This is a genomic window from Streptomyces sp. NPDC026092 (genome assembly GCF_040638605.1).
Taxonomy (GTDB): domain Bacteria; phylum Actinomycetota; class Actinomycetes; order Streptomycetales; family Streptomycetaceae; genus Streptomyces.
Genome location: NZ_JBEZYN010000020.1, coordinates 1 through 57,165, shown reverse-complemented (window position 1 = coordinate 57,165; position 57,165 = coordinate 1). Strand labels below are relative to the sequence as shown.

Genomic DNA, 57,165 nt, shown 5'->3' with positions numbered 1-57,165 from the left:
CGTTGTCATGATCAACGGCTCGCCGACCGACCCGAACGCGCCGCTCTTCAAGAAGGGCGCGCACAGCGTCCTCGACACGGCCGTCAAGAAGGTCGTCTACGAGCAGGACATCCCGGACTGGTCCCCGGACGAGGCCAACAAGAAGATGGGTGCCGCCATCGACTCGCTGGGCAAGGACGGCTTCCAGGGCGTCTACTCGGCCAACGACGGCATGGCCGGCGGCATCATCACCGCCCTCTCCAAGCAGGGCATCAAGGTCCCGGTCGGCGGCCAGGACGCCGAGCTCGCCGGTCTCCAGCGGATCCTGAAGGACGAGCAGGCCTTCACGATCTACAAGCAGATCAAGCCGGAGGCCGAGACCACCGCCGAGATCGCCGTCCGCCTCCTCAAGGGCGAGAAGATCGACGACCTCGTTCCCACCAAGGTCACCAGCCTGACCGGTGAGTTCAAGGACATCCCGGCGAAGCTGTACGACGCCCAGGTCGTCACCAAGACCGACATCGCCGGCACGATCATCAAGGACGGCGTCTACAAGGCGGCCGACATCTGCACCGCCGAGTACAAGGCGGCCTGCGAGGCGGCGGGCATCAAGTAACCCCCGCTGCCGGCACGGCCGTTCGAACGCTCAGAGGACCCGTGGAGGGCCCGCAGGGATCCGCACAGGACCTGCGGAGCCCCCACCGACCTCCTCCGAACGGCCTCCCGGTCCGGTCCGGCGCCCCGCCCCGTTCCACGCCCCGCAAGCGGGGGCGGGGCGCCGGACTCCTCTCACAGCCCCCTCAGTGCTCTTCGCACCACCATCCCCGCCGGTCAGGCGGCGAAGGAGATGATTCACGTGTCCGCTACGCCCGTGCTGGCGTTGCGCGGAGTCTCCAAGCGGTTCGGCGCCGTCCAGGTGCTCACCGACGTAGAACTGGAGATCCACGCCGGTGAGGTCGTCGCCCTGGTCGGCGACAACGGCGCCGGCAAGTCGACTCTCGTCAAGACGATCTCGGGTGTCCACCCGATCGACGAGGGCGTCATCGAGTGGGACGGCCGCCCCGTCCAGATCACCAAGCCCCACGACGCCCAGAACCTCGGAGTCGCCACCGTCTACCAGGACCTGGCGCTCTGCGACAACCTCGATGTCGTCGCCAACCTCTTCCTCGGCAGCGAGCTGAGCTCCGGCTCCGTCCTCGACGAGATCGCCATGGAGAAGCGCGCCAAGGAGCTCCTGGACACCCTGTCCATCCGGATTCCGTCGGTCCGCATCCCCGTCGCCGCCCTCTCCGGCGGTCAGCGGCAGGTCGTGGCCATCGCCCGCGCCCTGATCGGCGACCCGAAGATCGTCATCCTGGACGAGCCCACCGCCGCCCTCGGCGTCGAGCAGACCGCACAGGTGCTCGACCTCGTGGAGCGGCTGCGCGAGCGCGGCCACGGAGTCATCCTCATCAGCCACAACATGGCCGACGTCCGCGCCGTCGCGGACAAGGTCGCGGTGCTCCGCCTGGGCCGCAACAACGGTGTCTTCGACGTGCAGGACACCACCCACGAGACGATCATCGCCGCCATCACCGGTGCCACGGACAACGCCGTGACCCGTCGGCAGGCCCGGACGGCCTCGGCCACGGCCACGAAGGAGGACGCGAAGTGAGCGACCTCGCCAAGACCCCCGAGACGCCCGAGACCGAGGCGGCTGTGCCGGCCCAGGCCACCGCCCCCGAGGGCTCCGCCGCCCCGATCCCCGCCGTCGACCCGCGTCTGCTGGTCCGCGAGGAGGGCCTCAAGGGCTACTGGACCGAGTTCAGCCGCAAGATCCGCGGCGGCGAGCTCGGCTCCCTGCCCGTCGTCCTCGGCCTGATCGTCATCGCGATCGTCTTCCAGGTCCAGAACAGCAACTTCCTCTCCGCGAGCTCCGTCGCCAACATCGCGGTCTACTCCTCCGGCCTCGGCATCATGGCCGTCGGCATCGTCTTCGTCCTCATCCTGGGCGAGATCGACCTGTCGATGGGCTCGGTCGCGGGCGTCGGTGCCGCCGTCTGGGCGGTGCTCCAGGTCACCAACGGCGTGAACGACCTGCTCGCCGTCGTCATCGCCGTCGCCTCCGGCCTCCTCATCGGCCTGCTGCACGGCTTCTTCTTCGCCAAGATCGGCGTCCCGGCCTTCGTGGTCACCCTCGCCGGCTTCCTCGGCTGGAGCGGCCTGCAGATCTGGCTGATGGGCAAGGAGGGCTCGATCAACGCGCCCTCCGGCTCGATCGTGGAGAACCTGACGGCGTACTACTTCGAGGACAAGGCCGCCGCGTACGGCCTGGCCCTCGTGGCGGTCCTCGCCTACGCGGGCTCGCTGCTGCTCGACGCCAAGCGCCGCAAGTCCGCCGCACTGCCGTCCCGGCCGGTCAGCGAGATCGTGCTGCGCACCGCCGTCGTCGCGGTCCTCTGCTTCGTCGTCGCCTACGTCCTGAACGAGCCCGAGGGCGCCCGCGGTCTGCCGCTCGCCCTGGTCCTCTTCCTGGCCGTCCTGGTGATCGCCGACTTCGTCGCCCGCCGCACCCTGTTCGGCCGCAAGGTCTTCGCGGTCGGCGGCAGCGCCGAGGCCGCCCGCCGCGCCGGCATCAACGTCGACCGGATCCGGATCATCGTCTTCGGCCTCTCCGGCATGCTCGCCGCCTTCGGCGGTCTCTTCGTGGCCAGCCTCTCGGGCGGCGCCACCAAGAGCCTCGGCAGCGGCAACACCCTGATGCTGGTCATCGCGGCGGCCGTCATCGGCGGCACCAGCCTCTTCGGCGGCCGCGGCAAGGTCTGGTCGGCACTCCTGGGCATGATCGTGATCCAGTCGATCCAGCAGGGCCTGAACATGATCGGCATGGCCAACGAGATCCAGTACATGATCACCGGCGCGGTGCTCCTCGCCGCCGTCGTGATCGACTCGGTCTCGCGCCGTACGCAGAAGACCGCGGGCCGCGCATAGCCTCGTCCGTGGGCAAGCCCACAGTGTCCGGCGCCGGAGAACCGGTGCCGGGCACTGCTGCGTCTGGCCCTGTGTACCGCCCGTACGCTCAGCGGTGTGTCGGCCACACGTGTGACGCGCACCCCGCCGCCCGCGACCCAAGGTCGGGGGCGGAACATTAGACTCGACAAATCGGCAAGCTCGACCAGCTCAATGGCAAGGAGGCACGGGTGGCATTGCTGACCCGTATCAGGGGACCGCGCGATCTGGACCGGCTCTCCCCGGAACAGCTGGAACAGCTGGCCGAAGAGATCAGGACGTTTCTCGTGGACGCCGTCTCCAAGACCGGCGGTCACCTGGGGCCCAACCTCGGCGTGGTCGAACTGACCATCGCCCTGCACCGCGTCTTCGACTCCCCGAAGGACAAGGTCCTCTTCGACACCGGCCACCAGAGCTACGTCCACAAGCTCCTCACCGGCCGCCAGGACTTCTCGAAGCTGAAGATGAAGGGCGGCCTCTCCGGCTACCCCTCGCAGGCCGAGTCCGAGCACGACATCATCGAGAACTCGCACGCCTCCACGGTCCTCGGCTGGGCGGACGGCCTGGCCAAGGCCAACGAGGTCCTGAAGAAGGACGACCACGTCGTCGCCGTCATCGGCGACGGAGCCCTCACGGGCGGCATGGCCTGGGAGGCGCTGAACAACATCGCCGCCGCCAAGGACCGCCCGCTGGTCATCGTCGTCAACGACAACGAGCGCTCCTACGCGCCGACGATCGGCGGCCTCGCCAACCACCTGGCCACGCTCCGTACCACCGACGGCTACGAGCGCTTCCTCGCCCGCGGCAAGGACATCCTGGAGCGCACCCCCGTCGTCGGGAAGCCGCTCTACGAGACCCTGCACGGCGCCAAGAAGGGCCTGAAGGACTTCATCGCCCCGCAGGGCATGTTCGAGGACCTGGGCCTGAAGTACGTCGGCCCCATCGACGGCCACGACATCGAGGCCCTGGAGTCCGCCCTGACGCGCGCCAAGCGCTTCGGCGGCCCGGTGATCGTCCACTGCCTCACCGAGAAGGGCCGCGGCTACCAGCCGGCCCTCCAGGACGAGGCCGACCGCTTCCACGCCGTCGGCAAGATCCACCCCGACACCGGCCTGCCGATCGCCTCCTCCGGCGCCGACTGGACCGGCGTCTTCGCCCAGGAGATGGTCGAGCTCGGCAAGGAGCGCGAGGACATCGTCGCGATCACCGCGGCCATGCTCCAGCCCGTCGGCCTCGACAAGTTCGCCAAGGCCTTCCCCGAGCGGGTGTACGACGTCGGCATCGCCGAGCAGCACGGCGCGGTCTCCGCGGCCGGCCTCGCCACCGGCGGTCTCCACCCCGTCTTCGCGGTCTACGCGACCTTCCTGAACCGCGCCTTCGACCAGGTCCTCATGGACGTGGCCCTGCACAAGTGCGGCGTCACGTTCGTCCTGGACCGGGCCGGTGTCACCGGCACCGACGGCGCCTCCCACAACGGCATGTGGGACATGTCGATCCTCCAGGTCGTCCCCGGCCTGCGGCTCGCCGCCCCGCGCGACGCCGACCAGGTCCGCGCCCAGCTGCGCGAGGCCGTCGAGGTCACCGACGCCCCGACCGTCGTCCGCTTCTCCAAGGGCGCCGTCGGCCCCGCCGTACCGGCCCTGCGCCGCATCGGCGGCATGGACGTCCTCCGCGAGCCCGGCACGGACCGGCCGGACGTGCTCCTGGTCTCCGTCGGCGCGCTCGCGCCGATGTGCCTGGACATCGCCGACCTGCTCGACAAGCAGGGCATCTCCACGACCGTCGTCGACCCCCGCTGGGTCAAGCCGGTCGACGAGGCTCTCGCGCCCCTCGCCGACCAGCACCGGGTCGTCGTCACCGTCGAGGACAACAGCCGCGTCGGCGGCGTCGGCTCGGCCGTCGCGCAGGCGCTGCGCGACGCCGGCGTGGACGTACCGCTGCGCGACTTCGGCATCCCGCCGCGCTTCCTGGACCACGCCTCGCGCGCCGAGGTGATGGCCGAGATCGGTCTGACCGCCCCGGACATCGCCCGTCAGGTCACCGGCCTCGTCTCGCGTCTGGACGGGCTCACCGAGGACAGCAAGACCGTGGAGCCCGCGCGCGACTGACCGGAGGTCACACCGCGTCACCATTGGGCCGGTCGGAGCACCCCACGGGGTGACCGACCGGCCCATTCGTGTGAATCGTGTTCGCTCGACGGGCGCCACCCCTTTCGTGTCTCGATCATGGGGTTCTGGGACCGACGGCACGGAGGTACGACGGTGAGTACGGACCAGCAACCGCCACAGGCGCGTTCCGGGATGTTCCGGACGAAAACGGTCGAACAGTCGATCCGTGACACGGAGGAACCGGAGCACGCGCTCCGGAAGTCCCTCTCCGCCTGGGACCTCACGGTCTTCGGCGTCGGCGTGATCATCGGCACCGGCATCTTCGTCCTCACCGGCAAGGTGGCCAAGGAGAACGCGGGGCCTGCCACCGCGCTGGCGTTCATCGCCGCCGGCATCGTGTGCGCGCTCGCGGCGCTCTGCTACGCCGAGTTCGCCTCCACCGTCCCGGTGGCCGGATCGGCGTACACCTTCGCGTACGCCTCGATCGGCGAACTGCCGGCCTGGATCATCGGCTGGGACCTCGTCCTGGAGTTCGCGCTCGGCACGGCCGTGGTCGCCGTCGGCTGGTCCGGCTACGTCCGCTCGCTGATGGACAACGTCGACTGGCATCTACCAGCGGCGCTCGAAGGCCCGGACGCCCCGGGCGGGACGTTCGACATCCTCGCCTTCCTGCTGGTCCTGGTCCTCACGGTGATCCTGGTCCTCGGCATGAAGCTCTCCGCCCGGATCACCGCGCTCGTCGTGGCCATCAAGGTCACCGTCGTCATGATCGTGATCGTCGCCGGCCTGTTCTTCATCGTCGGCGACAACTACGACCCGTTCATTCCCCCCGCGATCACCCCGGAGGGCGGCGGCTCCGCCTGGGACGCCCCATTGGTCCAGACGATCTTCGGGTACGAGCCGACCAACTTCGGCGTCATGGGCATCTTCACCGCCGCCTCCGTCGTCTTCTTCGCCTTCATCGGCTTCGACGTGGTCGCCACCGCCGCCGAGGAGACCAAGCTCCCGCAGCGCGACATGCCCCGCGGCATCCTGGGCTCGCTGCTGATCTGCACCGTGCTGTACGTCGCCGTGGCGCTCGTCGTGACCGGCATGCAGCACTACAGCGAACTCTCCGTGAGCGCCCCGCTCGCCGACGCCTTCAAGGCCGTCGGGCACCCGTTCTACGCCGGTGTGATCAGCTTCGGTGCCGCGGTCGGCCTCACCACCGTCTGCCTCATCCTGCTGCTCGGCCAGACCCGGGTGTTCTTCGCGATGAGCCGCGACGGGCTGCTGCCCCGCTTCTTCTCCATCACCCACCCGCGCTTCCGGACGCCCTACCGGCCGACCATCCTGCTCGGCGTGATCATCGCGATCGTGGCCGGCTTCACCAGCATCAACGAGCTCGCGACGCTGGTGAACATCGGAACGCTCTTCGCCTTCGTCGTCGTGGCCGCCGGTGTGATCGTGCTCCGCCGCACCCGCCCCGACCTGCACCGCTCCTTCCGAACGCCGTGGGTGCCCGCGCTCCCGATCATCTCGATCGCCGCGTCGGTGTGGCTGATGCTGAACCTGCCCGGCGAGACCTGGTTCCGCTTCGCCGTCTGGATGGTGATCGGCGTCGTCGTCTACTTCCTCTACGGCCGCTCCCACAGCCGCCTGGGCAAGCAGGGCCAGGACGCGCAGTACTAGGGAGTGTCCGGAACGTATGGTCGTCCGCCCGAAGGGCGTCGCGAGCCAGGCCAGAGTTTCCGGACACGACCTGGAGCCGTACGGAGCTACTGGAGGACCGCACGCGGGCCCACGCACCGGGCCCCATGCTCGTCCACCCGCCGCCGCAGTTCACGGTCGGCCGTGACCACCAGGCACGGCCGACCGGCCGCGTTCCGGGCCAGCTCCACGATGAGGTCGTCGCCGCTGCCGGGCGCCTCCTCGACCCGTACGCCCGGCACGGACTCCACGCCCCGGGCCCGGCCCTCCACGACAAGCACGATCTCGAAGGGGCCGCCCTCGGGCCCGCCCCCGGCCGCGAGCCGGTCGCGCAGCCGCTCGGCGGCCCCACGACGGTCCCGCCACCACCCGTCGGGCACCGAGCCCACCACGTTGGCGCCGTCGACGATCAGCAGAGGCAGCTCCTGGTCCATGCGCACAGGATCTCAGCCCCCACCGGGGGAGTCGGGACCACCGGGCACCCACTAAAGTCGACGAACAGCAGTCCGAGCGGACCTGCACCTTATCCCCGCTGATCTGTCGACCGGAGCGCCGCACCCCATGGCATATCGATCCGATGACCCGACCCGCCGTCTCCAGGGGCCGTTCACCGTCCCGACCCTGCGCGGGAGCTGGCTCACCCGCGGCGTGGAGGGCCGCTTCAGCGCCTACCTGATGAGCGACGGCGAGGTGCTGCGCTGGACCGAGGGCACCGACGGACGCTGGAGCGGCCCGGTCTCCCTCGGCGGCGGCGGGACGCTCCGGCCGATCCTGTCGATCGGGCAGGGCGAGAACCGGTACGTCCACATGGTCGCGCTGCGCCCGGTGCCCGACACCGAGGACCATGTCGAGCTGGTGCACTCGACCCAGTTCCAGACGGGCCGTCCGGCGGTGGAGTGGCGCTCGATCCAGCACTCCAACGGCAAGAGCTACCCGTGGACCGGCAACCCGGCCGTCGCGGTGGACCCCCGGGGACGCGCGTACATCTTCACCAAGAACGGTGGCGGCGGGCTGAGCGTACGGGCCCAGAAGGACGGGGGCGGCTGGCACCCGTGGTGGGACCTGTGGGGCAACCGCTCCGACCCGTCGCCGGTCGCCGTCACCAATGGCGACGGTTTCGTCGAGCTGTACTCGGCCAAGCCGGAGGGCCTGCTCCGCTACGAGCAGCAGGAGTCCGGCGGCAAGCCGGTCCGGCACGACGTGGTGCCCGTGCCCGCGCCGGTGACCTTCGGGACCCTGGCCGCGGTGACCGGGCCCTCGGGCCACGCCACGCTCTACTACCTCGACGAGGAGCAGCGCGTCTGCGCCTGGTCCCCGGGACGCTCGCTGGAGCCGACGCCCTTCCTGGACGCGGTGGGGACGGGCCCGCTCGCGGCGACCCCGTGCGTGGTCGACGGCGTCGAGTGCACCGCGCTCGCGCAGCAGTCCGCCGACGGGCGGCTCGCCCTGGTGGCCTTCCCCGCCGAGGAGGAGACCGCCGTCACCAAGTGGACCGAGACGGGCGAGGCCCACGGCCCGCTGACGACGACCCTCGCGCAGGCCCTGGACGGCGGTCTGGTGGCCCTGACGGCGGCGGACGGGCCCAAGGGACCCCTGCTGCTCACCATGCGTCAGAAGACCGCGGCAGACGGCTTCCAGCTCGGCGCCTGGCAGTCGCTGGTCTGACCCGGACGACGAGAACGCGGAACGGCCCCGGCACCTTTCTGGTGCCGGGGCCGTTCGCTTGGCCTGGGAACTGCCGTTACGCGGGAACGCTCGCGACGCCCTGCGCGAGGAACGGCTTGCCGTTCACCCGCTGGGAGACGCCCTCACGGTCCAGGTACGGCGTGATGCCGCCCAGGTGGAAGGGCCAGCCCGCGCCCGTGATCAGGCAGAGGTCGATGTCCTGCGCCTCGGCGACGACACCCTCCTCCAGCATCAGGCCGATCTCCTGCGCCACCGCGTCCAGGACGCGCGCCCGGACCTGCTCCTCCGTCAGGACGACGTCGCCCTGCTTGAGGAGAGCGGCGACCTCGGGGTCCAGCTCCGGCTTGAAGTTGTTCTCGGCGGAGTAGACGTAGAAGCCACGCTTGCCGGCCTTGACGACGGCCGCCAGGTTCGGGGAGACGGTGAAGCGCTCCGGGAAGGCGCGGTTCAGGGTCTCGGAGACGTGCAGACCGATCGCCGGGCCGACGAGCTCCAGGAGCACCAGCGGGGACATCGGCAGACCGAGCGGCTCGATGGCCTTCTCGGCCGTCTCGACCGAGGTGCCCTCGTCGATGACGTTCTGGATCTCGCCCATGAAGCGGGTCAGGATGCGGTTCACGACGAACGCCGGGGCGTCCTTGGTGAGGACCGCGGTCTTCTTCAGCTTCTTCGCGACACCGAAGGCGGTGGCGAGCGAGGCGTCGTCCGTCTTCTCGCCGCGGACGATCTCCAGGAGCGGGAGGATCGCGACCGGGTTGAAGAAGTGGAAGCCGACCACGCGCTCCGGGTGCTGGAGCTTGGAGGCCATCTCCGAGACCGACAGCGAGGAGGTGTTGGTGGCGAGGATCGCGTGCGCCGGGGCGACCGCCTCGACCTCCGCGAACACCTTCTGCTTGACGGACATCTCCTCGAACACGGCCTCGATGATGAAGTCCGCGTCCGCGAAGCCCTCGGCCTTGTCCAGGACACCGGAGACCAGGCCCTTCAGGCGGTTGGCCTTGTCCTGGTTGATGCGGCCCTTGCCGAGCAGCTTCTCGATCTCGCCGTGGACGTAGCCCACGCCCTTGTCGACGCGCTCCTGGTCGATGTCGGTCAGGACGACCGGCACCTCGAGGCGGCGCAGGAAGAGCAGGGCGAGCTGGGAGGCCATCAGACCGGCGCCGACGACACCGACCTTGGTGACCGGGCGGGCCAGCGACTTGTCCGGGGCACCGGCAGGCCGCTTGGCGCGCTTCTGCACCAGGTTGAAGGCGTAGATGCCGGAGCGGAGCTCGCCACCCATGATCAGGTCGGCGAGCGCCTTGTCCTCGGCGTCGAAACCGGCCTGGAGGTCGCCGTCCTTGGAGGCGGCGATGATGTCCAGGGCGCGGTACGCGGCCGGGGCCGCGCCGTGCACCTTGGAGTCGGCGATGAACCGGCCCTTGGCGACGGCCTGGTCCCAGCCCTCACCGCGGTCGATCTCCGGACGCTCCACCGTGACCGTGCCGTTGAGGACGGAGGCGGTCCAGATGAGCGACTGCTCCAGGAAGTCGGCGCCCTCGAAGATCGCGTCGGCGATGCCGAGCTCGAAGACCTGCTTGCCCTTGAGCTGACGGTTCTGGTTCAGCGAGTTCTCGATGATGACCGTGACGGCCTTCTCCGCGCCGATCAGGTTCGGCAGGATCGTGCAGCCGCCCCAGCCGGGGACGAGACCGAGGAAGACCTCGGGCAGCGAGAAGGCCGGCAGGGCCTTGGAGACGGTGCGGTAGGTGCAGTGCAGACCGACCTCGACACCGCCGCCCATCGCGGCACCGTTGTAGTACGCGAAGGTCGGCACGGCCAGCGCGGAAAGACGCTTGAAGACGTCGTGCCCGCCCTTGCCGATGGCGAGCGCGTCGGAGTGCTGCTTGAGCAGCTCGACGCCCTTGAGGTCGGCGCCGACGGCGAAGATGAACGGCTTACCGGTAACACCGACACCGACGATGGAACCCTCGGCGGCTTCCTTCTCGACCTGATCGATGGCGAGATTGAGATTCGCCAGGGACTGCGGCCCGAAGGTGGTCGGCTTGGTGTGGTCGAAGCCGTTGTCCAGCGTGATCAGCGCGAACCGGCCGGCGTTCGCCGGGAGTTCGAAGTGCCGTACGTGGGCGCTGGTGACGACCTCGTCCGGGAACAGCTCGGCCGCACCCTTCAGAAGCTCGGCGGTGGTGCTCACTTGCCCTCCCAGTGGGGGTTTTCCCAGATGACAGTGGCGCCCATGCCGAAGCCGACGCACATGGTGTTCAGGCCGTAGCGGACCTGCGGGTTCTCCTCGAACTGGCGGGCCAGCTGCGTCATCAGGCGGACGCCGGAGGAGGCGAGCGGGTGACCGTAGGCGATCGCGCCGCCGTACTGGTTGACGCGGGCGTCGTCGTCGGCGATGCCGTAGTGCTCCAGGAAGGCGAGGACCTGGACGGCGAAGGCCTCGTTGATCTCGAAGAGGTCGATGTCCTCGATGGACAGACCGGCCTGCGCGAGCGCCTTCTCGGTGGCCGGGATCGGCCCGTAGCCCATGACCTCGGGCTCGACGCCGGCGAAGGCGTACGAGACGAGGCGCATCTTCACCGGGAGGTTGTTCTCGCGGGCGAAGTCCTCGGAGGCGATGATCGAGGCGGTGGCGCCGTCGTTGAGACCGGCCGCGTTACCGGCGGTGACGTTGCCGTGGACGCGGAACGGCGTCTTCAGGTTCGCCAGCGACTCCAGGGTCGTACCCGGGCGCATCGGCTCGTCGGCGGTGACCAGGCCCCAGCCGGTCTCGCCGGCCTCGGCGTTGGTGCGGCGCACCGAGATCGGCACCAGGTCCTGCTGGATCTTGCCGTCGGCGTACGCCTTGGCGGCCTTCTCCTGCGAGCGTACGGCGTACTCGTCGGCACGCTGCTTGGTGATGCTCGGGTAGCGGTCGTGCAGGTTCTCGGCGGTCATGCCCATGAACAGGGCGGACTCGTCGACGAGCTTCTCGCTCACGAACCGCGGGTTCGGGTCGACGCCCTCGCCCATGGGGTGACGGCCCATGTGCTCGACACCGCCGGCGATGACGGCGTCGTACGCGCCGAAGGCGATGGAGCCGGCGACGCTCGTGACGGCGGTGAGGGCACCGGCGCACATGCGGTCGATGGAGTAGCCCGGGACGGACTGCGGCAGCCCGGCGAGGATGCCGGCGGTGCGGCCGAGGGTCAGACCCTGGTCACCGATCTGCGTGGTCGCCGCGATGGCGACCTCGTCGATCTTCGCGGGGTCGAGGCCGGGGTTGCGGCGCAGCAGCTCCCGGATGGCCTTCACGACGAGATCGTCGGCGCGGGTCTCGTGGTAGATGCCCTTCGGGCCCGCCTTGCCGAACGGGGTGCGGACGCCGTCGACGAAGACGACGTCCCTGACGGTACGAGGCACGATGGCTCTCCTCCAGGGTGCGGGATGGCACTGCTGCGGCACGCCGCTAAGCGCGCGCTTGCTCCCCCCATGCTACTTGTGGGTAACCAAGCTGCCCACCCCCCTGGACGGGAGCGGCGAAGGTCACACTCCGCGAGGGTCTCCCGACCGGCTCCCGTCCCGCCCGCGCCACACCTCCTCGATCCGGCCGAACACAGCCGTCAGTGCGGTGTCCCGGACGAAGGGGCGAAGGAAGTCGACGTCGGAGGGGCGCAGCAACCCCAGGGCCTGGAGCCCGAGCGTACGCAGTAGTGGCTCGGCTTGCTCAGCCAACCAGTCGTCCCGGCCGAGCTCATTGGCCAGCCGCAACGCGCCCACCACCGTCCATGGAGAGCGCGCCGGGCCCTCGGACCGGGCCGCCGTCTCGCGAGCCTCGTCGAGGAGTCGATCGTTCGGGAGGCGCCCGGGCAGGGTCCAGTGCCACAGCCCCGTGCTCCCGGCCTCCCGCAACGCGGTCTCCAGGCCGCGCCGCCTGCCGAGACCGGCGCCCTCGGCGCGGCTTCCGCGACTCCCGTGCAGCGCGGCCTCGCGTACCAGCATCAGGCCGACACGGGCGGCGATACGCTCCAGCTCGGCCGGCGGGATGTCCGCGCGGGCCGCCTGCGCCTCCACGCAGGTGAGCAAGGCCGACCAGGTCCCCGCCGTCCCACCTGGGGTCGGGCGCCCCGGGACCGGTGTGGTGAGGGCCTTCAGCACGGCGAGGACAGTGGCGCCCGGCAGCCGCGCGGCGTCCCGGACGAGGAGGACCGTCAGGGTGTCGGTCATCCGTGCCATGGTCTCGTCCGGCAGGTGGTGCATGGCCGACACCACCTCCTCGTAGGCCGCGGCCAGGGCCTCCGGCCGCTCGTCGTCCCGCCAGACCAGGGTGAGCAGCACATGGGCCATCGAGCGCACCCCGGCGTCCGGGTCCGCGAGGTACGTGTCGACTGCCCCCGGGAGCCGTTCCAGGAGGGGAAGGACCGCGTGCAGCACGTGACCCGTGTCCGTGTCGCCCAGGAACGCGAGCCGCCGTACGACCTCGGCCACGTCTAGGCCCGGTCGCCCCCGGAACGCCCGAGGGCCTTGCAGCCACGTCGCCGGCGTCCGGCCCGTCCCCGGGTCCGGCTCGGCCTCGCCGCGCAACGAGAGGAACAGGTCACGCGGCGCGACCTCACCCGTGGCCTCGGCGAACCGCTGCCGCACCACGAGCGCGTGGGTGAACGCCGTCCAGGACGATTCCCCGAGCTGCGACCGCCACAGATGTGCGCAGCGCCACCAGCGCTCCACCGGGGCGTCCGTGGAAAGGAAGGCCGAGGCTTCGAGCCCCTCCTCGCCCGCGCACACCACGGCGAGCAGCAGCAGGTTCGCACCGTACACGGCGTCGCGCTCCATCCGGCTCTGCGTCAGCGGCCGGTACGGAACGTCGACACGGTCCTCATCACCTCCCAGCACCCGCGCGAACAGCTCCCGCAGCGGAGCGACGAGAGCCGCGCGTGGCCCCGCGACACCGCGGCGCAGCAACTCCGCGGCGTCGCGCAGTACCTCGGCGCGGTCGGTCAGCGGGACGGGGGAGAGCAGCGCCCGCAGGCGCCCGTCGTCCACCTTCGCGCCCTCCTGCCGAGGGCCGCCGCCGACGGTCTTCCGCAGTTCGCGACAGACCACCCTCGCCACCAGGTACTCGCCGAAGGTGGCGTGCAGGAACTCGTAGGAGCGGATCTCCTCCTCGGCGGCCACCGCCTGCGCCTCGTGCACGAAGAAGAACCGGCCGAACGGCAGAGGCGCCCCGGGATCCCGCAGCAGCACGGAGAGATCTCGCTCGGCATCCCGCGCCATGATGCTCTGGCTGCGTCGGTTGAACATGCCGGTCGCGATCACCCCGAGGCGCAGGAGCTCCTCCTCGATCGCGGTCTCCTCCTCGGGCGGCGGCAGCGGCCCCTGCTGCCGGACGACCTCCCGGCGTACGAACTCGCCCAGGAGCCGCTCGTACAGTTCGACCCGGCCCATGCGTTCTCCGTGCCGCCCGCGCAGCGGATGGCCCGCCGCGTCGTACAGGGCGAGCATGAGGAGCAGCAGCGGCTGCCGAGCCAGCTCTCGATGGGGCCTCAGGACGTCCCAGGTGAGCGCCTCGGCCTCGCGGACACCCGACAGGTGGGCGTTGGCCCGTTCCCAGCAGGCAAGCCAGCGGCCGATCCGGGCGTCGTCGAACGGCTCGAGGCGCAGCACGGTCGTCGCGGCGGGGGTGTGGGCTCGATCGGCGACCACCGTACGGCTCGTGACGACCACGACCGTCGGACGGCCCCACTCGGCCTCCCGCTCCTGGATCCGTTCGATGTCCCGCAGGTAGTTCCACTGCCGACGGGTGTCCAGGTGGTGGCCCCCGGCCTGGAGCAGCTCGTCGAAGCCGTCGAGCAGCACCACGCGCACCACTCCGGACTCCGGGTCCACCACGTCCGGCCACGCCGTGTGCCGACCGGTCGACCGGAGCAGTTCCGCCTCGATCTGCTCCTGTACGTCGACGTCGGCGGGCACGTGGCGCAGCTCGACCCGGACGCAGAAGAACTCGGACTCCGGCAGCCGGGCGGTGAGCAACCGGGTCAGCAGTGACTTTCCGGACCCGGGGTGCCCGAGGACGAGCAGCGGGGCGCGAGTCGCCCGAGCCGTCAGGAGATACGCCGCGAGGAAGCCGGCGAGGTCGTCCCGGAGCGGCTGCCGTTCCCACCATTCGTCGCTCGCCAGATCACGGTCGACGGGGTGCGGTGCGATCCGGAAGGACGGATCCACATAGCCCTGGGCGAGGGAGGGGATGACGGCCCCCGAGCCCTCCATCGACGCGAGGGGCGCGCGCAGTCGCGCCAGGTGCCGAGCGGGGGCCGTCCCGCCGTCGGCGAACTCGGTGAGTAACCGGCCCAGTCGGTCGAGTCCGGCCCCGTCGTGCTCCGGCTCGTCCACCTCGTCCGGTACGACGACGGTCTCGGAGGTGAGGCGCAGCTCCGGACAGGGCCAGGTGAGCGCGCCCAATAATCGGTCGTAGCCGCGCAACGCCTGACGGGCGAGTGCCTCGGGGCTCCGGCCCACGGCGTCGCCGGCGGCCTGCACGAGCCGGCTCACCGCCTGGTACGAGGCGGCGATCTCCGCCCGCAGTTCCAGCGGATCGCGGACCCGGCTCGAACCGAGTTCGACCCGGGCCAGCTCGCCGAGCACCTCGGTCGTGAGGTCGGTGCGTCCCTCACCCCAGTCGGGGCCGGCGGAGATCCCGGAACCCTGGACGGCGTCACAGAAGGCGGCGACATGGACCACGACGTCGGCCGCGTACAACAGGGCCGTCCGCGCCGTTCCGTGGGCGGCGCGGACCCGCTCGGGATAGCCCTCGAAGAGTTCGCGCACGTCCGCCGGGGCGGAGCCGCTGAGCGTCAGCGGCTCCAGGAGCTCCTCGGTGAACCCGTCGCGGAACCCGCGCCCCGCGCCGAGGATGTCGACTGCCGTGGCGAAGTCGAGTACGCCGTCCTCCAGCCAGGGCGGAGGCTCGGCGACGGACCGCACAGGCCGTGTCGCCGCTCGGGGCGGCAGCGGTTCTGCCGCGCGTGCACGGGGTGGCTCTGCGGCGTGCTCCAGCTCCGCGTGACGGGTCCGCCACCAGGCGGGGTCCAGCGAGAGCCCCGGCGGACGGTGGTCCCCGGCGTGGTCCCGGCAGTACCGGACGACCTCCAGGACCAGGTCCAGACGGGGCGCGGTGGTGCGCCGTCCCGAGAGCAGCTCGGAGACGGTCGATTCGGCGCGGTGCAGTGCCCGGGCGAGATCAGTCTGCGGGATGCCGCACCCACGGACGAGGCGGCGCAGGGTCTCGCAGAAGTCGACGACAGCACTCGGCGCCCCCACCGTCACAGGTCCCCCCGAAGTTCGTACGCCTTCGCCCCTGGTTCACCAGCCTACGGCGTGACCTGGGGCAACGGCCCAGGTCTTCGGAGTTCTTCGGCGAATCGGGGCCGGGGGAGGTGGGCGCCGCACAGTCGGATCGTGCGGCGGCGCCGACCGTCGCAGACCGAGAGGAGAACTCGTGTCCACGACCCCGTTCCTGCCCATGGGGCCCGCAGTTTGTGTCCGTCCTCGTGATCGTCGAAGCGACGGCCCTCCCTGTGGCCTTGTCCCCGCGCCTCTCCCGAGCGTCGCCCGCCCGCGCCGCTGACTGGCGGAAGGCCCCCGGCGACCGAGCGCCGGGGGCCTTCCGTCGTACAGGAAGCGGGTTACGCCGTCGCCGCCAGGGCCTCCACCAGCAGGGGCGTCACCAAGGTCACCTGCCAGGGGCGGGCGCCGTAGGCCGCGAGGGTGGGGGCTACCTGGTCCGGGGTCGGGGGTTCCCAGCAGACTCGGCGGACCGTGTCCGGGGTGATCAGGTTCTCCTGGGGGAGGTTCAGCTCCTCCGCCAGGGCCGAGACCGCCGCCCGGGCGGCCGAGAGGCGCGCGGCCGCAGCCGGGTCCTTGTCCGCCCAGGCGCGCGGCGGTGGCGGGCCCGCGACCTGTGCGCCCGGCTGGGGCAGCTCGGTGTCGGGGAGGGCCTTCGCCCGGTCCACGGCCGACTGCCACTGCTCCAGCTGCCGACGGCCCATGCGGTGGCCGAACCCGGGCAGCGCGGTGAGCGCCGCGACGTTCAGCGGCACCGCGAGCGCCGCCTCCACGATCGCCGCGTCGCTCAGCACCTTGCCGGGCGAGACGTCCCGCCGCTGGGCGATCCGGTCCCGGGCCTCCCACAGCTCCCGTACCACCGCCATCTGGCGGCGACGGCGGACCTTGTGCATGCCGGAGGTCCGTCGCCACGGGTCCTTGCGCGGCGGCGCGGGCGGGGCAGAGGCGATCGCGTCGAACTCCTCCATGGCCCACTCCAGCTTGCCCTGCCGGTCGAGCTCCTTCTCCAGTGCGTCACGCAGGTCGACGAGAAGCTCGACGTCCAGCGCGGCGTACCGGAGCCACGGCTCGGGCAGCGGGCGGGTGGACCAGTCCACCGCGGAGTGCCCCTTCTCCAGGGCGTAACCGAGTACGGACTCGACCATGGCCCCGAGCCCCACCCGCGGGAAGCCCGCGAGCCGGCCCGCCAGCTCCGTGTCGAAGAGCCGGCTCGGCACCATGCCTATGTCCCGCAGGCACGGCAGGTCCTGGGTCGCGGCGTGCAGGATCCACTCGGTCCCCGCGAGCGCCTCACCGAGGCCGGACAGGTCCGGGCAGCCCACCGGGTCGACGAGCGCGGTGCCGGCGCCCTCGCGGCGGAGCTGGACGAGATAGGCGCGCTGGCCGTAGCGGTACCCGGAGGCGCGCTCGGCGTCGACGGCGACGGGCCCGCGGCCTGCGGCGAAGGCGGCGATCACCTCGGCGAGCGCCTCGTCGGTCGCCACGACGGGCGGAATGCCCTCACGGGGCTCCAGCAAGGGGATCGGCAGCCCGTTCGCAGGGACGTCGTCGTCCGGGGGAGCGCCCCCGGTGGTTCGCAGTGCTGTGTCTGCTGCGGTCTCTTGGGCGTCGGTCACGTGTCAAGGGTATCTGTGAACGGCAAGCGCCTGTCGACGGAACGTTCCGTCGACAGGCGCCGATGTTTCGTCAACCGCGCGGGATGCCCGTTCGGGGACTCCAGGGGCTCGGTGGACTCGATGGCCTCAGTGGATGATCCCGGTGCGCAGCGCCACCGCGACCATGCCGGCCCGGTCGCCGGTGCCCAGCTTGCGGGCGATCCGGGCGAGGTGGCTCTTCACGGTCAGGGCGGACAGGCCCATGGACACGCCGATCGCCTTGTTCGACTGGCCTTCGGCCACCAGCCGGAGCACCTCGACCTCACGGCCGGAGAGCTCGCGGTAGCCGCCCGGGTGGCTCGGAGCACCCGGGGGGCGGCGGTGGCCGAGACGGGCTGCCGCGGCGCCGATGGGGGCGGCGCCGGGGCGGGTGGGGTGCCCGATGTTGGTCCGCGTACCGGTGACGACGTAACCCTTGACGCCACCGGCCAGCGCGTTGCGCACCGCGCCGATGTCGTCGGCCGCGGAGAGGGCCAGGCCGTTCGGCCAGCCCGCCGCGCGGGTCTCGGACAGCAGCGTGAGGCCGCTGCCGTCGGGGAGGTGGACGTCGGCCACGCAGATGTCGCGCGGGTTGCCGACGCGGGGACGGGCCTCGGCGATGGACGACGCCTCGATGACGTCGCGTACGCCGAGGGCCCACAGGTGGCGGGTGACGGTGGAGCGAACACGCGGGTCGGCCACGACGACCATGGCCGTCGGCTTGTTCGGGCGGTAGGCGACCAGGCTTGCGGGCTGCTCGAGGAGAACGGACACACGGCCTCCTGGGGAGATGCGGGACGGAGCCGGCTCGGGGAAGAAGCCGGGGGCGAACCCGTGCGGTGAAGGGGTCAATGACCTCTTCGGCAGCTCGGCCGCCCGCCTTTAGGGAAAGATCACGATTTGGTGAGTAACAATTCGGGCAATTCGGACGCGTGATCGATCATCCTACGAGTTTGCCTCCGTACGGGCGATGTCGAAGGCCCCTCCCGGGGTCGCCGAGACCCCCTCCTGGGGGCCCTCAGGAGGGGGTCTCGGGCCCGGATTCACGGCTGCTGCGGGCCCCTGCGCTGCGGCAGCGAGACGACCCCCGCGCCCGAGATCGTTCCCGCCCCCGGGTCCGGGAGCGACGGCGGCAGGCCCGCGATCTGGCAGAGCAGATCGCACCAGGCCGCCAGGTGCGCCCCGGTGTCCGGCACCCCGGCCGACGTCTCCTGCGGCGTCCACGACGCCCGGATCTCGATCTGGGTCGCCGGGCGCCGCTCGGCAAGCCCCCCGAAGTAGTGCGAACCCGCCTGGGTGACCGTCCCGCTCGCCTCCCCGTACGCCAGGCCGCGCGCCTCCAGCGCACCGGTCAGCCAGGACCAGCAGACCTCCGGCAGCAGCGGGTCCGCCGCCATCTCGGGCTCCAGCTCCGCCCGTACGAGCGTCACCAGGCGGAACGTGCCCTTCCAGGCATCGTGGCCCGCCGGGTCGTGCAGCAGTACGAGCCGGCCGTCGGCGAGATCGTCCTCGCCCTCCACGACGGCCGCCTCCAGTGCGTACGCGTACGGGGCCAGGCGCTGCGGCGGCCTGGTCGGGTCGATCTCCAGCTCCGGCCGCAGCCGGGCCGCCCGCAGGGCGTCGACCGCTCTCTTGAAGGCGGGTGGCACCGCCTTCGTCTCCGTGTCGTCTTTGCCTCCGTCACCGTCGGAATGATCGGAAAAATGTCCCTGAGCCGCAGCCATGCGGGGAAGAGTAGGCGGAACGGGGGCCTCGCGCAGGGAGGCACACCCCACCCCGGCGGGCGGCTTGCGCGTGCATGCGAAGATTCTGGGCGTGAGCGCCATTGAGACGAAGCACCAGCCGCAGACGTACGACTCCGCCTTCCTGAAGGCCTGCCGGCGCGAGCCCGTGCCGCACACGCCGGTCTGGTTCATGCGGCAGGCCGGGCGCTCGCTGCCCGAGTACCTGAAGGTCCGCGAGGGCATCCCGATGCTCGAGTCCTGCATGCGGCCCGAGCTGGTCACCGAGATCACGCTGCAGCCCGTGCGCCGGCACAAGGTGGACGCCGCGATCTACTTCAGCGACATCGTGGTCCCGCTGAAGGCCATCGGCATCGACCTCGACATCAAGCCGGGCGTCGGCCCGGTCGTCGCCGACCCGATCCGCACCCGCGCCGACCTCGACCGGCTCCGCGACCTGACCCCCGAGGACGTCCACTACGTCACCGAGGCCATCGGGATGCTCACCGGCGAGCTCGGCTCCACCCCGCTCATCGGTTTCGCGGGCGCGCCTTTCACCCTCGCGAGCTACCTCGTCGAGGGCGGCCCGTCCCGCAACCACGAGCACACCAAGGCGCTGATGTACGGCGACCCGCAGCTGTGGGCCGATCTGCTCGACCGCCTCGCCGAGATCACCTCGGACTTCCTCAAGGTCCAGATCGAGGCCGGCGCCTCCGCCGTCCAGCTCTTCGACTCCTGGGTCGGCGCGCTCGCCCCGGCCGACTACCGCCGCTCGGTGATGCCCGCCTCCGCGAAGGTCCTGGAGTCCGTCGCCTCGTACGGGGTTCCGCGCATCCACTTCGGTGTGGGCACCGGCGAGCTCCTCGGCCTCATGGGCGAGGCCGGCGCGGACGTCATGGGCGTCGACTACCGGGTCTCGCTCGACGAGGCCGCCCGCCGCGTCGGCCCCGGCAAGGCGCTCCAGGGCAACCTGGACCCGGCCGTGCTCTTCTCCACCCCGGAGGCCGTCGAGGCCAAGACGGACGAGGTCCTGGCCGCCGCCAAGGGGCTCGAGGGCCACATCTTCAACCTGGGCCACGGCGTGCTGCCGACCACGAACCCGGAGGCCCTGACGCGTCTCGTGGAGTACGTGCACACGCGGACGGCCGTCTGACGGCCGCCCGCGTGCGGGGAGGGGCTCCGGGCGGGGCTCAGAACTCGCAGGCGGCGGGCGCGTTGCCGGAAGCCACCTGGCAGACGTCGAACCCGGCGCCGCCGCTGACGGCGCCCCCGTTCGCGCCCGTGCGGACGTAGTCGCTGTCCGCGTCACCGTGCACGGCGCCGGTCGCCGCGACCGGTCCGGCCTGGACGTAGTCGCGGCCGGCGCCGCCGCTGACGGTGCCGGCGACCGTGCCGGTGACGAGGATGTAGTCGGCGCCGCCCTGACCGTTCACCGTGTCGCCCGCGGAGACCGTGGCACAGGTGATGAAGTCGGCGCCGGCCGTGCCCACCACGTTCGCGGAGGTGACGGTGGCGCCGTTGACCGTGCACGTGGTCGCCGCGTGGGCGGGCGTCGCGGTCAGGGCGAGCGGGGCTATGACGAGGGTGGCGGCGCAGAGCGCGCGGAGAGTATGTCGGATCATACGATCAGTCACCCATGGTGATGGGAGGGTCGCAAGCCGTCACCCGGGGTGCCTGCTCCGATCGGGTTCAGCCCGCCGCCCGAACCGCCGCCACCGCCTTCCGCGCCGCGATGAGCACCGGGTCCCACACGGGCGAGAACGGCGGCGCGTACCCCAGGTCGAGCGCCGTCATCTGCTCCACCGTCATCCCGGCCGTCAACGCGACCGCCGCGATGTCCACCCGCTTCGCGGCCCCCTCGCGGCCCACGATCTGCACCCCGAGCAGCCGGCCCGTACGGCGCTCCGCGAGCATCTTCACCGTCATCGGCGCGGCCCCCGGGTAGTAACCCGCCCGGCTGGTCGACTCGATCGTCACCGCGACGTACCGCAGACCCACCTCCCGGGCCTCCTTCTCGCGCAGCCCCGTCCGCGCGATCTCCAGATCGCACACCTTCGACACGGCCGTGCCCACCACGCCCGGGAACGTGGCGTACCCACCGCCCACGTTCGAGCCGATCACCTGACCGTGCTTGTTGGCGTGCGTGCCGAGCGCGATGTGCCGCTCGCGCCCCGACACCAGGTCGAGGACCTCGACGCAGTCACCGCCCGCCCAGATGTTCTCGTGGCCCCGCACCCGCATCGCGAGGTCGGTGAGGAGCCCGCCGTACGTCCCGAGCGGCAGCCCGGCCGCCGCCGCGAGGCGCGTCTCCGGTACGACACCCATCCCGAGGACCACCACGTCCGCCGGGTACTCGGCCTCCTCCGTCGCCACCGCCCGGACCCGGCCTCCCCCAAGCTCTCGGCTGCGCTCGAGCAGGGAGGTACCCCCATCGCCCGTGAGGATCTTGGTCACCGGCGAGGAGCCGACCGTCGTGATCCCGAGGCCGTCCATCACCTGGTGGACCAGGCGCCCCATGTCCGGGTCGAGCGTCGCCATCGGCTGCTCGCCCCGGTTGAGGACCGTCACCTCGTAACCCCGGTTCAGCAGCGCCTCGGCCATCTCCACGCCGATGTACCCGGCGCCCACGACGACCGCCCGCCTGCCCTCCGTACGGGCCAGCGAGTCGAGCAGCGCCTGCCCGTCGTCGAGGGTCTGCACGCCGTGCACCCCCGGCGCGTCGATCCCCGGCAGCGGCGGCCGCATCGGCCGCGCCCCGGTCGCGACCACCAGCTTGTCGAAGCCCGTCCACGTCTCCGCGCCCGACTCCAGGTCCCGCGCGCGCACCCGCTGCCCGGGCACGTCGATCTCGACGACCTCCGTGCGCATCCGCAGGTCGATGTCGCGCGCCCGGTGCTCCTCCGGGGTACGCGCGATCAGCTCGTCGCGCTCGGCGACGTCGCCGCCGACCCAGTACGGGATGCCACAGGCCGAGAACGAGCTGAAGTGACCGCGCTCGAAGGCGACGATCTCCAGCTCCTCGGGGCCCTTGAGCCTGCGTGCCTGCGACGCGGCGGACATGCCCGCCGCGTCGCCGCCGATGACCACCAGTCGTTCGCTCATACGAACACGCTACGTCGGCGCGGTCGTTCAGTCGGAGGAAGCGGGCTGTTCCTCCGCCGCCGGACCGGTCGCGGGGCGGCGTGCCGCGCGGCGCCGCCGGACCACGTACCGCCACACCAGAAAGCCGACGAGGGCCACCGCCAGCCACGGTGCAAGCGCCGCCAGGACGATCCCGATCCAGGTCACCGCGGCCACCAGCGCGTTCCAGCCGCCCGCGAGCGCGTCCAGGAAGCCCGGCCGGTCCTCGGTCTCCGCCGGCTTCGCCGTCTCCTTCTCGTGGAGTTCGAGGGTGATCGTCGCCAGGGTCGTACGGTCCTTCAGCGAGGCCTGCTGGGCGAGCAGCGACTCCAGGTCGGCCTGACGGCGGCTCAGCTCGCCCTCCAGGGTGACCACGTCGCTCAGCTTCGTGGCCTGGTCCATCAGCTTGCGGACCCGGTCGACGCTCGCCCGCTGGCTCGCGATCCGGCTCTCCACGTCCACCACCTGCTCGGTGACGTCCTTGGAGTCCGCCTTCCGGGAGAGCAGCTTCCCGGTGCCCGCGAGCTCCCCGAGCACCGACTCGTACGAGGCCTGCGGCACGCGCAGCACGATCCGCGAGGTCACGTGCGCGTCGTCGATCCGCTCGGTCGCCTCGTTGGCGACATGACCGCCCGCGTTCTCGGTGACCCGGCGGGCGGTGGCCAGCGCCTTCGTCGCGTCCTCGACCTCCACGGACAGTTCGGCGGTACGGATGATGTGCTGCTGTTGTCCCTGGGCGGGGGCGGAGGGGTTCTTCGCGTCCGGGGCTCCGCTGCCCGCGGCCTTGTCCGACTCGTACCCCTGATCGGCGGCGCCCTCGGCCGGCCTCGCCGCGCTCTGCCCCTTCGCGTCGGCACCGCTGTCGGACGCGCCGGCGCCGCAGCCGGTCAGCGCCAACGAGACCATCAGCAGCGCCACAGCCGCTCTTCGCGCTCCTCGCACAGGATCCCCCCTGAGGTGGTGGTGAGTGGTGTCGGTTCGACGTGCGAGGAGGCCTCGCGGGTTGCCCTCCGGCGGTAGCGAAGCGGTCACGTTCTGGCCTCGGAATGGGTTTGAGAGAGTGGAGCCATGAACGCGGACACCACGGTCAGCAGGGCACAGGCGCATGTCGTTGTCGTCGGAGGCGGAATCGCCGGTCTCGCGGCGGCCCACAGACTGGTCTCGGCCGGCCTGCGCGTGACCGTGCTCGAAGGCGCCGACCGGCTCGGCGGCAAGCTCCTCGCCGGCGAGATCGCCGGTGCCCCCGTCGACCTCGGCGCCGAGTCGCTGCTCGCCCGCCGCCCCGAGGCGGTCGCGCTCGCCCGCGCCGTCGGACTCGGGGACCGGCTCTGCGCGCCCGCCACGACCACGGCGTCCGTCTGGAGCCGGGGCACGCTCCGCCCGATGCCCAAGGGCCACGTCATGGGCGTCCCCGGCGACGCGGCGGCCCTCGCCGGGCTGCTCTCCGACGAGGGCCTGCGCCGGGTCGGGCGCGACAGCGAACTGCCCCCCGCCGAGATCGGCGAGGACATCGCCATCGGCGCGTACGTCGCCGAGCGCATGGGCCACGAGGTCGTCGACCGGCTTGTGGAGCCGCTGCTCGGCGGGGTGTACGCCGGAGACGCCTACCGCATCTCCATGCGGGCCGCCGTGCCCGCCCTCTTCGCCGCCGCCCGCAGCCACCCGACGCTCACCGACGCCGTCCACGCCGTCCAGCGGGCGGGCGCAGCGACCCCGTCCGACGCGGCCGGCGCCGCGACCGGCCTCGGCGGTTCCGCCTTCGCGGGCATCGAGGGCGGGATCGGCACCCTCCCCGAGGTCGTCGCCACGGCGATCCGCGCGGCGGGCGGCGAGATCCTGACCCTCATGCCGGTCACCGAGGTGCGCCGGGCTGCGGACGGCGAGCGGTGGCGGATCGTCGCCGGCGGCCGGGAGTTCCGCGCCGACGCCGTCGTCGTCGCCGCGCCCGCCTGGGCCGCCGCCGAGCTGCTCGGGCCCGAGGCGCCCGCGGCGGCCGCGGAGCTGGCCGGCGTCGAGTACGCCTCGATGGCCCTGGTCACCTTCGCCTTCCAGCGCAAGGACGTGCACGGCCTGCCCGGTTCCGGGTTCCTCGTGCCGCCCGTCGACGGGCACACCATCAAGGCGTCCACGTTCTCCAGCCAGAAGTGGCAGTGGGTCTCCGACGCGGCCCCCGACCTCTTCGTCCTGCGGACCTCCGTCGGCCGCTACGGCGAGGAGGAGCAGGTCCACCGCGACGACGCCGACCTCGTCGAGGCCTCCCTCAAGGACCTCGCCGCCGCCACCGGGCTCACCGCCCGGCCCGTCGCCACCACCGTCACCCGCTGGACGGACGGCCTCCCGCAGTACCCCGTCGGCCATCTCGCCCGCGTCGCCCGCATCCGTGACGCCGTCGCCGAGGTCCCCGGACTGCGCCTGGCCGGCGCTGTGTACGAGGGCGTCGGCATCCCCGCCTGCGTCGCCTCCGGCCGGCGCGCCGCGGACGAAATCGTGGACGAGATCATCGCCACGTCGGAAACCACCCACCCTGGTGCGGGGCACTGTCCGTGACGGGCGAGAATAGGCGTATGAGTGCGCCCGAAAAGATCCCGAACGCCGGTAAGAAGGCGAAGGACCTCAACGAGGTCATCCGCTACACCCTGTGGTCTGTGTTCAAGCTGCGCGACAACCTGCCCGAGGACCGCGCCGGCTACGCCGACGAGGTCCAGGAGCTGTTCGACCAGCTCGCCGCCAAGGACATCACCGTCCGTGGCACGTACGACCTCTCCGGTCTGCGCGCCGACGCGGACGTCATGATCTGGTGGCACGCCGAGACGAGCGACGAGCTCCAGGAGGCGTACAACCTCTTCCGCCGCACCAAGCTGGGCCGCGCCCTCGAGCCGGTCTGGTCGAACATGGCGCTGCACCGCCCCGCCGAGTTCAACAAGTCGCACATCCCGGCCTTCCTGGCCGACGAGACGCCCCGCGACTACGTGAGCGTCTACCCCTTCGTGCGCTCCTACGACTGGTACCTGCTGCCGGACGAGGACCGTCGCCGGATGCTCGCTGACCACGGCAAGATGGCCCGCGGCTTCCCGGACGTCCGGGCCAACACGGTCGCCTCGTTCTCGCTCGGCGACTACGAGTGGCTCCTCGCCTTCGAGGCCGACGAGCTGCACCGCATCGTCGACCTCATGCGTCACCTGCGCGGTTCCGAGGCGCGGATGCACGTCCGCGAGGAGGTCCCCTTCTACACCGGCCGCCGCCGTTCCGTGGCGGACCTGGTGGCGGGCCTGGCCTGACGGCCGCCCTACCGACTCGGTGACGGCCCGGCGACCAGCCGGGCCGTCACCCCTCGACCCGGAAGATCAGACGGCGGACGGAGTTCCGACCGCCGCTCCAGCGACACCGGGTCCGGCTCCGGGTGCGGCGCGCACGACGCGCGCCGCACCGGCGTCTTTTCCGGGGCCTGCGGTACGGAAGCGGCCGGCACCGCCCCCGTCAGCAGATAGCGCTCCAGGTACCCGTTGACGCAGGCGTTCGCGCCGCCCCCGATGCCGTGCGTCCCGGCGTCCCGCTCGGTCACCAGGGCCGAACCCGCCAGCCTGCGCTGGAGTTCCAGTGCCCCCTCGTACGGTGTGGCCGCGTCCCGCTCGGCGGCCAGGATCAGCACCGGCGGCAGCACTCCCGGACCGGTCCGCACGTCCAGCGGATTCTGGCGTGGCGCCTTCCAGTACGCGCAGGGCAGGTTGGACCAGACGTTGTCCCAGGTCTCGAAGGGCGCGACCGCCGCGAGCCGGGTGTTGTCCCGGTCCCAGACGGCGAAGTCCTCCGGCCACGGCGCGTCGTTGCACTCGACGGCCGAGTAGACGGCGGCCTGGTTGCCGGTGTCCTCCGTGATCTCCTCGCTCGGCGCGGCCTGCGCGATCAACGGCTGCGCGTCGCCCTTCAGGTAGCGGGCCAGCGCGGTGGCGCGCAGCGGCCAGTAACCGTCGTGGTACCCGGTCTGCAGCATCGCCCCGTGCAGCTGGCCCGGGCCGACGCGCCCGCCGGCCGGCTTCGCCGCGAGTTCGGCGCGGACCTTCTCGTAACTCTCCTGCACCTGCTGGGCCGTGGAGCCGAGGCCGTACACCTTGTCGTGCTTGGCGACCCAGGTGCGGAAGTCGGCCCAGCGGCGCTCGAACGCCCGTGACTGGTCGAGGTTGTTGAGGTACCAGATCTGGCGCGGCGCGGGGTGGACGGGCGCGTCGAAGACCATCCGGCGCACCCGGTGCGGGAAGAGCGTGGCGTAGAGCGCGCCGAAGTACGTGCCGTAGGAGGCGCCCATGTACGTCAGTTTCGGCTCGCCGAGCGCGGCGCGCAGCAGCTCCAGGTCGCGGGCGTTGTTCAGCGAGTGGTAGTGCCGCAGCGCCTCGCCGGTGCGGGTCGCGCAGCCCCGCGCGTACGTCTTCGCGCGGGCGATCCGCTCCTTCTTGAAGACCTCGGACGGCTGGGTCGGCGCCGGGGTGGGGCCTGTGGAGCGGTCGGCGGGGTCCTGGCAGGAGACGGGCGCCGAGCGGCCCACGCCGCGCGGGGCGTAGCCAACGAGGTCGTACGCGGCGGCGATCCGCTTCCAGGCGGGGAGTTCGGCGACCATCGGGAAGTACGTGGACGACGCGCCGGGGCCGCCCGGGTTGTAGAGGAGCGCGCCCTGCCGGTCGGCGGCCGGTCCCGAGGCCTTGATCCGGCTGACCGTGAGCGGGATCCGGGTGCCTTCGGGGGCCGCGTAGTCGAGGGGGACCAGGAGGGTGCCGCACCGGACCGACGGCGGGAGCTTCTCGACCGCCGGGCAGTCGCCGAAGGCGATGCCTTCGGCGGCCGCGCGACGGGCGGCGGCGAGCACGCCGCCCGACTCGGCGGGCGGCGCGTTCCGTACGGGGGCGGGTGTGGCGGTGAGGGTGGACAGCAGCGCGGCCGTCAACGACCCGACGGTTCCGGTCAGCGCGAGGGCTTTCACGGCAGGATCGTTGGGGCCCGCGGACGCCGTGTAAAGGACCGCCGGGGCGTGTCGGCGGAAACGACCCGATCAGCCGCTGGAGCCGCCGCCGCAGCTGGAACTACTGCTGCTGCTGGAGCACGAACTGCCGCCGCTGCTGGACCCGCTGGAGCAGGAGCTGCCCCCGCCGGCGGATCCAGAGGATCCGCCGGAGCAGGCGCTGGCGGAACACCCGCCGCCCCCGAAGCCGCTGTCCGTACCGCCGCCTGCGCCACCCGTACCTCCCGAAGCACCGCCGCACGGGCCCGCGTTGCCCGGCGTACCCGCGCACCAGTGCAGGCTCGCGAGCAGGGCGACGTCCGAGGCGGACGAGGAGGAAGAGGAGGAGGTGCGGGCGGCCCTGGGCATCCGGGCGGCCGCGATCAGCTGGGTGCGCAGCTCCTCGTCCGGTACGGCGCGCAGTCCGCGCAGCGCGACCTGGTGCCCGGCGTCGGGCTCGTAGACGTGGTCGCGCTGGTACGCGGTGGCCGCCCGGCGGCCGCCCCGGGTGGTGCGGCCGGCGTTGTAGGCCCCGCAGACGAGGCCGGTGATGAAGCCGGCGAAGAGGACGGGCCCCACCTTGAAGACGAACGGAACCTGGAACCCGTCGAGGTCGACGGCCACGGTCACGACGATCGCGGGGATGAACATGAAGAAGGACACGAGGGCGAGGGCGAGGCACCAGCGCCGGCCGCTTCGGCGAACCTCGGGGTCCACCATCAGGCCGCGCGCCGCGAGGGCGTCGCCGATCTCCTGGACGGCGGGGCCGCGCATCACGGCGAGGCGCAGGTCGTGCAGGGCCGCGTGCGGGGCGGCGGCGAGCTCCTGGAGGACCGCCCGCTCGACATGGCTGCGGGGGGTCGCGCCGGGGCGCGGCACGACGATGCCGGGGCCTCCGACGGCGATCCGGCCGTCGGAGTGCAGGGCGGCGAGCGCGCTGTCGACGACCCGGGGCGGGCCGCCGATGAGGAACGCGGCCTCGCCGAGGTCGTGGACGGAGCCCCCGCGGGCGGCGCGGGCGGCGCGGAGGTGGACGATCAGCAGGGCGGAGCCGGTGAGCACGGCGGCCCAGACGAGCAGGGCGAACAGGTTCATGGGGACGTCACCTCCGTACGAGTGCGGTGCGGGCGGCACGGGCCGCGCGGGCGATCCGGCCGGCCGGTCGGGGCGGGCGGGCGCCGGCGCGGTCCTGCCACCAGCGGGTCAGCCGACGCCGGGCGTCGGGGTCCTCGGGGCGTCCCGCGACGAGCAGGTGCGCGACGAAGTCGAGGGCGTCGCGGCGGTAGCCGCCGGACATCGGGCGGGTCCGGGCGTACGCGCGGAACGCGGGGCGGTAGCCGTCGCCGAGGATCTCGGGCAGCTCGGGCGCGATCTTGGCGATCACGTCCGTCCGCTTCCCGACGAGGGCGCGGCTCTGCACCCCGATCCGCCGCGAGTCGAACCCCTCGGGCACGGGCGCTCCGGCGACGAGCGCGGACAGCAAGGAGGCCTGCGCGACGGCCACGCTCTGCCGCGCGGCGGGGTTCGGGGTCGGCCGGGGCGCGCGGGTGTCCGCGGCGGTTTCGGCGGGCTGCTCGGCCTCGGCCGTTTGCCGGGACTGCGGCATCGGGCCGCCCGAGACGCGGGCGCCCGCGCCGATCAGGGGTGCGGGGCCGGCGACGCGGGCCGTGGCCGCCCGGGCTGTGGCGGGCCGCGCGGCGGCGTCCCGCAGGCGGCCCCTGATCGTCGTCAGTTCCGAGGCCAGTTCCTCCGCCGGCGGGAAGTTGTCGTCGCGCTCCAGGAGGACGCCCGGCGGGGAGACCCGGGAGGCCAGGTCCGACAGGATGTCCAGGACGGGCTCCGGGACCGGGTGGGCGTGGGTGTCGTGCCACACGCCGTCGCGGGCGAGACCGCCCGCCACGTGGACGTACGCGATCGCCTCGACCGGCAGCTCGGAGAGCGCCTTCGCCGGGGACTCGCCCCGGTTGACGTGGTTCGTGTGCAGGTTGGCGACGTCGATCAGGAGCCGTACCCCCGTACGCTCCACCAGCTCCGCCAGGAACTGGCCCTCGGTCAGCTCCTCGCCGGGCCAGGCGATCAGCGCCGCGATGTTCTCCAGCGCCAGCGGCACGGGCAGCGCGTCCTGGGCGATCCGTACGTTCTCGCAGAGCACGTCCAGGGCGTCCCAGGTGCGCGGCACGGGCAGCAGGTGGCCCGCTTCGAGAACCGGGGTCGCCGTCAAGGCGCCCCCGGCGCGGACGAACGCGATGTGCTCCGTCACCAGCGGGGCGCCCAGCGCGGTCGCCGTCGCCGCCAGCTCCGCGAGCCGCGCCGGGTCCGGCCGGTCGGCGCCGCCGAGCCCCAGGGAGACCCCGTGCGGGACGACCGTGACCCCGCGCGCACGCAGCCGCGCCAGCGAGTCCGGCAGATGGCCCGCGCACACGTTCTCCGTGACGACCTCCACCCAGTCGACGCCCGGCAGCGCCTCCACCGCGCCCGCGATCTCCGGCCGCCACCCGATTCCGACTCCGAGTTCCGTCATGTCCCCCTCCTTCGGTCCCTCACCTGATGGCCCGGAACAACCCGTTCGAATCCAGTCAGGGGGACGTTCAGAGGTTGATTTGAGGTTCCGGAGGTACTAAGGGGTGTCTCGGCCCATTTCTGCCCTACGACATCGAGGGCGGCCCCTACGGCATCGAGTGCGGCGTCACGATCCCCGCGTCCGGCACCGGGCGCGACGTGAACGACTGGTCCGTCCCCGTCGGCCGTACCGGCGAGGGCGTCAACGGCGACGGAACCACCGGCGGCCCGGTCGGCGGCGCCGTCTTCCGCCCCGCCGCCTCGTTCGCCAGCGCGTCGAAGTCGACCATCCCGGTCGCCTCCAGCATGGTGATGTGGTCGAGCACGGTCTGGTTCGCGTCACTGGCCAGCTGCCGTATCAGCGTGTTGCGGGTCGTGTGCCGGACCTCGGCGACCAGCGCGAACACCTTGCCGTGCGCGTTGCGCAGCAGGTTCGCGAACTTCCGCTCGTACTCCTCCCCGCTCGCCGCTGTCAGCTCCCGCAGCCACCCCTGCTGCTGTTCGGTCGGCTGGTTCGGCAGCTCCACGCCCAGCCTCGCCGCCACGGTCCTGGCCCGCCGGTCCAGGTCCGTGTGGCCGACGACGAGATGGTCGCCGCACTCCACGATCGCCCGGCTCGGCGCGCGCTCGACGGCCTGCTGGCCGGCCGGGAGCTCCCAAAGCCCCGCGAGCCGTACCTTCACCAGGAAGTCCCGGTCCGTGGCGGACAGCGGCCCCCACGGCGTGGGCACGCTCGAAGCGTTCAGGTTCGCCTGACCGGTGCCCGAACGGTCGGCGTAGGACCAGACGGGGAAGGCGAGCGCGCCGATCGTGGCGACGAGCGCCGCGATGATGAGGGCCGTGCCGTTGACGCGTAGCGACAAGGTGTCTCCCGTACGTTCTCCGCGCCGGTGCGGGTCACCGGTGCCGTTCACCGCAGACTGAACCGCCAACCAGGCGGTCGTACAACCCACTTGGCGGTATCGGGAGATACGTGCGACAGGGCGGCCGTGTTCAGTCGCCGACCGGACCGAAGCCGGAGAACTCGGCCACGAACGCGCGCGAACGGGCACGAACGGGCGCGAGCCGGACCGTCACACCTGCCCCAGACGTACAACGGTCACCGCTGCCCCAGGCGCACATGGGAGCCGAACCGGTCGCTTCCCTCGGAGACGAAGGTCGGTCCGGGGGCGATCTCGGTGAAGCCCGCGTCGCGGACCACCGGCAGAGCGCTCGCCGTCAGCTCCGCCCAGTGCTCCGGCGTGGCCGGACGGACGGAGAGCGGGAAGCCGGCCTCGCGCCAGGACTTGCGGTCCGTGTCCGACAGCTCCCACCACAGGAGCTGCGCGGCGTGCCCCGCCTGGGCCATCGTCTTGCCCGCGGACATGTCCAGGTGCGGGTTGAGCCAGAGCGTCGGTGCGTCGGGGAGGGCCGCGCCGGGGGCCGTCGGGTCCTCCAGGTCCGTGCCGGACACCTGGAGCTTCGCCAGCTCCTTGGGCCAGCCGTCCAGCGGGATCGGCGGGAACACCCGTACCTCCGCGGACTCGCCCGTGACCGTGATCCCCGGGAGCTCCCCGGCCCGCCGCCACTCCGCGCCGCGCGCCCGGCGCACGACCTTGCGGATCCGGGCGTCCTGCCAGTCCGTCATCGCCCGTGCCCACTCGCCGTCGCCCGTGGAGCGCTCGTCGGCGAGGATCTCCAGGACGGCGCGGGCGGCGGTCTCCAGAGCGTCGGTACGCGCCGGGGGCTCGGCCCGCTCGATCCGTACGACGAGGGGCAGGACGAACTGCGGCTTCTCGTCGCGGACATCGGCGGGCACATCGGTGTGCACTTCGGTGCGGACGGCGGTGTGGATTTCGGTCTCGTTGCTGCTCACCCGGCCAGTTTGCCACTGCTCGCACAGGTGTTTCTTGTCGGATTGGTCGGTTCCGCGACAGGATGCCTTTCATGAAGAGTGATCTTTTTTCCACCGAACACCTTGCCGAGACCGCCGCGTTGCCGGGCATGAGCCTGCAGAACGCCAAGTGCGTGAAGTACGTCGTCAACGGAGAGATGCACGCCCGTCAGGGATCGATGATCGCCTTCCGCGGCGACCTGCAGTTCGAGCGCAAGGGCCAGGGCATCGGCGGCATGCTCAAGCGCGCCGTGACGGGCGAGGGCCTCGCGCTGATGGCCGTGCGCGGCCAGGGCGAGGCGTGGTTCGCGCAGGAGGCGCAGAACTGCTTCATCGTCGAGATAGAGCCCAACGACGCGCTCACCGTCAACGGCCGGAACGTGCTCTGCTTCGACGCCACACTCTCGTACGAGATCAGGACGGTGAAGGGCGCCGGCATGACCGGCGGCGGCCTCTTCAACAGCGTCTTCACCGGTCAGGGAAAGATCGCCCTGGCCTGCGAGGGCACCCCGATCGTCATCCCGGTCACCCCGCAGTCCCCGGTCTGCGTCGACACCGACGCCGTCGTCGGCTGGAGCGAGCAGCTCCAGACCTCGCTCCACCGCTCGCAGTCCATCGGCTCGATGATCCGCGGCGGCTCGGGCGAGGCCGTCCAGCTCCGCCTCGACGGCCAGGGCTTCGTCATCGTCCGCCCGAGCGAGGCCACCCCGCAGAAGGCCTCCAACTGAACCTGGAACGGGTGGGGCGCCGCTACGGCCCGCGCGGGCCGTGGGTGCTGCGCGAGGTCGACCTCGTCCTGCCCGCCGGCGCCCTCGTCCGGTTCACCGGCGCCAACGGCAGCGGCAAGTCGACGCTGCTGCGGGTCGTCGCGGGCGTCGACGCGCCGACGGAGGGCCGGATCACCGGCCGGCCGCCGCGCACCTCGTACGTGCCGGAGCGCTTCCCGGTCGCCCTGCCGTTCACGGCGACCCGCTATCTGACGCACCTCGGACGCGTCCAGGGGCTCGGCCGGACCGAGGCGGCCGAGCGGGCACGGGCGTGGCTGGAGCGCTTCGGCGCGGGCGCCTTCGCGGACGCCCCGCTCGCCGAACTCTCCAAGGGCAGCAGCCAGAAGGTCGCCGTCGCCCAGGCCCTGCTCGCGGACCCGGCGCTGATCGTCCTGGACGAGGCGTGGACCGGCCTGGACACCGCCGCGCGGCGCGAACTCGACCGCGCGGTCCGCGAGCGGGTCGCGGCCGGCGGCACGGCGGTCTTCGTCGACCACGACCCGCGCCGCCTCGCGGGGGAGGCCGACGCGGTGTACGAGGTGGAGGCGGGCCGGGTACGGGCGGGGGCTTCCGCGGGCGCCGCCGAGTGGAGTCCCGTCGTACCGCCGCCCCGCGCCCGGATCGTCGCCTCCGGCGGCCGCCCGCTCCCCGACGGGCTGCCCGGGGCACCCTCCCGCGAGCCGGGGCCGCGCCCCGACGGCACGGCGACGACGGCGTACGCGGTCGACGCCGCGCACTCCGACGCGCTGCTCCGGGCGCTGCTCGACGCCTCCTGGCACATCCACGAGCTGAGCACCGAAGGCGCCCGGACATGACGACCGCACTGCTGCGCTACCAGACCGACCTGCTGCTGCGCTCCCAGCGCTGGCTCGCACCGCTCCTCCTCTACGCGGTCTTCCTCGCCGTCGGCGTGCGCGGCGGGGAGCCCGTGCTCGGCTCCCTCGGCTACGCGGCCGCCGCGCTGCTCCCCGTCACGGCCTGGCTGGTACGGATCTGCCTCGGTCAGGAGCCCGCCGCCGCGCGGAACGTGGTGGCCGCCGCGGCCGGGCGGCAGCGGGCGCACGTGGCGGCGCTCCTGGCCGCCGTCGCCTGCGCGGCCCCGCTCGGGGCGGTCGCGGTGCTCGCCGTGACGGCGGTCGCCGACCTGCGGGGCGTCGGTGCGGCGCGGGCCGTGGCCGCGGGGCTCCTCGCCACGAGCACCTGTGTCCTGACCGGCGCCGCCGTGGGCGCCCTCACCGGCCGGCCGCTGCTGCGCTCCCGGGGCTGGTCCCTCGGGGCGCTGGTCCTGGGCTCGCTGCTCGCCCTGGTGACGACCGGCTCCCCGGCGAAGCACGCCGTGACGGGCCTGGTCACCGGCGCGCGTGCCGCGACGGTCACGCTGCCGTGGGCCGCCCTCCCGGGCGCCCTGCTCCTCGCCGCCGTCGCGGTGGCGGTCAGCGTCAGGGCCACGGCCTGGCGGGAGTGAGTACGCTCGACGCCATGGATTCGGACGTGGACTCGGGCTCGGGCGCGTACTGCGAACCCGTACGCGCGGAAGGGGCAGCGGAAGCGGCGGCGACCGGCCGTACGGCGGCGGAAGGGCCGCCGTACGCCGAGTGCGTGCTGTGCCGGCAGCCGACCGAGTACCCCGAGTCGGCCAAGGGGATCACGCTCTGCCCGGTCTGCGAGTGGCAGGAGGCCCAGCGCTCCGCCTGCTCGGGCTAGGAAGTGCCGGAGCGACCGGCCATCAGCTCCGAGACCTTCACGAAGCGGTAGCCCCTCGCGCGCAGTTCGGGCACGATCTTCCGGATCGCCTGCTCGGTGACGGGCGCGGCGCTGCGCGTGCAGTGCATGACCACGAGCGAGCCGGGCTTCACCCCGTCGAGCACCTGCTCGGCGACCGCGTCGCCGTCCTTGGCGAAGGCGTCGCCGCTGACGACGTCCCACTGCACCGCCGTGACCTTCGCGGGCGCCAGCGCGCGCAGCGCCCCGTCGTCGTAGCAGCCGCCGGGGAACCGGAAGTACGGCACGACATTGCGCGCCCCCGCCTTCCGGAACGCCTCGAAGGCCCGCTTCACATCGGCGGCCATGTCCTGCTTCCCGACCGTCGGCAGTCCGTAGCAGGGCGAGGCGAAGGCGTAGTGGCTGTACGAGTGGTTGGCGATCTCGAAGCGCGGGTCGGTGCCGATGGACCGCGCCTGGTCCGGGTACTCCTCGGCCCACCGGCCCGTCATGAAGACGGTCGAGTCGACCTTCAGCCGCCGCAGGGTCTCGATCAGCGCCGGGTTGTCGAACCGCTCACCGCTCGCGGCCCGACGCCCCTGGTCGGCCGTCATGTCGGCGTCGAAGGTGAGGGCGACGACCTTGTCGCCCCCCTTGCGGGCCCGCTCGAAGACCGGGGTGAGCCCGCCGGGCCCGGGCGCCATCGTCGGCGGCGCCTTGTGGACGACGGCCGGTCCGGGCGCGGCACCGGCACTGGCGCCGGCGCTGGCGACCGGCTTGGGGTTGGACGGGGTGGGGCTCGACTTCGTGGGGCTCGACTGCTTGGCGGACGGTCTTTCAGGCCCCGTCGCCGTGTCGGCCGCGCCCCCGCCGCAGCCGACGAGTACGGCACCCAGCAGAGCAAGCGCCGACAGTTTTCGTACAGAAATGGTCACGCACGGAAACTAACCGATCAGGTCGCGAGCAGCCGCTTCCGGCACTCCGCCACGTCGAAGTCGCCCGGCGGGTACTGCGGGTCCAGGGCGGTGAGGTGTTCCAGGAGGAGCTTGCTGATCGCCCAGTTGCGGTACCACTTGCGGTCCGCCGGGATCAGATACCAGGGCGACTCCTCCGTCGAGCACCGTTCGAGCGCGAGTTCGTACGCCTCCTGGTACGCGGGCCACAGCGCCCGCTCCTCGATGTCGCCCGCGTTGAACTTCCAGTGCTTCTCCGGGTTGTCCAGACGCTCCAGGAGACGGGCGCGCTGTTCCTCGTACGAGACGTGCAGGAAGACCTTGACGATCGTCACGCCGTCGTCGGTCAGCGACTCCTCCCAGCGGTTGATCTGGCCGTAGCGGCGGCCGAGATCGCGGCGGGGGACCAGTTCGCGGACGCGGGCGATGAGGACGTCCTCGTAGTGCGAGCGGTCGAAGATGCCGATCTCGCCCGGCACCGGCAGCGCCCGGGCGATCCGCCAGAGGAACGGGTGGCCGCGCTCCTCGGCGGTCGGGGCCTTGAAGGCGCGGATCCGGCAGCCGGACGGGTTGAAGAACCCGATGACGTGCTTGACCGTGCCGCCCTTGCCGCTGGTGTCCATGCCCTGGAGGACGAGCAGCAGCCGGCGCCGGTCGCCGGCCGTGCTCGCCGCGTACAGGCGCTCCTGGAGGTCGGCGAGGTCGGGGCCGAGCAGGGCCGTCGCCGCGATCCCTGCCACCTTGTCCGGTGGGCCGTCCGGGATCTCCGAGGCGGAGTACGCGGACAGGTCGACCGGCTTGCCGACGGGCAGGCGCAGGACGTCCCGGAGGACCGGCTCCCGCTTCCGCCGGCCGTCGAGCTGTGACTTCGCGCTCTTCGCGCTCGTCGCGTTCTTGTCGCGCTTCTCGTTCCGCTCTTGCTTCCCGCGCTTGTCCTGCTTCTGCTTGTCCTTGTCCTTCTTGGCCACCTCGCCGACCCTTCCCGTCCGTCGACCCGTCCGCCCGGCCCGCGCCTTCCCCCCCCGATCCTGCGACGGAAAGCGCGGGCGCGCGACCGGGCGTCGGCGGCGGCTAGGTGGGCGCCGTCAGCACCAAGGGCCCCGCACGGCGAACGTCGTCCCCGGCGTATAGCAGTTGACGTACATGGTCGTGCCGTCCGGGGAGAACGTGACCCCCGCGAACTCGCCCCACTCCGGGGCCTGTGGCGTGCCGATGTTCTGGGCCCCGCGGGCCACCGCGTACACCTCGCCCTTCCGGGTCAGGCCGTACACGTGCTGCGCCCCCTCGCCGTCCTCGCAGACCATCAGGCCGCCGCTCGGGGCGAGGCAGATGTTGTCCGGCGACTCGCCGGGGAGCTGGATGTCCGTGCTCGGGCCGAAGACGACGACGAGGGTCAGCCGGCGCCGCTGCGGGTCGTACCGCCACACCTGGCCGAAGTGCGTCGCGCCCGAACCGTCGGCGGTCCGGGCGAAGGACGAGACGAAGTAGACGGACCGGTCGCCCCAGTAGCAGCCCTCCAGCTTCTGCGCGTGCGTGATGCCCCGCGGCCCGAAGTCCTGGAGCCTGATGGGCGTCTCGGCCGCCTGCGGGTCCGGCACGGGAACCCACTCGACCCCGTCGAAGCTCGCCCCGGTCTCCTGGATCACCGAGAGGTCGGGCACGCCCGGAACCCGCATGGCCTCCAGCGCCCCGCCCGCGCGCAGCGAACCGTGGCCGCCCAGCGGCTTCTCGGGCAGGAAGCGGTAGAAGAGCCCGAAGGGCTTCTCGAACGCGTCCTCCGTCTCGTACACGATCCCGCTGCGCGGATCGACGGCGATCGCCTCGTGCTGGAACCGGCCCATGGCCGTGAGCGGTACGGCTCCGGTGCGGCGCGGGTCGGCGCCGTCGACCTCGAAGATGAAGCCGTGGTCCTTGGTGTAGCCGTTGGTCCCGGCTCGGTCCTCGGTCTCCTCGCAGGTGAGCCAGGTGCCCCAAGGGGTCGGCCCGCCCGCGCAGTTGACGGCGGTGCCGGCGATCGCGACCCGCTCGTCGAGGACGTTGCCGCGCCCGTCGAGTGTGAGCGCCGTACAGCCGCCCTTCGCGGCCGGGTCGTACGTCAGGCCCTCGACCGTCGGGACGCCGATCTTGCCGGTGACCCGGTTCTCGTGGTTGCGGACCAGATGGACGCGGCCCCGGCGGCCGGGGAAGGCGCCCATGCCGTCGAAGTTGCTGGGGACGGGGCCCTCGCCGGAGCGGAGGGGGTCGCCCTGGCGGGAGAGGACCGTGTAGCGGAATCCCTTGGGGAGGTCGAGGAGACCGGCGGGGTCCGGGATGAGGGGGCCGTAGCCGGCGTGGCCCCGGGCGGCGGCGGTACCGGCGAAGAGCTCGCCGAGGGCGCCCGAGAAGGCGATACCGGCGACGGAGGCGCCGGTGCGGGAGAGGATCTGACGTCGTGTCGCGGACATGCTGAGGCAACCCACTTCTGTTGGCGGACAGAGAGGTGTGGCGGGCACGTGTGACGTACGTACGCGTGTGGCGGGCGTACGTCGGTGGCGTACTCGCGTGGCGTGTTTCGTGTGACCCGCATGTGTGTACCACGTGGTCTGGTGACACGTGAACCCATGCGGGCCTCACGGCCTCATAAGGCGTCAGAAGCGTTACGGATCAGACCAGTTCGGCGGTCAGGGTGATCGTCGTACCCGTGAGCGCCTGGCTGACGGGGCAGTTCTTCTTCGCGTCCTCGGCCAGGGACTGGAACTGGTCCGCGTCCAGACCCGGAACCTCACCGCGGACGGTCAGGTGGATGCCCGTGATGCCCTCGCCCGGCTGGAAGGTGACGTCGGCCTTGGTCTCCAGGCGGGTCGGCGGGTTGCCCGCCTTGGCCAGGCCGTTGGAGAAGGCCATCGAGAAGCAGGACGAGTGCGCGGCGGCGATCAGCTCCTCCGGGCTGGTCCTGCCGTTCGGCTCCTCGGCGCGGGACGGCCAGGAGACCTCGTACGAGCCGAGCTTGGAGGAGTCGAGGGTGACGACGCCCTTGCCCTTGAGGAGGTCGCCCTCCCAGACGGTGTGGGCGTGGCGGACGGTGGCCATGTGAATCCCTTTCGATCGGGTATGGCCCCCAACCTACTGCTCGACCAAGCCCTTCGCGTCGCGAGCGAGCGCGGTGAGCCGGGAGATCGCCCGGAAGTACTTCTTGCGGTACCCGCCGTTCAGCATCTCCTCGCTGAACAGCCGGTCGAAGGGGAGCCCGGAGGCCAGGACCGGGACCTCCCGGTCGTAGAGCCGGTCGGCGAGGACGACGAGCCGCAGCGCGGTCGACTGGTCCGGGACCGCCTGCACGTCCGTGAGACAGACCGCCGCCAGGTCGTCGGTGAGCGCGCCGTACCGGCTGGGGTGGACCTTGGCCAGGTGGTCGAGCAGATGCGGGAAGTCGTCGAGGGAGGCGCCGGGGGTCGCGTACGCCGCCTTCGTCACCTGTTCGTCGGAGTACGGCGCCGGTGCCTCGGGCAGCCCGCGGTGGCGGTAGTCCTCGCCGTCTATCCGGAGCGGACGGAAGTGCGCGGAGAGGCCCTGGATCTCGCGGAGGAAGTCGGCGGCGGCGAACCGGCCCTCGCCCAGCTTGCCCGGCAGCGTGTTGGAGGTGGCGGCGAGCGCCACGCCCGCCTCGACCAGGCGGCTGAGCAGGGAGGAGACGAGGACGGTGTCGCCCGGGTCGTCCAGTTCGAATTCGTCGATGCAGAGGAGCCGGTGACCGCTCAGGGTCTTCACGGTCTGCTGGAAGCCGAGCGCGCCGACCAGGTTCGTCAGCTCCACGAAGGTACCGAAGGCCTTGAGCCCCGGCTCGGCGGGCGTCGCGTGCCAGAGGGAGGCGAGCAGGTGGGTCTTGCCGACGCCGTACCCGCCGTCGAGGTAGACACCGCGCGGCCCGCTGGGGGCGGCCGGCTTCTTCGCGAACCAGCGGCTGAGGGCCGGCCGCTTGCCCGCGCCGGTGGCGTGGGCGCCGCCGAGCCCCTCGGCGAAGGAGCTGAGGACCTTGACCGCGTCGGTCTGGCTGGGCTGGTTCGGGTCCGGGATGTACGTGTCGAAGCGGACCGAGTCGAACCGCGGCGGCGGCACCATCTCCGCGACGAGGCGGTCGGCGGGGACATGGGGCTCCCGGGCGCAGAGGGAGGCCGGAGCCGCTTCGGTGGAAGCCGCTTCGGTCATGGCACGGGGGGCGTGGGAGGCACGGGTCGACACAGTTCCCCACTCTAAGCGCCGTGTCAGACTGCGAGGATGCGACGCCTGTTCCCTGTGACGGACATGACAGCCACGACGGCCCCGACGGCGGTCGGTGTCTTGGACAAGGAGGGGTCCGGGCCTGACGCTCTCCGTGACCGGGAGTGGTCCCTCGACGAGCTCGCCGATGCCTACGCGTATCCGGAGCTCGCCCCCGGCGAGAGCTGGCTGCGCGCCAACATGGTCTCCTCGCTCGACGGCGCCGGGCAGCACGACGGCCGGTCCCAGCCGCTCTCCTCCGACAGCGACATGCGGATCTTCGGCACCCTGCGCGGCCTCGCCGACGTGATCGTCGTCGGCGCGCAGACCGTGCGCCAGGAGGGATACCGCCCGGCACGCGCGCGTGAGGCCTTCGCGGCCCGCCGGGCGGCCGCCGGGCAGGGGGTCGCGCCGGTGATCGCCGTGGTCAGCGCCTCCCTCGGCCTCGACTTCACGCTGCCGCTCTTCACCGAGTCCCTGGTCCCGACCCTCGTCCTGACCGGCGCCGGGGCGCCCGCCGACCGCGTCGCCGAGGCCCGGGCGGCCGGGGCGGAGGTGGTGATCGCGGGCGACGGGACCGGCGTCGAGCCGGGCCGCGCGGTGGCGGCGCTCGCCGAGCGGGGGCTCCGGCGGCAGCTGACCGAGGGCGGTCCCCGGCTCCTGGGCCAGTTCGTGGCGGCCGGGGTCCTCGACGAGATGTGCCTGACGGTCTCGCCGACCATGACGGCGGGCAGTGCGCAGCGCATCGCCGGAGGCCCGTCCGTGGCCGTCCCGCAGCGGTTCGACGTGGCGTCCGTGCTGGAAGAGGCCGGGTTCCTTTTCACCCGCTACCGTCGGATCTGACAATCGGCGGAATTTGTCGTTCCGGTTAGCTTCCGCTGGGCACACTTACCCCCGTAGACCCCGTGCGGGCACGGGGAAGGATGGTTTCCGCAGAAGGGCTCCTGAGGTGTTCACAAGCGTTCTGATGATCGAGAAGCCCCTCACGTCCGTCGACGTGGAATTCGTCACCACCCTGCACGGCGACGAGGAAGTGTCCTTCATCGTTCTGATGCAGCCCCGTGGTGACCAGGCCGATGTACTGCTGCGCGCCATCGACGACGTCGCCATGGGCGAACTGAAGGAAGCGACCCGCGAGGGTGAGGAGCCGGAGGGCAAGGCGGCCCGTGTCCCCGCCGAGCAGGCCCTGGAGTACTCCCTCCAGGGGCTGCGGAACGCCGGCTGCGAGGCGGTCGGACAGGTGGTCGAGGACCACCCCCTGGACAAGATGAAGTCCGTGGTCGAGGAGTCCGAGGCGGACGAGGTCATCGTGCTGACGGCCCCGCACTATGTGGAGGAGTTCTTCCACCGCGACTGGGCGTCACGGGCCCGTCACAAGGTCGGCGTACCGGTCCTGAAGCTGTTCGCGCACAGCGAGGCGGAGAACGCGGAGGGGTAAGGGGACGTGTCGTGGCCGCCCCGCCCGTGCGGGGCGGCCGCCGCGTAGGGCGCGGGCGCGCCCCGGGGGCCGTCAGCCAGGGGCTGTCACAGGGAGCCACTAGGCTGGGGACCTCCTGTACGTCGTCCCCCGGGGAGAACACTCATGGCACCCGCCATCCCTACCGCCATGGAACGGCCGCACTTCATCGGCATCGGCGGTGCCGGAATGTCGGGCATCGCGAAGATCCTCGCCCAGCGCGGAGCGAAGGTGGCCGGCAGCGACGCGAAGGAGTCCGCGACCGCCGAGGCGCTGCGCGCGCTCGGGGTCACGGTGCACATCGGGCACGCCGCCGGCCACCTCGCGGACGACGCCTCCGCCGTCGTCGTCTCCAGCGCCATCCGCGCCGACAACCCCGAGCTGGCCCGCGCCGCCGAGCTGGGCATCCCGGTCGTCCACCGCTCCGACGCGCTCGCCTCCCTCATGGACGGCCTGCGCGCGATCGCCGTCGCCGGTACGCACGGCAAGACCACGACCACGTCGATGCTGGCCGTCGCGCTCACCGAGCTCGGTCTCGACCCCTCGTACGCCATCGGCGGCGACCTCGCGGGCCCGGGCACCAACGCCCGGCACGGCGACGGTCAGGTCTTCGTGGCCGAGGCGGACGAGAGCGACCGGAGCTTCCAGAAGTACGACCCCGAGGTCGCGATCGTCCTCAACGTCGAGCTGGACCACCACGCGAACTACGCCTCCATGGACGAGATCTACGAGTCCTTCGAGGCCTTCAGCGCCAAGATCCGCCCCGGTGGCACCCTCGTCGTCGGCGAGCACGCGGGCGCGCGCGAGCTTGCGCGCCGCGTCGCGGGCCGGCAGGACCTCCGGATCCTCACCGTCGGCGAGTCCGCGGATTCCGACGCCCGGATCCTCTCGATCACCCCGAAGGGCATGACCAGCGAGGTCGTCGTCCTCCTCGACGGCGTCGAGCACACCTTCACCGTCTCCGTCCCCGGCCGTCACTACGCGCACAACGCGGCCGCGGCCCTCGCCGCCGGCTCCCGCGTGGGCATCGACCCGGCGGAGCTGGCCCAGGCCCTCACCGCGTACACCGGAGTCGGCCGCCGCCTCCAGCTCAAGGGCGAGGCCGCCGGCGTGCAGGTCATCGACTCGTACGCGCACCACCCCACCGAGATGACCGCCGACCTGGAGGCCATGCGCGGCGCCGCCGGGGCCGCGCGCCTCCTGGTCGTCTTCCAGCCCCACCTCTTCTCCCGCACCCAGGAGCTCGGCAAGGAGATGGGCGACGCCCTGGGCCTCGCCGACGCCTCCGTGGTCCTGGACATCTACCCGGCCCGCGAGGACCCGATCCCGGGCATCACCAGCGAGCTGATCATCGCGGCGGCCCGCGCGGCCGGCGCGGACGTGACGGCGGTCCACGACAAGGGCACGGTCCCGGACGTCGTGGCGGGAATGGCCAGGCCCGGTGATCTCGTTCTGACGATGGGCGCGGGCGACGTCACGGACCTCGGTCCGGAGATCCTCGCCCGCCTGTCGAGCTGAGGAGCATGTGATGGCGTCGTACGAGGTCGAGAAGCCGGACGAGCAGTGGCGCGCGGAGCTGACCCCGCAGGAGTACCAGGTCCTGCGCCAGGCGGGCACCGAGCCCGCGTTCCGGGGTGAGTACACGGACACGAAGACGAAGGGCGTCTACTCCTGCCGGGCGTGCGGCTCCGAGCTGTTCACGTCGACGGAGAAGTTCGAGTCGCACTGCGGCTGGCCGTCCTTCTACGACCCGAAGGAGAGCGAGGCGGTCGAGCTGATCGAGGACCGCTCGCACGGGATGACGCGCACCGAAGTCCGCTGCGCGCGCTGCGGCTCGCACCTGGGCCATGTCTTCGAGGGCGAGGGCTACCCGACCCCGACGGACCAGCGGTACTGCATCAACAGCATCTCGCTGCGCCTGACGCCGGACGAGGGCTGACCGGCCGCTCCTTTATTCGTTGGAGGTCCCGGCGGGGCACTGCCAGGGTGTGGCGCATGACGCCGCACCCCGCAGAGCGACTCCTGACGGAGCCGCATGCCCCGCCGGTACTGCGCAGACGACCTGAGCTCGAGGTGGACGCGTGACCGGCCCCGTACACGTCGTCTATGCGCACCCCAGTGAGCGGAGCTTCACGCGCGAGGTGCTCGACGCGTTCCTCGGCGGCCTTGCCGACGCCGGTCGGCCGTACACGGTGTCGGACCTCTACGCGATGGACTTCCGCGCGGAGCTCACGCGGGCCGAGTACGAGCGCGAGTCCGGGTACGACGCCGACGCGCCCGTCCCCGAGGACGTCGCCGCCGAGCACGCCAGGCTCGCCGTCGCCGACACGTGGGTGTTCGTCTACCCGGTGTGGTGGGCGGACTGCCCGGCCAGGCTCAAGGGCTGGTTCGACCGCGTCTGGACGGTGGGGTTCGCCCGGGGAGTCACCGGTCCGCGCCGCATGGTGGCCGAGAAGGCCCTGGTCCTCTGTACGGCCGGGTACGACATCGCCGAACTCGAAGCCTCCGGCTGCTACCGCGCGATGAGGACCGTCATGCTGACGGACCGTATCGGCGAGCGGGCGAGGGCGAGCGAGTTCGTCGTCCTCGGCGGCTCCGCGGGCGCGAGTGCGAGCGGCTGGCAGGTGCTCAAGGGTGAGCACCTGGCCAGGGCGGCGGCGCTGGCGCGTTCGGTCTGACGCCCAGCGGTTCAGCGGGTCTTCGCCGCCTCGGTCTCGGGGGCGGCGCTCCGCGGCTGCGCGTCGGAGCGGCCCCCGCGCCGCCGGGCGAAGTCGCCGACGGCGAGGGTCAGGACGCCCGCGAGCAGGCCCCAGAAGGTCGAGCCGATACCGAAGAGCGTGAAGCCGGACGCGGTCGCGAGGAGGGTGACCACGGCCGGTTCGCGCAGGCGGTCGTCGCGGAGGGCCGAGGTGAGGGAGCCGCCGATCGTGCCGAGCAGGCCGATGCCCGCGATGCCCAGGACGAGGGCCGGCGGCATCGCCGTCAGCAGCCAGCCGACCGTTCCGCCGAAGAGGCCGACCAGCAGATAGAAGACCCCCGTCCAGACACCGGCGATGTACCGCTTCCTGGGGTCGGGGTGGGCCGCCTCGCCACTGCAGATGGCGGCGGTGATGGCGGCCAGGTTCAGGCCGAAGCAACCGAAGGGCGCGAGGACGGTGTTGACCGTTCCGGTCCAGGTCAGGAGGGGTGAGATCGGGGTGGAGTAACCGGCGTTGCGGAGCACGGCCACCCCGGGCAGGTTCTGCGAGGCCATGGTCACGGCGAAGAGCGGCAGGCCGACGCCTATCAGGACCTGCCAGTCGAACTCGGGGCGTACGAAGGCCGGTTCGGCGAGCGTGAGCTCGAAGCCGTCCAGCTTCCACGAGCCCTGCCACGCCGTCGCGGCGACACCGACGGCGAGCGCCGCGACGACCGCGTACCGGGGGAACCAGCGCCGGCCGACGAGGTACGCCAGGAACATGGGGACCGCGATGACGCCGTTCCGCTCCATCTGCGTGAAGAGTTCGGTGCCGAACTGGAGCAGGACACCGGCGAGCAGCGCCGAGGCGAGCGGGACCGGGATCCGGTTCATGATCCGTTCGAACCAGCCGGTGACCCCGCTGATGACGATGAGCACGGCGGACAGCAGGAACGCCCCGACCGCCTGAGCCATCGTCACCCCCTGCAGGCCGGTGGCGAGGAGCGCGGCGCCGGGCGTCGACCAGGCCGTCACCACGGGGGCGCGGTAGCGCAGCGAGAGGCCGATGCAGGTGACCCCCATCCCGATGCCGAGGGCGAAGACCCAGGAGGTGAGCTCGGCGGAGGTGGCCCCCGCGGCTTTGGCGGCCGTGAAGACGACGGCCACGGAGCTGGTGACGCCGATGAGCACGGCGAGGAATCCGGCGGAGACGGCGGTGGTCGGCGCGGCGGATCGAATATGTCGTATGAAATCCATGGCCCGGGCATCCTGGCACACCGACTTCCGGGCGCCCGAGGGGTTTTCCACAGCCCTTGTCGCGAGGGCCCGGATGGCCGCAAGATCCAGGAGTGATCCATTTTGGGGAGGGGAAAATGATCAAGGGGAGCAATGCCTTCGTACCGACGGTGCCGCTGCGGATCGCGGTGCGGGGCGGGGTGGACGTCGCGGCGCTGCTGCTGACGGAGACGGGCCGGGTCCGGGGGGACGCGGACATCGTGTTCCACGGGGCACCGGTCCATCCCTCGGGCGCGGTGCGCCTGTTGGGGGACGACCAGGGCACGGTCTGGCTGGAGGCGGGCCTCACGGCGATCGAGGGGGACATCGCCCGGGTCCTCGTGGTCGCCTCGACGGAGAACGGCGCGCTGCGGGACGCGCGGGGCCTGTCCGCGGTGGCGTTCGCGCCGGACGGCACGTCGGTCGCGGGGTACGACGTGACGGACGCGGGCGGCGAGACGGCGATGGTCTTGGCGGAGCTGTACCGGAAGGCGGGGGGCTGGAAGTTCCGCGCGGTGGGCCAGGGTTGGCTGAACGGCCTGGCGGGCCTGGCGAGCGACTACGGGGTGGACGTGGCAGAGGGGCCGGGGGCGGGGGGCGCGGGACCGGGACCGGTTCAGGGCCCGACGGCGGCTCCGCCCCCAGACTCCGGCTCCGGCTTTCCGGGCTCCCGGGCCCGGGCCCGCGCCCACGGTGGTGGTTCCGGCCGCGCCGCCGGGCGGAGTGCAGGACTGGACGTTCGGTGCGGTGTTCCCGCCGTACACGCAGAGCGGCAGGGACAACGAAGTCCTCACGGTGGACGGCCTTCCGCCGGGGCCGGTCGTGGTCGAACTCGAGATACGGGGAGACGGTTACACGGGCCTCTGGACCCTCAACCGGCTGAACAAGGAGGGGGATAACCTCGTCAACAGCACCGAGGAGAATTTCCGGGGCCGCACACTCGTCCAGGTCCCCGGAAGCGGTCGACTGCGCCTCAAGCTGAGGGCGGAGGGCCCCTGGCAGTTCCAGGTCCTGCCGCTGGCCGCCGCGACGCGCCTGACGGAGCAGGAGATGGAGAACCGGGGCCCCGACGTCTTCCTCCACACGGGCGGGACGGCCGATCTGGCCCTGCACTACCGGGGCGACGACAACCTCATCGTCCACCTCTATGAACTGGAGGGCCACGACGACCCCACGACGCTGCCCAGTTACGAGAACGTGGTCAACGAGATCGGCAAGCGCCGGGAGACCGTTCCGCTGCCGGAGGGCCCGGTCATCGTGCACATGGAGATGGCCGACGGCCCGTGGCGGGGACGGCTGAAGCACCTCCAGCCGCACAGCCGCCGGCCGACCGACGGCCGGCCCGCACCGGTGACCGACATGAGCAAGGCCCAGGGCTGGCTACGCCGAGGGAGGCGCTGACCGTCCCGACGGCGAGGTCCCACCGCCCGCAGTAGGGAGAAGATCGAGGTGCTCTCGCTGCGGGGGAGTCCCGCGAGCCTCTGCGGCCGGTAGGGGCCCGGGTGGGCCGGGAAGTGGCGGCGCGGAAGGGCCAGTTGCCGGCTGCGATCGCAAGCCTGTCACTCAAGATCATGTGAGCGACCGCACATCTGAAGCGCCGCCTGCCGGCGGTCAGGTCCTCGGCTCCAGCAGGTCCCAGCGGTTGCCGTAGAGGTCTTCGAAGACGGCGACCGTGCCGTACGGCTCGTGGCGGGGGGTCTCCAGGAAGCGGACGCCTGCCGTGGTCATGCGGGTGTGGTCGCGGGTGAAGTCGTCGGTGTGGAGGAAGAAGCCGACCCGGCCGCCCGTCTGGGCGCCGACGGCGGACTCCTCCGCCGGGTTCTTCGCCCGGGCCAGGACCAGGGCCGTGCCGGAGGGGCCGCCCGGCGGGCGGACGACGACCCAGCGGGTGCCGTCGCCGCGGTCGGTGTCCTCGACGAGGTCGAAGCCGAGGGCATCGGTGTAGAAGGCGACGGCCTCGTCGTAGTCACGGACGACGAGAGTGACGAGAGCGATGAAGGACATACCACGAGGTTATACGTATGACCGATCGGGCGCCACGCGGTGCGACAATGCACCGCATGGACGCCCAGCTGCTCGCCGAGCTCACCGACCGCGCCCGGCTCCTCGCCGTCCCCGGCCGGCGGCGGATCCTCGGGCTCGCCGGGGCGCCCGGGGCGGGGAAGTCCACCCTCGCGGCGCGGCTCGTCGCCCGGCTCGACGGCCTCGCCGTCCTCGTGCCGATGGACGGCTTCCACCTCGCCCAGGCCGAGCTGGAGCGGCTCGGGCGCGCCGGGCGGAAGGGGGCGCCGGACACCTTCGACGCCGCCGGGTACACCGCCCTGCTCGCCCGGCTCCGTGTCCCCGAGCCGGGTACGACCGTCTATGCCCCCGCGTTCGACCGCGCCCTGGAGGAGCCCGTCGCCGGGGCGGTGCCCGTCGCGCCGGAGGTCCCGCTCGTCGTCACCGAGGGGAACTACCTGCTCCACGACGAGGGTCCGTGGGTCGATGTCCTGCCGCTGCTCGACGAGGCGTGGTTCCTGGAGCTCGACGACAACCGCCGGGTGCCTCGGCTCGTCGAACGCCACGTCCGCTTCGGCAAGGAGCGCGCCCACGCCGAGCGGTGGGTCCGCGACTCCGACGAGTCCAACGCCCTGCTCGTCGCCCGGGGCAGGGGCCGTGCCCACCTCGTCGTGAGCATGAGCTAGGGCCTTTCGTTTGGATCATGCCGGGCTCGCGGGGTCTGGTGCCGCGCCTCGCCGCGTTGTCGTCGGTTGCCAACGCTCCGCGTTGACGCCCTCCTCCGCCTTGCGATGCACGGCACCAGACCCCGCTCCCTGATCCGGCCTGATCCAAACGAAAGGCCCTAGTGGGACCGGCCGGCGTGGTCCGTCGCCGCTTGCGCCAGAGCCCGGACGATCGGGTGCGGGCGTGAGCCGTCGCCCGCCAGTTCCGGCTGGAAGAGCGTGGTCAGGAAGAAGGGGTGGCCCGGCAGTTCCGCGATCCGGACCTGCCCGCCCTCGTCCTCGCCCGTGAACCGCAGTCCGTGCGCCCGCAGCGTGTCCAGGTGGCGGGTGTCGGGGCCGTAGGAGCAGTGGTACCGCTCCGTCGTCCGCTCGGTGCCGAGCACCGACTCCGCGAGCGAGCCCGGCGTGACCCGCACCGCCCCCTCGTGGCCGACCAGTGAACAGGCGAGCGGCGCGATCAGCAGGTCGTCGTCGGCCGCCGCCGGGTCGTTCTCGGCGTGCGCGGCGGCGGTCAGGCCGCAGACGTCGCGGGCGAACTCCAGCAGCGCGTGCTGGAAGCCGCCGCAGGTGCCGAGGAAGGGGATGCCGTCCTCGCGGGCGGTACGGATCGCGGCCAGCGCGCCCTCCTCGCTCTCGTACGGGCTCCCCGGCAGCACCCACACGGCGTCGAAGCCCTTCACCGCGCCCGGTGCCTCCGCGTCGCCGGTCGGGATCCAGTACGCGTCGAGGACGAGGCCGTCGCGCTCGGCCAGCGCGTCGAAGAGAGTGGGGATGCGGACGTGGGACTTCACGTGCGGGGAGCGGTCGCCGACGAGGGCGACGCGGGGGGTGTGCCGGGTGATGGTCGATGCCTGGTTCATGCCGACCATGCTGGTCGGACGGGCTCGTTCACGTCCAACGATGATTCCTGCACTCCCGATCGCGAACGCTTATGACGTCGACCCGCGCTGACCAGGTAGCCTCGCGACCGCACACGTTCACGGGGGAGTCGTCGCACATGTATCCGATCCAGTTCGAGTTGCCGTACCAAGGCCCGCATCACGGAGGGCTGCGGAAGCGCTCCACGCACTCGTGGGCCGGAACGGTGGCCGGTTTCGGGACGGTCGAGCTGTCGACGCCCGCGGAGGAGGAGTTCGCCCGGGATCTCGTCGGCGCCTGGGTGTCCGGGCGGGGGATACCGCCCATGTCGTTCCTCGGCGTCGGCTTCCGTGACCGGCCGCGCTTGGCGGACATGACCCTGACCGTCGACGGCTGGAGCGGAAAGCTCAAGCGCCGTCATCTGGCGGTCACCCCGCGCGGGCGGGCGCTGCGGATCGAGGTCGCCGGGCGTTCGTACCGTTACCAGGTCCTGGGCAGCAAGTACCGGCACGAGCTGCGGCGTGAGGGCGCCGTCCTCACCATGGCGCGGTCGAGCTGGCGGTACCCGGAGTGCATCTCGGGTTCCGGGCAGGGCCACTGCGACGGCCTGGACATCGGCCTCGCGATCCTGCTGGAGGGCGCCTACACCCGCAACCTCTCCTTCAGCGGCGCGCTCTACTCGTGGCCGGGGCGCTTCCTGAGCCGCCTGGATCTGCCGGACTTCTGATCCGAGGACCCGATCCGACCACCGCAAGGCCCCGCACCACCCCGAGGACCCGACGACCCCGAGGACCCGACCACCTCAAGGACCCGACGGCCCCAAGGACCCGACGACCCCGAGGACCCGACCACCCCAAGGACCCGCACCACCCCATGGACCCGCACCACCTCCGTACCCTCGTCACCGTCGCCCGGCTCCGCTCCTTCTCCGAGGCGGCCCGCGAGCTCGGCTACACCCAGTCCGCCGTCTCCCAGCACATCGCCGCCCTGGAGGGCGACCTCGGTCTGCCGCTCCTCCTCCGCAGGCCCGTCGTGCCCACCCCGGCGGGGGAGCGGCTGCTCGAACACGCCGGTTCGCTGCTGCTCCGGCTCGACGCCGCCCGCGCCGACCTCGCCCGGTTCGCCGCCGCGCCGCCCGAGACGCTGACCCTCGCGGCCTCCCCGCTCGCCCTGCACCCCCGTACCCTCGCCGCCCTGCCCGCCGTCGGCGTCACGCTGCGGACCCTGCCCCGCGACGAGGTGCCCGCCGCCGTCGCGACCGGAGCGGCCGACCTCGGCCTGGTGGACGGACTTGCCGCCCCCAGCGACCCGTTGCGGCTGCCCGACGTCGCCCCGCTCACGGCCACCCGGGTCGCCGAGGAGCCCCTCGCCGTCGTCCTGCCCGTCGGCCATCCGCTCGCCGGGCGCCCCGGCCTGCGCCTCGCCGACCTCGTCGACGCCCGCTGGCTCGACGCCCCCGACGCCGGCATCCCGCTCGACCGGCTCTGCTCCGCGCACGGCGGCCCCGCCGGCCAGGGCTTCCGTACCGCGCTGCGCCACGAGGGCACCGACAGCCGCCTCCTCGGAGCCCTGGCCGCCGCCGGGCACGGCCTCACCCTGCTGCCCGTCTCCCTCGCCGCCGCGGTCCCCAGAGCCGTCGCCGTACCCCTCACCTCCCCGCGCCTCGTCCACCGCGTCGAACTCCTCCACACCGGCACCGAACCAGGGGGCCCGGCCGCGGAGTTGGCCGGACAGCTCGTCGCCTGAGCGGAGACACCCCCTAGGCTGGTCCCACGGCGAGGGGCGACAGGGAAGGCGGGGCTGACGTGGGGTTGTTCCGACGAGGGCCACGGCGCGACGGTGACGACGCGCCCAGGGACCCCGAGTTCTCGTACTTCTCCGTCCGCGAGGCCGCCCTCTTCCGCAGCCGCGTCCGCGAGGCCTTCGCCGAACTCGGCCTCGAAGTCACCGTCTACGCCGACCTGGTGCGCGACGCCGACGGCCGTGCCTTCGGCCTCGGCAACCTCGCCGCCGTCTGCCACAACGACCGGCGCGGACCGCGCGTCTGGCCCGCGCTGATCCGCCGCCATGTGAGCCTCGTGCTGCGGACCATGGACGGCCCCTCGGCCCTCGACACCCTCCGGCCCGAGCAGATCCGCGCCCAGCTCTACCCCCGCGTCGTCAGCGGCGAGGGCATCGACCCCGGCACCTTCGGCTACGCGCGCAGCGTCGCGCCGGGGCTGTACGAGATTCTCGCCCTCGACCTCCCCGAGAGCGTCATGATGCTCACCGACGAGGCGCTCGAACCCCTCGGCGACCTCGACGACCTGCGCGACCGCGCGCTCGCCAATCTGCGCGGGCTGCCCGTCGAGGGACACGAGACGGTCCGGGACGCCGACGGCATGTGCTTCGAGGTCATCCTCGGCGACTCCTTCTACACCGCGAGCCGCGTCCTCGACCTGGACGCCGTCGTACGGCGCGTCACCGGGCGCCCGCTCGGCGAGTACGGGGCCCTGGTCGCCATGCCGTTCCGGCACCAGCTGGCCTTCCACCCGATCCGCGACACGACGATCGTGCCCGCGCTCGGCGCGATGGCCTCGTTCGCCGCCTCCGGTTACGAGGACACCCCGGGCGCCATCAGCCCGTACGTCTTCTGGTGGCGCGGCGGCACGCTCACCCAGCTCAGCGACCACGACGAGGACGGCGGCGAGCTGCGGATCGTCGTCGGCGAGGACTTCCACGACCTGCTCGAACGCCTCATCTCCCAGGGCCCCGGGCCCGGCCCCGACACCCGCTGACCGCACCCGCCCCGACCCGCCCCGACCGGTCGCGCCGCAGGGGCTCGACCGGCAGGATTGACCCCATGCCGAGTACGCCTGAGTCCGCTCCCGCGCCCTTCACCGCCGACGACTACCGCGCCCGGATGAACCGTGCCGCCGAGTCCGCCGCCGACGCCGGACTCGCCGGCGTCCTCGTCGCCCCCGGCCCCGACCTCGTCTACCTGACCGGCTACCAGCCGACCGCGATCACCGAACGGCTCACCGTCCTCGTCCTCGCCGCCGGCCAGGACCCGGTGCTCGTCGTGCCGACGCTGGAGGCCCCGGACGCCCAGAGGGCGCCCGGCGCCGCCGCGCTCACGCTGCGGGACTGGACCGACGGCAAGGACCCGTACGCCGTCACCTCGCCGCTCCTCGACGTGACCGGCCGGTTCGGCGTCAGCGACAACGCCTGGGCCATGCATCTGCTCGGCCTCCAGAAGCAGCTCCCCGACACGTCGTACGTCTCCCTCACCGAGGCGCTGCCGATGCTGCGGGCCGTCAAGGACGCCCACGAGCTGGAGCGGATCGCGGTGGCCGGCGCATCCGCCGACCGGGCGTACGGCGAGATCCTCAAGGTCGCCTTCGCGGGCCGTCGGGAGACCGAGGTGGCCGCCGATCTCGCCGCGCTGCTCATGCGGTTCGGCCACTCCCAGGTCGACTTCACCGTCGTCGGCTCAGGCCCCAACGGCGCCAACCCGCACCACGAGGCGGGCGAGCGGGTCATCGAGCGTGGGGACATGGTCGTCCTCGACTTCGGCGGCCTCAAACACGGGTACGGCTCCGACACCACCCGTACCGTCCACGTCGGCGAACCGACCGACGAGGAGCGGCGCGTCCACGACCTCGTACGGGAGGCGCAGCAGGCCGGCTTCGAGGCTGTACGGCCCGGCGCGGCCTGCCAGGACGTCGACCGGGCGGCCCGCAAGGTGATCACGGACGCGGGCTACGGCGAGTACTTCATCCACCGCACCGGCCACGGCATCGGCGTCACGACCCACGAGCCGCCGTACATGATCGAGGGCGAGGAGCTCCCGATCGTGCCGGGCATGTGCTTCTCCATCGAGCCGGGCGTCTATCTGCCGGGCCGCTTCGGGGTCCGCATCGAGGACATCGTGACGGCCACGGAGGACGGCGGCCCGGACGGTACCGGCGCCGGCCGCCGCTTCAACAACACCCCGCACGAGATGGCGATCGTCGAGTAGCCCGCAAGAAGCTCACCCGTCCGTCAGGACCACCGCGCACTCCGCCGGCAGCCGCAGCAGGCCGTCTGCGCCCGGGGCCTCGACCGGCTCCCAGGCCGCGAGGACCCGGTCGCGGCCGTTCGTGCCCAGCGGGATGGCCACCGGCTCCTTGCCCAGGTTGACCGCGATCCGCAGCACCCCGCGCCGGAACGCCAGCCAGCGGGCCTCCTCGTCGAAGGCGACCCGGACCGCCGCCAGGTCCGGGTCGGTGAGGTCCGGCAGGGTGCGGCGCAGCGCGATCAGCTCCCGGTGCCAGGCCGCAAGCCGGTTGTGCGGGGCGCGCTCGCGCTCCGTACGGTCCAGGACGGAACGGTCCCGGGTGGACGGGTCCTGCGGGTCCGGGATGTCCTCCTCCGCCCAGCCGTGCTCGGCGAACTCCCGGCGCCTGCCCCGCCGTACCGCCTCCGCGAGCTCCTCGTCCGTGTGGTCGGTGAAGTACATCCAGGGCGTGGTCGCCCCCCACTCCTCGCCCATGAACAGCATCGGCACCGAGGGCCCCGTCAGGACGAGCGTCGCCGCGCAGGCGAGCAGCCCGGGGGAGAGCGTCGCCGAGAGCCGGTCGCCGAGCGCCCGGTTGCCGATCTGGTCGTGCGTCTGGGCGTAGCCGAGGAAGCGGTGCGCGGGCGTACGGACCCGGTCCACCGGGCGCCCGTGGTGGCGGGCCCGGAAGCTCGAGTACGTACCGTCGTGGAAGAAGACATGGGTCAGGGTCTTGGCGAGCGCGGCCAGCGGGGCGCTCGCGAAGTCGGCGTAGTAGCCCTGGTCCTCGCCGGTCAGGGTCGTGTGCAGGGCGTGGTGGAAGTCGTCGTTCCACTGGGCGTGCAGGCCGAGGCCGCCCGAGACGCGCGGGGTCGTGGTGCGCGGGTCGGCGAGGTCCGACTCGGCGATCAGGAAGTGCTGGCGGCCCTGCTCCCGCGCCAGCTCGTCCACCGCCTCGCTCAGCTCCTCCAGGAACGTCAGCGCCCGGTTGTCCACCAGGGCGTGCACGGCGTCCAGCCGGAGCCCGTCGATCCGGTAGTCCTGGAGCCAGGCGAGCGCGCTGTCCCGCAGATACCGGCGGACCTCGTCCGAGCCTGGCGCGTCCAGGTTCACCGCGGCGCCCCACGGCGTGTGGTGGGTGTCGGTGAAGTACGGGCCGTAGGACGGCAGGTGGTTGCCCGACGGGCCCAGGTGGTTGTGGACGACGTCCAGGACCACGCCCATCCCGAGCCCGTGGGCCGTGTCGACGAAGCGCTTGAGCGCCGTCGGGCCGCCGTACGGCTCGTGGACCGCCCACGGCGCCACGCCGTCGTATCCCCAGCCGCGGGTGCCCGGGAACGGGCAGAGCGGCATCAGCTCCACATGGGTGATGCCGAGCCCCGCCAGCTCGCCGAGCCGCTCCGCCGCCGCGTCCAGGGTCCCGTCCGGGGTGAAGGTCCCGACGTGCAGCTCGTACAGGACGGCGGCGCGCAGCCGCAGCCGCGGGGCCTCGTTGAACCAGACGTACGCGGAGTGGTCGACGACCGCGCTCAGCCCGTCGGGGCCGTCCGGCTGGCGGCGGGACCGGGGGTCGGGCAGGACGGGGCCGCCGTCCAGGGAGTAGCCGTACCGGTCGCCGTCCTCGGCCGGTACGACGCCGGACCACCAGCCGGCCCGCTCGGCGTCCCGCTCCAGCGGATGCCCGGTGCCGTCGAGCTCCAGCGTCACCCGGTCACGGGCCTGCGGGGCCCACACCTCGAACAGCACCGGCCGATCCCCTCGTCGATGGTCCTCGCGCACAGCCGTTCCGCCAGGAACGACGGCTGCTTCCGCCAGGAACTGCGGCTACGGCGACCATCCTGGCAGTCAGGACCCGGCCGCGCCCGGCGTGTCCCACACGAAGTCGATCGCCCGCTGGAAGGTCGCGTAACCCGTCCGGGCGAAGGCCCTGGCCATCGGGACGTTGCCCAGGTCGGTCGCCGCCCGGATGCGGGGCACGTTCTCTCCGGCGAGGACGCGGGTGCCCTCGGCGAGGATGTCGTCGATGTAGCCCTGGCCCCGGTGGGCGGGGAGCACACCGATGTAGGCGATCGTGTGGTTGTAGTTGTTGCGCGCGGGCACGACGAAGCCGACCGGCTCGCCGGTCTCCGGCAGCTCGGCGACCCGCCACCACGCCCGGGGCGAGGCGTACTGCGCGAACTCCTCGTCGTAGTGCTGCTCCGCCGCCTCGCGGGGCGTAAGACCGGACGCCAGATCGGCCTGCCCGTGCGCGTCGAGGGTGCCTTCCAGGACCGGGGCCATCAGCGCGACCAGGTCCTCGCGGTCGCGCACCGGCCGGAAGTCGAGGCGGCCCGTCGCCTCCGGTACGGGGGTGCCGGGGAGCCACTCCAGGCGCAGCCGTTCGACCAGCGGGCGCGCGCCCGAGGCCTCCAGGACGCGGAAGAGCGTCTCCAGTTCGGCCCGCGTTCCCGGCACTTCGCGCCAGTCCGCCGGCAGGAACCGGTTGAACTCGGGGCGGGCCGTGCCCGCCGGTACGACCGCGGCGGTCGCCGTCTCCAGGAGGCGGAGGCCGATCTCGGCGCGCTCCTCCTCGGGCAGTTCGGGGTCGAGGTCGAAGAAGTCGAGGGCGAGCGGCTCGCCGCCCGCCTTCTTGGTCCACCAGGAGATCCTGGCGAGGACCCGGTCGCCGCGCAGGGCGACCCACATCCAGGCCGGCACGCGGCGGCCGGTGGCGAGGTCGTCCTCGAGTTCGTGGTCGAGGACGTAGCTGAGCCGTTGGAACAGCTCCAGCTCCTCCGGTCCGGCGAGCGGGCGGAGTATCACGCCGTCGGGCGTGGCGGTCGAGGACGCGGTCACGTCATATCCCCCAGGGAGTCGAGTCCGCAGAAGCTATCAGCGATCTTGACGCGGCCGGTACGGGCTTAAGGGGCGATGCGGCCGCCCCGAACCGCCGACGGGGCCGCCCCGGAACCGCCGACGGGGTGCCGGCGGGGCCGCCTTTCCGCCCCCTTCGCACCCGTTCTGGACACCTCGGGCCCCTCGGACGGACAATCACCGTGTGACCACCCCTTTCGAGTTCTCCACGCACCCCGCTCGGCTCTCCGACGCCGAGCGGGACCGCGCGCTGGAGCTCCTCCGTGAGGGTGCCGCGCAGGGCAGGCTCTCGCACGACACCTTCCTGTTCCGGATGGAGCGGGCGCTCGCCGCCCGGCAGCCGGACGAACTCGCCCTCCTCACCGCCGACCTGCGCACCGAGTCCGGCTGGACGCGCCGCCTGGTCGGGGCGGTGGAGAAGGTGTCCGCGTTCACGGCGAAGCTCGGCCGCGCCTGGCACACCGAGCGGTTGCCGAAGCTGCTGATGCCGGAGCCGGGGCCGCACCCGCTGCGGATCGGCCGCGACCCGGTGAACGGGCTGCGGCTCAGCCACGAGACGGTCTCCCGGCTGCACGCCGAACTCTCCCTCCAGGGCGGGCTCTGGGTCCTGCGCGACCTCGGCTCGACCAACGGCACGACGGTCAACGGCCGCCGGGTCACGGGCGCGGTGGCGGTCCGAGTGGGGGACGCGGTCGGCTTCGGACAGATGACGTTCAGGCTGTCGGTGCGCTGAGCGACTCTGGGAGGCGGGCGCTCACCGTGACAACTCCCCGGGAAAATCGGGGACTTCCCCTAAGGGTGGGGGTAACCCCCCTTTCCGTACGCGGGAGTCCACCAGTGACCGCGTACCGCCTCCGCCGGGAGGCTTCTCTCCATGAGAAGCACAGAAGTCCCGGTCACGGTCCGAACGGCGCAGTGGTGTGCGACCCACCCGTGGAAGGCGATCGCGGGCTGGGTGCTGCTGCTCGCCCTCTGCGTCGGCGCGGGGGCGGCCGTCGGCACGCACAAGGGGACCTTCGCCGACTTCTGGATCGGTGAGGCGGGACGGGCCGAGGCGATGGCCTCCGGGAGCGGCCTGACGCCTCCGCCGGTGGAGCAGGTGCTGATCGAGGGGAAGACCAAGGCGGGTGCCACGACCGCCGCGGAGGAGATCCGGCGGCGGATGGCGGCGCTGCCCTCCGTCGAGGCGGTCGGCGCACCCGTCGCCTCCGCCGGGCGCCCGGAGACGGTGCGGGTCGCGGTCACGCTGCGCGGGGACCGGGAGACGGCGAAGAAGGACGTCGGGACGCTCCTCGCCGAGACGGCCGCCGTCCAGCGGGCGCACCCCGAGCTGACGATCGAACAGACCGGCAGCGCCTCCGTCTCCGTCGCGGTCAACGACAAGCAGGGGCAGGAACTTCAGCGGACCGAGATGATCAGCCTCCCGGTCACCTTCCTCATCCTCCTGGTGGTCTTCGGCGCGGTGCTCGCCGCCGGAATCCCCGTGCTCCTCGCCCTGTTCGCCTTCGTCGGCGCGGTCGGCCTGTACGGAGTGGCCTCCTGGGTCTTTCCCGACGCGGGCGGCGCGGCGCTCAGCGTCATCTTCATGATGGGCATGGCGGTCGGCGTCGACTACTCGCTCTTCTACCTCAAGCGGGCCCGCGAGGAACGCGAGCGGTCCGGCGGCACGATCTCGCACGCCCGCGCCGTCGAACTGGCCGCCGCGACCTCGGGCCGCGCGGTCGTCGACTCCGGGCTCGCCGTCGCCCTCTCCCTCGCCGGCCTGTACCTCGTCGGGGACGTGATCTTCTCGTCGATCGCCACGGGCGCGATCCTGGTCACGCTGGTCGCGGTCGGCGGCTCGCTGACCGTCCTGCCCGCCCTGCTCGCGACGTTGGGCCACCGCATGGACGGCGGCCGGCGCGACCCCCACCCGCGCCCCCCCGCACCCCGCGGGGGGGAGCGGCCGGGGGGGGGCGCGCGGCAGGGGCCCCGA

51 protein-coding genes and 1 pseudogene (1 of these 52 only partly in view) are annotated in these 57,165 nt (G+C 72.4%); 27 read left to right on the top strand and 25 right to left on the bottom strand.

Annotation, left to right across the window (positions count from 1 at the left end):
• The 5 genes from AB0F56_RS28295 to AB0F56_RS28275 form a co-directional block, all read left to right on the top strand.
• A protein-coding gene (locus AB0F56_RS28295; protein ID WP_362014474.1) for a substrate-binding domain-containing protein crosses the window boundary here: on the top strand, positions 1-595 show its 3' portion. The gene continues 506 nt to the left of window position 1, outside the view; only the last 595 of its 1,101 coding nucleotides appear in the window; its start codon lies beyond the left edge, outside the window; its stop codon occupies positions 593-595.
• Between the two features lie 231 nt (positions 596-826).
• Complete coding sequence (locus AB0F56_RS28290; RefSeq protein WP_362014472.1) at positions 827-1,633, top strand: ATP-binding cassette domain-containing protein; 807 nt, start codon at positions 827-829, stop codon at positions 1,631-1,633.
• Positions 1,634-1,677: 44 nt separating this feature from the next.
• Positions 1,678-2,949 carry a sugar ABC transporter permease gene (locus AB0F56_RS28285; RefSeq protein WP_362014591.1) on the top strand — a complete coding sequence of 424 codons (1,272 nt, stop codon included), beginning with the start codon at positions 1,678-1,680 and terminating at the stop codon, positions 2,947-2,949.
• 209 nt (positions 2,950-3,158) lie between these two features.
• Positions 3,159-5,075 carry a 1-deoxy-D-xylulose-5-phosphate synthase gene (gene dxs / locus AB0F56_RS28280; RefSeq protein ID WP_362014471.1) on the top strand — a complete coding sequence of 639 codons (1,917 nt, stop codon included), beginning with the start codon at positions 3,159-3,161 and terminating at the stop codon, positions 5,073-5,075.
• 153 nt (positions 5,076-5,228) lie between these two features.
• Positions 5,229-6,746 carry an amino acid permease gene (locus AB0F56_RS28275; RefSeq protein WP_362014469.1) on the top strand — a complete coding sequence of 506 codons (1,518 nt, stop codon included), beginning with the start codon at positions 5,229-5,231 and terminating at the stop codon, positions 6,744-6,746.
• An 86-nt stretch (positions 6,747-6,832) separates the two neighbouring features.
• Here the strand turns inward: AB0F56_RS28275 and AB0F56_RS28270 are convergent, their stop codons facing one another.
• Positions 6,833-7,198 carry an NTP pyrophosphohydrolase gene (locus AB0F56_RS28270; protein WP_362014467.1) on the bottom strand — a complete coding sequence of 122 codons (366 nt, stop codon included), beginning with the start codon at positions 7,196-7,198 and terminating at the stop codon, positions 6,833-6,835.
• Positions 7,199-7,325: 127 nt separating this feature from the next.
• Between AB0F56_RS28270 and AB0F56_RS28265 the strand changes: the two genes are divergently transcribed.
• On the top strand, positions 7,326-8,429 hold the full coding sequence (locus AB0F56_RS28265) for a hypothetical protein (RefSeq protein WP_362014465.1): 1,104 nt from the start codon (positions 7,326-7,328) through the stop codon (positions 8,427-8,429).
• A gap of 76 nt (positions 8,430-8,505) precedes the next feature.
• Here AB0F56_RS28265 and AB0F56_RS28260 read toward each other — a convergent pair whose 3' ends face one another.
• From AB0F56_RS28260 to AB0F56_RS28235, 6 genes are all read right to left on the bottom strand, one after another.
• Positions 8,506-10,644 carry a 3-hydroxyacyl-CoA dehydrogenase NAD-binding domain-containing protein gene (locus AB0F56_RS28260; protein WP_362014464.1) on the bottom strand — a complete coding sequence of 713 codons (2,139 nt, stop codon included), beginning with the start codon at positions 10,642-10,644 and terminating at the stop codon, positions 8,506-8,508.
• Positions 10,641-11,855: an acetyl-CoA C-acyltransferase gene (locus AB0F56_RS28255; protein ID WP_362014462.1), complete on the bottom strand. Its 1,215-nt coding sequence runs from the start codon at positions 11,853-11,855 to the stop codon at positions 10,641-10,643. The genes AB0F56_RS28260 and AB0F56_RS28255 overlap by 4 nt, the downstream gene beginning before the upstream one ends.
• A gap of 123 nt (positions 11,856-11,978) precedes the next feature.
• Positions 11,979-15,749, bottom strand: a complete 3,771-nt coding sequence (locus tag AB0F56_RS28250) for a hypothetical protein (RefSeq protein ID WP_362014461.1) — start codon at positions 15,747-15,749, stop codon at positions 11,979-11,981.
• Positions 15,750-16,114: 365 nt separating this feature from the next.
• The gene (locus tag AB0F56_RS28245; protein WP_362014460.1) at positions 16,115-17,389 is read right to left on the bottom strand and encodes a ribonuclease D; all 1,275 of its coding nucleotides are present in this window, start codon (positions 17,387-17,389) and stop codon (positions 16,115-16,117) included.
• A gap of 126 nt (positions 17,390-17,515) precedes the next feature.
• Positions 17,516-18,181: a response regulator transcription factor gene (locus AB0F56_RS28240; protein WP_015037008.1), complete on the bottom strand. Its 666-nt coding sequence runs from the start codon at positions 18,179-18,181 to the stop codon at positions 17,516-17,518.
• Positions 18,182-18,450: 269 nt separating this feature from the next.
• Positions 18,451-19,131: a DUF3000 domain-containing protein gene (locus tag AB0F56_RS28235; RefSeq protein ID WP_362014458.1), complete on the bottom strand. Its 681-nt coding sequence runs from the start codon at positions 19,129-19,131 to the stop codon at positions 18,451-18,453.
• A 91-nt stretch (positions 19,132-19,222) separates the two neighbouring features.
• On the opposite strand from AB0F56_RS28235, the gene hemE reads away from it, so the two are divergent.
• Positions 19,223-20,281, top strand: a complete 1,059-nt coding sequence (hemE, locus tag AB0F56_RS28230; protein ID WP_362014456.1) for a uroporphyrinogen decarboxylase — start codon at positions 19,223-19,225, stop codon at positions 20,279-20,281.
• Positions 20,282-20,318: 37 nt separating this feature from the next.
• Here the strand turns inward: hemE and AB0F56_RS28225 are convergent, their stop codons facing one another.
• From AB0F56_RS28225 to AB0F56_RS28215, 3 genes are all read right to left on the bottom strand, one after another.
• Positions 20,319-20,750, bottom strand: coding sequence for a hypothetical protein (locus tag AB0F56_RS28225; RefSeq protein WP_362014455.1), 432 nt, complete (start codon positions 20,748-20,750; stop codon positions 20,319-20,321).
• A gap of 67 nt (positions 20,751-20,817) precedes the next feature.
• Complete coding sequence (locus AB0F56_RS28220; RefSeq protein WP_362014454.1) at positions 20,818-22,230, bottom strand: FAD-dependent oxidoreductase; 1,413 nt, start codon at positions 22,228-22,230, stop codon at positions 20,818-20,820.
• 27 nt (positions 22,231-22,257) lie between these two features.
• A complete protein-coding gene (locus AB0F56_RS28215; RefSeq protein WP_362014589.1) occupies positions 22,258-23,154 on the bottom strand; it encodes a DUF4349 domain-containing protein in 897 nt (298 codons plus the stop codon).
• Between the two features lie 162 nt (positions 23,155-23,316).
• Here AB0F56_RS28215 and hemG point away from each other — a divergent pair, with 162 nt between their 5' ends.
• Both hemG and hemQ read left to right on the top strand, forming a co-directional pair.
• Complete coding sequence (hemG, locus tag AB0F56_RS28210) at positions 23,317-24,795, top strand: protoporphyrinogen oxidase (RefSeq protein WP_362014452.1); 1,479 nt, start codon at positions 23,317-23,319, stop codon at positions 24,793-24,795.
• A gap of 17 nt (positions 24,796-24,812) precedes the next feature.
• Positions 24,813-25,526 (top strand): hydrogen peroxide-dependent heme synthase, encoded by a 714-nt coding sequence (hemQ, locus tag AB0F56_RS28205; protein ID WP_362014450.1) that lies wholly within the window; start codon positions 24,813-24,815, stop codon positions 25,524-25,526.
• A gap of 8 nt (positions 25,527-25,534) precedes the next feature.
• Here the strand turns inward: hemQ and AB0F56_RS28200 are convergent, their stop codons facing one another.
• From AB0F56_RS28200 to AB0F56_RS28180, 5 genes are all read right to left on the bottom strand, one after another.
• A complete protein-coding gene (locus AB0F56_RS28200) occupies positions 25,535-27,220 on the bottom strand; it encodes an alpha/beta hydrolase (protein WP_362014449.1) in 1,686 nt (561 codons plus the stop codon).
• A gap of 69 nt (positions 27,221-27,289) precedes the next feature.
• Positions 27,290-28,333, bottom strand: coding sequence for a TIGR04222 domain-containing membrane protein (locus tag AB0F56_RS28195; protein ID WP_362014448.1), 1,044 nt, complete (start codon positions 28,331-28,333; stop codon positions 27,290-27,292).
• A gap of 7 nt (positions 28,334-28,340) precedes the next feature.
• Positions 28,341-29,759, bottom strand: a complete 1,419-nt coding sequence (locus AB0F56_RS28190; protein ID WP_362014446.1) for a DUF692 domain-containing protein — start codon at positions 29,757-29,759, stop codon at positions 28,341-28,343.
• A gap of 145 nt (positions 29,760-29,904) precedes the next feature.
• Positions 29,905-30,660: a DUF4142 domain-containing protein gene (locus AB0F56_RS28185; protein WP_362014445.1), complete on the bottom strand. Its 756-nt coding sequence runs from the start codon at positions 30,658-30,660 to the stop codon at positions 29,905-29,907.
• Between the two features lie 236 nt (positions 30,661-30,896).
• Positions 30,897-31,631 carry a peptidyl-tRNA hydrolase gene (locus AB0F56_RS28180; protein ID WP_362014587.1) on the bottom strand — a complete coding sequence of 245 codons (735 nt, stop codon included), beginning with the start codon at positions 31,629-31,631 and terminating at the stop codon, positions 30,897-30,899.
• 92 nt (positions 31,632-31,723) lie between these two features.
• On the opposite strand from AB0F56_RS28180, the gene AB0F56_RS28175 reads away from it, so the two are divergent.
• From AB0F56_RS28175 to AB0F56_RS28160, 4 genes are read left to right on the top strand one after another with little or no spacing between them, the layout of a single operon-like run.
• The gene (locus AB0F56_RS28175; RefSeq protein ID WP_362014443.1) at positions 31,724-32,398 is read left to right on the top strand and encodes an AIM24 family protein; all 675 of its coding nucleotides are present in this window, start codon (positions 31,724-31,726) and stop codon (positions 32,396-32,398) included.
• Positions 32,395-33,252: an ABC transporter ATP-binding protein gene (locus tag AB0F56_RS28170; RefSeq protein ID WP_362014586.1), complete on the top strand. Its 858-nt coding sequence runs from the start codon at positions 32,395-32,397 to the stop codon at positions 33,250-33,252. Before AB0F56_RS28175 ends, AB0F56_RS28170 begins: the two co-directional genes overlap by 4 nt.
• Entirely contained in the window at positions 33,249-33,902 is a 654-nt protein-coding gene (locus AB0F56_RS28165) for an ABC transporter (RefSeq protein WP_362014441.1), read from the top strand. The genes AB0F56_RS28170 and AB0F56_RS28165 overlap by 4 nt, the downstream gene beginning before the upstream one ends.
• Positions 33,903-33,916: 14 nt before the next feature.
• On the top strand, positions 33,917-34,141 hold the full coding sequence (locus AB0F56_RS28160; protein ID WP_362014440.1) for a hypothetical protein: 225 nt from the start codon (positions 33,917-33,919) through the stop codon (positions 34,139-34,141).
• On the opposite strand, the gene AB0F56_RS28155 is transcribed toward AB0F56_RS28160, so the two are convergent.
• The 5 genes from AB0F56_RS28155 to zapE all read right to left on the bottom strand — a co-directional run bounded on the left by AB0F56_RS28155 (position 34,138) and on the right by zapE (position 39,276).
• Positions 34,138-35,073 (bottom strand): polysaccharide deacetylase family protein, encoded by a 936-nt coding sequence (locus tag AB0F56_RS28155; RefSeq protein ID WP_362014438.1) that lies wholly within the window; start codon positions 35,071-35,073, stop codon positions 34,138-34,140. The two genes, AB0F56_RS28160 and AB0F56_RS28155, sit on opposite strands and share 4 nt — an antisense overlap.
• A 17-nt stretch (positions 35,074-35,090) precedes the next feature.
• Positions 35,091-35,909, bottom strand: coding sequence for a PPK2 family polyphosphate kinase (locus tag AB0F56_RS28150; protein WP_362014584.1), 819 nt, complete (start codon positions 35,907-35,909; stop codon positions 35,091-35,093).
• Positions 35,910-36,176: 267 nt separating this feature from the next.
• Complete coding sequence (locus AB0F56_RS28145) at positions 36,177-37,535, bottom strand: alkaline phosphatase PhoX (RefSeq protein WP_362014436.1); 1,359 nt, start codon at positions 37,533-37,535, stop codon at positions 36,177-36,179.
• A gap of 199 nt (positions 37,536-37,734) precedes the next feature.
• A complete protein-coding gene (locus tag AB0F56_RS28140) occupies positions 37,735-38,160 on the bottom strand; it encodes an OsmC family protein (protein WP_362014435.1) in 426 nt (141 codons plus the stop codon).
• Between the two features lie 33 nt (positions 38,161-38,193).
• Positions 38,194-39,276 (bottom strand): cell division protein ZapE, encoded by a 1,083-nt coding sequence (gene zapE / locus AB0F56_RS28135; protein ID WP_362014433.1) that lies wholly within the window; start codon positions 39,274-39,276, stop codon positions 38,194-38,196.
• A gap of 69 nt (positions 39,277-39,345) precedes the next feature.
• Between zapE and AB0F56_RS28130 the strand changes: the two genes are divergently transcribed.
• The 5 genes from AB0F56_RS28130 to AB0F56_RS28110 all read left to right on the top strand — a co-directional run bounded on the left by AB0F56_RS28130 (position 39,346) and on the right by AB0F56_RS28110 (position 43,461).
• Positions 39,346-40,170 carry a pyrimidine reductase family protein gene (locus AB0F56_RS28130; RefSeq protein WP_362014431.1) on the top strand — a complete coding sequence of 275 codons (825 nt, stop codon included), beginning with the start codon at positions 39,346-39,348 and terminating at the stop codon, positions 40,168-40,170.
• Between the two features lie 106 nt (positions 40,171-40,276).
• Positions 40,277-40,765, top strand: coding sequence for an indole-3-glycerol phosphate synthase (locus AB0F56_RS28125; RefSeq protein WP_362014429.1), 489 nt, complete (start codon positions 40,277-40,279; stop codon positions 40,763-40,765).
• 144 nt (positions 40,766-40,909) lie between these two features.
• On the top strand, positions 40,910-42,301 hold the full coding sequence (gene murC / locus AB0F56_RS28120) for a UDP-N-acetylmuramate--L-alanine ligase (protein ID WP_362014427.1): 1,392 nt from the start codon (positions 40,910-40,912) through the stop codon (positions 42,299-42,301).
• Between the two features lie 10 nt (positions 42,302-42,311).
• Entirely contained in the window at positions 42,312-42,722 is a 411-nt protein-coding gene (gene msrB, locus AB0F56_RS28115) for a peptide-methionine (R)-S-oxide reductase MsrB (RefSeq protein ID WP_362014425.1), read from the top strand.
• A 142-nt stretch (positions 42,723-42,864) separates the two neighbouring features.
• Positions 42,865-43,461, top strand: a complete 597-nt coding sequence (locus AB0F56_RS28110; protein WP_362014423.1) for an NAD(P)H-dependent oxidoreductase — start codon at positions 42,865-42,867, stop codon at positions 43,459-43,461.
• An 11-nt stretch (positions 43,462-43,472) separates the two neighbouring features.
• Here the strand turns inward: AB0F56_RS28110 and AB0F56_RS28105 are convergent, their stop codons facing one another.
• Complete coding sequence (locus AB0F56_RS28105) at positions 43,473-44,717, bottom strand: benzoate/H(+) symporter BenE family transporter (protein ID WP_362014422.1); 1,245 nt, start codon at positions 44,715-44,717, stop codon at positions 43,473-43,475.
• A 116-nt stretch (positions 44,718-44,833) separates the two neighbouring features.
• On the opposite strand from AB0F56_RS28105, the pseudogene AB0F56_RS28100 reads away from it, so the two are divergent.
• Both AB0F56_RS28100 and AB0F56_RS28095 read left to right on the top strand, forming a co-directional pair.
• Positions 44,834-45,238, top strand: a pseudogene (locus AB0F56_RS28100) (TerD family protein); the annotation flags it as partial.
• A 244-nt stretch (positions 45,239-45,482) separates the two neighbouring features.
• A complete protein-coding gene (locus AB0F56_RS28095) occupies positions 45,483-46,136 on the top strand; it encodes a hypothetical protein (RefSeq protein WP_362014601.1) in 654 nt (217 codons plus the stop codon).
• A gap of 210 nt (positions 46,137-46,346) precedes the next feature.
• On the opposite strand, the gene AB0F56_RS28090 is transcribed toward AB0F56_RS28095, so the two are convergent.
• Positions 46,347-46,739: a VOC family protein gene (locus AB0F56_RS28090; RefSeq protein WP_362014420.1), complete on the bottom strand. Its 393-nt coding sequence runs from the start codon at positions 46,737-46,739 to the stop codon at positions 46,347-46,349.
• A gap of 56 nt (positions 46,740-46,795) precedes the next feature.
• Between AB0F56_RS28090 and AB0F56_RS28085 the strand changes: the two genes are divergently transcribed.
• Positions 46,796-47,422 (top strand): nucleoside/nucleotide kinase family protein, encoded by a 627-nt coding sequence (locus AB0F56_RS28085; RefSeq protein ID WP_362014418.1) that lies wholly within the window; start codon positions 46,796-46,798, stop codon positions 47,420-47,422.
• A gap of 158 nt (positions 47,423-47,580) precedes the next feature.
• Here AB0F56_RS28085 and AB0F56_RS28080 read toward each other — a convergent pair whose 3' ends face one another.
• Complete coding sequence (locus AB0F56_RS28080; RefSeq protein ID WP_362014417.1) at positions 47,581-48,321, bottom strand: hypothetical protein; 741 nt, start codon at positions 48,319-48,321, stop codon at positions 47,581-47,583.
• Between the two features lie 137 nt (positions 48,322-48,458).
• On the opposite strand from AB0F56_RS28080, the gene AB0F56_RS28075 reads away from it, so the two are divergent.
• The 4 genes from AB0F56_RS28075 (at position 48,459) to AB0F56_RS28060 (ending at position 52,319) form a co-directional block, all read left to right on the top strand.
• A complete protein-coding gene (locus AB0F56_RS28075) occupies positions 48,459-49,046 on the top strand; it encodes a hypothetical protein (RefSeq protein WP_362014416.1) in 588 nt (195 codons plus the stop codon).
• A 146-nt stretch (positions 49,047-49,192) separates the two neighbouring features.
• Positions 49,193-50,065 carry a LysR family transcriptional regulator gene (locus AB0F56_RS28070; protein WP_362014414.1) on the top strand — a complete coding sequence of 291 codons (873 nt, stop codon included), beginning with the start codon at positions 49,193-49,195 and terminating at the stop codon, positions 50,063-50,065.
• A gap of 59 nt (positions 50,066-50,124) precedes the next feature.
• A complete protein-coding gene (locus AB0F56_RS28065; RefSeq protein ID WP_362014413.1) occupies positions 50,125-51,096 on the top strand; it encodes a hypothetical protein in 972 nt (323 codons plus the stop codon).
• 65 nt (positions 51,097-51,161) lie between these two features.
• Entirely contained in the window at positions 51,162-52,319 is a 1,158-nt protein-coding gene (locus AB0F56_RS28060) for an aminopeptidase P family protein (RefSeq protein ID WP_362014411.1), read from the top strand.
• Positions 52,320-52,331: 12 nt separating this feature from the next.
• Here AB0F56_RS28060 and treZ read toward each other — a convergent pair whose 3' ends face one another.
• A complete protein-coding gene (gene treZ / locus AB0F56_RS28055) occupies positions 52,332-54,083 on the bottom strand; it encodes a malto-oligosyltrehalose trehalohydrolase (RefSeq protein WP_362014409.1) in 1,752 nt (583 codons plus the stop codon).
• Positions 54,084-54,182: 99 nt separating this feature from the next.
• Positions 54,183-55,172, bottom strand: coding sequence for a GNAT family N-acetyltransferase (locus AB0F56_RS28050; RefSeq protein WP_362014407.1), 990 nt, complete (start codon positions 55,170-55,172; stop codon positions 54,183-54,185).
• A 202-nt stretch (positions 55,173-55,374) separates the two neighbouring features.
• On the opposite strand from AB0F56_RS28050, the gene AB0F56_RS28045 reads away from it, so the two are divergent.
• Both AB0F56_RS28045 and AB0F56_RS28040 read left to right on the top strand, forming a co-directional pair.
• Positions 55,375-55,923, top strand: coding sequence for a DUF1707 and FHA domain-containing protein (locus AB0F56_RS28045; RefSeq protein ID WP_362014405.1), 549 nt, complete (start codon positions 55,375-55,377; stop codon positions 55,921-55,923).
• A 141-nt stretch (positions 55,924-56,064) separates the two neighbouring features.
• Positions 56,065-57,165: MMPL family transporter (locus AB0F56_RS28040; RefSeq protein ID WP_362014404.1), on the top strand; the 1,101-nt coding region annotated here is incomplete at its 3' end.

What these genes read in the sequence shown, in the direction of transcription:
- AB0F56_RS28140 (WP_362014435.1), bottom strand. Translation starts at nt 38,160, where the DNA reads ATGGCCACCGTCCGCCACGCCCACACCGTCTGGGAGGGCGACCTCCTC.
- AB0F56_RS28060 (WP_362014411.1), top strand. Translation starts at nt 51,162, where the DNA reads ATGCCGAGTACGCCTGAGTCCGCTCCCGCGCCCTTCACCGCCGACGAC.
- msrB (WP_362014425.1), top strand. Translation starts at nt 42,312, where the DNA reads ATGGCGTCGTACGAGGTCGAGAAGCCGGACGAGCAGTGGCGCGCGGAG.
- AB0F56_RS28090 (WP_362014420.1), bottom strand. Translation starts at nt 46,739, where the DNA reads ATGTCCTTCATCGCTCTCGTCACTCTCGTCGTCCGTGACTACGACGAG.
- AB0F56_RS28175 (WP_362014443.1), top strand. Translation starts at nt 31,724, where the DNA reads ATGAAGAGTGATCTTTTTTCCACCGAACACCTTGCCGAGACCGCCGCG.
- AB0F56_RS28225 (WP_362014455.1), bottom strand. Translation starts at nt 20,750, where the DNA reads ATGATCCGACATACTCTCCGCGCGCTCTGCGCCGCCACCCTCGTCATA.
- AB0F56_RS28265 (WP_362014465.1), top strand. Translation starts at nt 7,326, where the DNA reads ATGGCATATCGATCCGATGACCCGACCCGCCGTCTCCAGGGGCCGTTC.
- AB0F56_RS28130 (WP_362014431.1), top strand. Translation starts at nt 39,346, where the DNA reads ATGCGACGCCTGTTCCCTGTGACGGACATGACAGCCACGACGGCCCCG.
- AB0F56_RS28215 (WP_362014589.1), bottom strand. Translation starts at nt 23,154, where the DNA reads ATGGTCTCGTTGGCGCTGACCGGCTGCGGCGCCGGCGCGTCCGACAGC.
- AB0F56_RS28290 (WP_362014472.1), top strand. Translation starts at nt 827, where the DNA reads ATGATTCACGTGTCCGCTACGCCCGTGCTGGCGTTGCGCGGAGTCTCC.
- AB0F56_RS28145 (WP_362014436.1), bottom strand. Translation starts at nt 37,535, where the DNA reads ATGTCCGCGACACGACGTCAGATCCTCTCCCGCACCGGCGCCTCCGTC.
- AB0F56_RS28105 (WP_362014422.1), bottom strand. Translation starts at nt 44,717, where the DNA reads ATGGATTTCATACGACATATTCGATCCGCCGCGCCGACCACCGCCGTC.
- AB0F56_RS28085 (WP_362014418.1), top strand. Translation starts at nt 46,796, where the DNA reads ATGGACGCCCAGCTGCTCGCCGAGCTCACCGACCGCGCCCGGCTCCTC.
- zapE (WP_362014433.1), bottom strand. Translation starts at nt 39,276, where the DNA reads ATGACCGAAGCGGCTTCCACCGAAGCGGCTCCGGCCTCCCTCTGCGCC.
- AB0F56_RS28080 (WP_362014417.1), bottom strand. Translation starts at nt 48,321, where the DNA reads ATGAACCAGGCATCGACCATCACCCGGCACACCCCCCGCGTCGCCCTC.
- AB0F56_RS28075 (WP_362014416.1), top strand. Translation starts at nt 48,459, where the DNA reads ATGTATCCGATCCAGTTCGAGTTGCCGTACCAAGGCCCGCATCACGGA.
- AB0F56_RS28190 (WP_362014446.1), bottom strand. Translation starts at nt 29,759, where the DNA reads ATGACGGAACTCGGAGTCGGAATCGGGTGGCGGCCGGAGATCGCGGGC.
- AB0F56_RS28070 (WP_362014414.1), top strand. Translation starts at nt 49,193, where the DNA reads ATGGACCCGCACCACCTCCGTACCCTCGTCACCGTCGCCCGGCTCCGC.
- murC (WP_362014427.1), top strand. Translation starts at nt 40,910, where the DNA reads ATGGCACCCGCCATCCCTACCGCCATGGAACGGCCGCACTTCATCGGC.
- AB0F56_RS28160 (WP_362014440.1), top strand. Translation starts at nt 33,917, where the DNA reads ATGGATTCGGACGTGGACTCGGGCTCGGGCGCGTACTGCGAACCCGTA.
- hemG (WP_362014452.1), top strand. Translation starts at nt 23,317, where the DNA reads ATGAACGCGGACACCACGGTCAGCAGGGCACAGGCGCATGTCGTTGTC.
- AB0F56_RS28235 (WP_362014458.1), bottom strand. Translation starts at nt 19,131, where the DNA reads ATGGCTGCGGCTCAGGGACATTTTTCCGATCATTCCGACGGTGACGGA.
- hemQ (WP_362014450.1), top strand. Translation starts at nt 24,813, where the DNA reads ATGAGTGCGCCCGAAAAGATCCCGAACGCCGGTAAGAAGGCGAAGGAC.
- AB0F56_RS28220 (WP_362014454.1), bottom strand. Translation starts at nt 22,230, where the DNA reads ATGAGCGAACGACTGGTGGTCATCGGCGGCGACGCGGCGGGCATGTCC.
- AB0F56_RS28195 (WP_362014448.1), bottom strand. Translation starts at nt 28,333, where the DNA reads ATGAACCTGTTCGCCCTGCTCGTCTGGGCCGCCGTGCTCACCGGCTCC.
- AB0F56_RS28165 (WP_362014441.1), top strand. Translation starts at nt 33,249, where the DNA reads ATGACGACCGCACTGCTGCGCTACCAGACCGACCTGCTGCTGCGCTCC.
- AB0F56_RS28270 (WP_362014467.1), bottom strand. Translation starts at nt 7,198, where the DNA reads ATGGACCAGGAGCTGCCTCTGCTGATCGTCGACGGCGCCAACGTGGTG.